The following is a 56,532-nucleotide window of genomic DNA, read 5'->3' as shown; positions in this document are numbered from 1 at the left end:
ACGACTCGCTGCTCGCCTCCGTGTGGCGGGTGGTGACCGCTCGCGGCGTCGTCGCCGAGGTGGACGTACGGCCCGTCATCGGCCCGGCCGACCACCTCGACCGGCGGGCGCTGGCGGCGGCCGCGCAGACGGCGGTGATCGACGTGGCGGCCATGGTCGAACACGCGACCGAAGCGTATGGCGGGTGCCGGCCGGGTCAGCCGAGCCCCGCGATCCGGGCCAGCCTCGTGTAGGAGTCCAGCAGCGCCTCGCGGTCGTACGTGCTCGTCGTGACCAGGAGCTCCTGGGCGCCCGTCTCCTTGATCAGCGATTCCAGTTCGTACGCCACCTGCTCCTCGGTGCCGTACACCTGGCCGGTCAGCCCGGCCTCGTAGAAGCCGCGCTCCTTCGACGTCATGGTCCGCCGCTCGACCTCCTCCGCAGGGGCGAGCGGCGGGAACGTGCCGCGGGTGCGGGAGTGGGCCATGGCCCACGCCTCGGGGAGCAGGATCCGGCGCGCCTCCTCCGGGGTGCCGGCGACGGCGATCGTGCCGGAGACGACGACGTACGGCTCCTCGGCCCACACGGACGGACGGAACCCAGCGCGGTAGCGGTCGATGCCGTGCCGCATCCGCTCGCGGTCGCGGAGGTCGCCGATCACCATCGGCAGGCCGGCCCGTGCGGCGATGTCGGCGCCCTCGCCCATCGCCAGCACGAACGGGGGGACGGCGAGGCCCTCCGGCGGGCGGGCGTGCACGCCGGTCGGGGAGGTGCCCCGGAACCAGGAGAGCAGCTCGTCCAACTGGCCCGCGAAGTCGTCGGCATCGTCCTTGTCCCGGCCCAGCGCCCGGCGTACGCCGTCCGTGAAGCCGACGGAGCGGCCGAGCCCCATGTCGATGCGGCCCGGGAACAGGGACTCCAGGACGCCGAACTGCTCCGCGACGATCAGTGGGCGGTGGTTGGGGAGCATGACCCCTCCGGTGCCCACGCGGATGGTGCGGGTGGCGGCGGCGACGGCCGCGGCCAGGACGGTCGGGGCGGAGCCGGCCACGCCGGGGACGCCGTGGTGCTCCGACACCCAGAAGCGGTGGAATCCGAGCCGCTCCGCGTCTCGGGCCAGCTGGACGGTGTCCCGCAGGGCCTCGGGGGCGGTGTGGTGTTCGCGGGTGCGGGAGCGGTCGAGGACGGAGAAGCGCATATGGGGTTCAACGTTGTGGGGGTGGGGGGATTCCCGTACGTCGCGGGGTGCGGGTGGGTGGGGGCTGGTCGCGCAGTTCCCCGCGCCCCTGAAAAAGCGGGGCTGCGCTCCTGCTTTTTCGGCCCGAAAGGGCCGTAGGCCCTTCAGGGGCGCGGGGAACTGCGCGAGAAGCCCCCACCGGCCCGCGCGAGACCACCCGCCGACGCCCCCCGAAAAAACCGAACCGCGCCCGGAAGGAATCCGGACGCGGCTCGGTCAAGGTGTCGCTCAGGGGTTACTTGCGGCCGATCGTGATCCCCTTCGTCTTCGCGGCCGTCTTGTTCTCGTAGACCACCGCACCCGAGGACTTCTTCCAGATCTTGATCTTGAAGGTGTCCGGGCCGTCCGTGGCCGTGATCCGGAACGCGTAGCCGGTCTTCCCGTTGACCGTGCCGGAGCCCTGGTAGACCGCCTTCGAGCCGGTGACCACCAGCCAGTCGGAGCCGGTGGAGCGGAACTTCAGCTTGGCCTTGGCGAAGTCGAGCGCCGCCTTGCCGGACGGCCGGGTGTCACCCTTGCCGTACTTGGCGGTGAAGGAGAAGCCCGCCGTGCCGGTCAGCTTCGGGCTCGCCGGGAACGCGCCGGCCGGTGAGGTGAAGCTGCCCTTGCCGGTCGCGGAACCGGCGGCCCGGTCGTAGACGATCAGCTCGGGGAGCGTGCTGCTCACCGAGGCGCCGTCGTCGTCGGTGACGGTGATCACCGGGCGGAAGATGCCGGCCTTGCGGTAGGTGTGCTCGGCCTTGCAGCCGCCGGCGGCGACCTTGCCGGCGGTGGGCTTGGTGCCGTCCTTCCAGTCGACCTTGCAGGTGTGGGTGTCGCGGGTGCCCGGGTCGGTGAACTTCGCCGAGACCGAGGTGCCCTTGCCCACCGCCACCGGGGACTTGGGGCCGGCCGCGGAGGTGATCTTCGGGGCCGCGTTGGTGACGGTCACCGTCACCGTGTCGCTGCTGCGGCCGCCGGTCAGGGTGAGCGTGTACGTGCCGTTGTCGGCGCAGGTGACCGTGGTCTTCGCGGACTTGGCGTCGGCGAAGAGGCAGGGCACGTCGTTGCCGATCGTCCACTGGGCGCCGCCCGCGCCGGAGACCGAGCCGTTCAGCGGGATCTTGGCGCCTTCCTTGCCGGAGGCGTCCGCGCCGGCCCGGGCGATGGTGACCGGGTCGATGCTCTCCAGGGTCGGGACGACCTTCTTCAGCAGGCCGTCGGCGTCGAACTCCAGCTTGTCGATGGTGGTTTCGCGGTGCGTGCCGTCACCGCCGGGGATGGCGAAGCGGTGGTAGGCGATGTACCAGTCGTCGGTGTTCGGGACGTGGACCACCGAGTGGTGGCCGGGGCCCTTGATACCGAGCGAGAGGTCCTTCTCCAGGATCACGCCCTGCTTGGTCCAGGGACCGGTGGGCGAGGAGCCGGTGGCGTAGGCGACCCGGTAGTTCTCGTCACGTGTGTCGTTCTCCGACCACATGAAGTAGTAGGTGCCCTTGCGCTTGATGACGAAGGTGCCCTCGTTGTAGCCGCTGGGGGTGATGTTCGTGACCTTGGCGGCGTCGAACGACACCATGTCGTCGTTCAACGGGACCACGTACGCGCGGCCGTTGCCCCAGTAGAGGTACGACGTGCCGTCGTCGTCGGTGAAGACGGCCGGGTCGATCATCTGGCCCGTGTGGTCACCGGCCTTCAGCAGCGGCTTGCCGAGCGCGTCCTTGAACGGGCCGGTGGGCGAGTCGGAGACCGCGACACCGATGTTCGCGTCGGCGCAGAAGTAGAAGTAGTACTTGCCGTTCTTCTCCTCCATCGCCGGCGCCCAGGCCCTGCTGTCCGCCCAGGAGACGTCCGGACCCAGGTCCAGGATGACGCCGTGGTCGGTCCAGTTGACCAGGTCCTTGGAGGAGTACGCCTTGAACTGCGTACCGCTCCAGCCCTCGAAGCCGTCGGTGGTCGGGTAGATGTAGAAGGTGTCACCGAAGCGGACGATGTTCGGGTCGGCGTTGAGACCGGGCAGGACCGGGCTCTTCATGACCACCGCCGAGACGGTCCAGGTGCGCTTCTTCCCGTCCGAGCCCGTGACCTCGTACGTGACCGGCTTGCTGAAGTCGCGCAGGGTGCCGGAGGCGGGGCTGATGGTCGCGCCGTGGGCGAGGGTGAACTCCGGTGCCAGGGCGGTGACATCACTGCCCGGGGTGAGCGGGAGGACGACCTTGCTGTCCTTGTCGGTGATGATCGCGTCGGTCTTGAGCGCCGGGTGGGTCACTGCCGCGATCCCGGTGGTGTTGCCGCCGAGCTCCAGGACCTCGGCCGGCGTCAGGGCCCGGTTGTAGATCCGGAAGTCGTCGACCTCGCCGCCGAAGTACGGGTCCGGGGAGTACAGCGACTTGCCGATGTAGCCGGAGTGGTCCTTGGCGGAGTCGTACAGGTCGGACGGCTTGACGGTGACCCCGCCGACCCGGGCGACCTCGGCGCCGTCCACGTAGAGGACCGCCGTCTCGGTCGCGCCGTTCAGGGTGACGGTGAGGTGCTTCCACTCGCCCGGGGTGAGCTGGGAGCCGCCGAGCATCTGCTTCTCACCGGACCAGGTGGCCTTGGTGATCGCGGAGAACAGCTTGCCGGCGCCGTTGGACGGCGTGGCGAACAGGTACTTGTTGCTGTCCGGGCCGAGCCCGAACAGCCACTGGAAGTTGTCGCCGCCCTTCCACTTCACGTAGGTGGAGACGGTGACGCCGCTCGCGCCCTTCAGGACCCCGTTCGGGATCTTGACGTACGGCGAGCTGGAGCCGCTGTTGCCGCCGGACATCTTGAACGAGCCGCCGTCCACGCCGGTCCCGAAGTCGGGCGTACGGACGTAGGTGCCGTGGTAGCCGTGGCCGCTGGAGTCGCGGGCGATGCTGCCGCCGGTCTCGTCGAAGTCGTAGTGCAGCAGCAGGTCGGCGGGGACGTCCGGGCCCTCGGCGGAGACCGTGACCTCCGCCGTGACCTCGATCGCCGAGTCGCCGGCGATGTCGCCCTTCACCGTGAAGGTGCCGGTCTGCGCGTACTGCGCGGGGTCCACGTCCTCCCAGGTGACCGCGACGGGCCGCTTCACGCCGTCCGCCGACTCGGCGATGACGGTGGCCGGCAGGACCGGGGCGTCACCGACGCCCGTCTTCACCTTGACGTCCTCGACGTCGGTGATGATCTGGTCCGGCTGGTAGGTCTGCAGCAGCCGGTCGTACTCGGCCTGGGTGACCGGGAGCACCGTGCCGTGCCGGGGCTTGGACGGCAGGTCGTAGCCGGTGGACGGGGTCCAGACACCGGAGGCCAGGTCGGTCGTCTCGAAGGGGATGTAGCCGCGTCCGCCGAACTCGTCGAGGAACGCGTACCACTTCTCCTCGGTGTTCGACTTGAACACCAGCGGGCCCTCGGCGGCGTTCATCGCGCCCTTGCCGATGCCCTCGGCGACGGAGGTCCAGGAGAGGTTGCGGAGCGTGTCGCTCTTCTCCTCGAAGATGAACTTGCTGTTGGGGGTGGAGGAGGTGTTGTTCCGCTCGTCCTTGGAGAGGCGGTAGTACTCGCCGTCGTGCTGGATGACCGTGGAGTCGATGACCGAGTAGCCGCGGTCGACCCAGACCTTGGGCTCGCTGAACGTGTAGAAGTCACGGGTCGTCGCGTACATCATGCGGTTGTACGTGTCGCCGGAGTGGGCCTCGTTGTCGTACAGCTTCGACGCCCAGAACACCACGTACTCGCCGAGCTTCTCGTCGTAGTACGCCTCGGGGGCCCAGGTGTTGCCGGCCGAGTCGGGGGAGACCTTCACCAGACGCTGGTTGGTCCAGTTCACCAGGTCGGTGGACTCCCAGACCATGATGGACTTGCTGCCGGTGCGCTGGGAGGCGTCCCAGTCGCCGTTGCCGTAGATCCTCAGGTCCGTGGCGATCTGGTAGAACTTGTCGCCCTCGGGGGAGCGGATGATGAACGGGTCGCGCAGGCCCTTCTCGCCGAGCGTGGAGGTCAGGACGGGCTTGCCGTCGTTCAACTCCCGCCACTTCAGCGGGTCGTTGCCCTTGCTGAGGGCCGCGTAGAGCTGCTCGCCGTCCGAGGTGCCCTCGCCGGTGAAGTAGCTGAACATATAGCCCTTGAGGGCTTCCTTCTTCGGCAGCTCCGGCACCTTCGCGGTGAAGACGCGGGTCTTCTTCGCGTCGCCCTTGGTGACGGTCGCGGTCAGCTCCACGGTGGTGGCGCCGTCGCCGTGCGCGGGACGCTTCACCACACCCTCGGAGGAGACGACGTCCGTGTTCGCGGAGGACCAGGCGACCTTGGTGCCGAAGGTGCCGGTGGCCGGCAGCGTGAGGTTGCCCCGTGCGTCGTCGAGGTTGTGCACGGTCAGTGCCTCGGCGGCCTGGTCGACGGCGGTCGTGTCGTCGAAGGTGGGGAGGACCGTGACCTCGAAGGTCTTGGTGGCGCTCGCGGGGCCCTTCTTCAGGGTCGCCGTCAGCGTGGCGTGGCCGTCGGGCTGACCGGCGGCGGGGCGGGTCACCGCGCCGGAGTCCGAGACCACGGCGGTGTTGTCGCTCTTCCAGGTGATGGTCGAGCCGCCGGCCGTGCCGGTCTTCGGCAGATCCAGGTCGGTGGTCACCGCGCTGGTGTCGCCCAGGGTGAGGGCGGCCTTGTCGGCGGCGACGCCCTCCGCGGCGATGGGGAGCGAGAGCTGCTCGACCTCGGCGCCGGCGAGGGCCCGGTCGTAGACCCGGAAGTCGCGGATCTTGCCCTTGAAGAGCTTGTCGCTGGTGTAGACCGACTTGCCTATGTAGTTGGCGGTCGTCGTGCCGGAGCCGATGGAACCCGGGGTGGTGGTGACCGAGGTGTTGCGGCCGACCTCGACGCCGTCCTCGTACAGCACGCCCGTGGTGCCGGTCTGGGTGTAGGTGAGCTGCTTCCACACCGCACGGGTCAGGTTGTGCGAGTCGGAGGGCCGGGTGTTCTGCTCGGTCGACCAGTTGCCCGACGCGATGGCGGTGCGCAGGGAGTTGCCGGTGGCGAAGAGGTAGCCGTTGCCCGCGCCGTTGGTGGTGTTGCCGAAGCCGTAGATGAAGTACGGCCCGGCCTGCGACTCGTCCATCAGCACGTCCATGGAGACGCTGATCGAGTTCATGCCCTTCATGACGTCGTTCGGCACCTTGATGTAGGTGTCCGAACCGTTGAAGGCGAGGCCCTGCCCGTCTCCGGTCCAGCCGGCGGTGCCGTTCACCGTGCCGTTCCGGCCGTTGCCGGAGGCGTCGGTGACGGTGGTGCCGGAGGTGGCGTCGAGCTTGTACCAGAGGGCCAGGCCGTCGGTGAGGTCGGCGTCGTCCGCGGCGGCCGGAGCGGCGGGCCCGGCGAGCCCCAGAAGCAGTGACGCGGCGGTCAGTCCGGCGAGCGGACCCGCCCAGCGTCTCGCGCGGCCGCGCAGACGTGCGAAGTACGTCATGTGGAGTATCCCTGCTGAGAGCACGACAGAGGAAGGGAGGCGAGAGGTGAGGGGAGGAGTGGTGGAACGGGGTCGAGAAAGGGCGGGAACCCTCGCCCCGGGTCTCCCGCTGTTTCGGCCATGTGACGTCGTGTTGCGAGAGTGTCAATCGGCGTGTGGTGAGGCGTCAAGGGGTTTCGAACAATGTCCGACAGGCCGAACGAGGAGCCCCCGTCCTCAAGAGAGAACGGGGGCTCCGGTACCGGTGCCTACCGGACGGGACGTATCAATTCCCATGTGTCGACCGCGAAGTCCCGCCGCATGCCGTGCCGTTCGTAGAGGGCGAGGGCTCCGGTGCTGTTGTCGGTGTCGACGCCGAGGCCGATGCGGTCGCGGCCCAGGGACGCGTAGTGACCGAAGGCGTGACGCAGCAGCAGACTGCCGAGACCGCGGCCGCGGGCCTCGCGCAGCACACCGATGCTGGAGATCCAGGCCGCGGCCGAACGGTCGTTGCGGGACCGCAGCGCCGCCACGTCACCGAGACCGTCGACGTGCGCGATCCACAGGAGCGACCAGTCGACGTTCTCGGCGTCGATGTCGTCCAGCCACTGCTCGTACGTGCGCGGCTGGTGGTCGAAGTGGTCGGCGAACGCCGTCTGCAGCACGGCGTGGGCCGTCCTGCGGTCCTGCTCGGAGGCACAGGGGCGCAGGGTGACGCCGGGCGGGAGCGCCGGCAGGGGCTCGGCGGGGGACAGGGCGCGGTCCATCACGTGGTAGCGGCGGACCGCGCGCCAGCCCCGCCCGCGCAACGCGTCGAGGTCCATCGTGGGAGCGATGTTGAGATGCATGTGCACGACGGCCCGGTCGACGCCGTTGGCCGCCGCGCGCTCCGCCGCCCGCGCCTCCATCAGCTCGAACAGGTGCAGCGCGCCCGGCAGTCGGTCCGGCAGCGTGTAGTGGTCCATGTCGATGCGTTCGCCGCCGGACTCGTCCCACTGCAGGCCGTACGCCACCAGACGGTCCCCGTCGAACAGCAGCCAGGAGTCACGCTCCAGGTCCGCCTCCGGATGCTTCAGATCGGCCTGTACCTCGACGAGTTCGGTCTCCGCGCGGCCGATCTCCAGCAGGTCGATCTCGTTGAGCAGCGCGCACACCGCCTCCGCGTCGTCGAGCGTCGCGGGGCGTACGGTCAGGCCGGGTGGGAGGGGGGCGGGGTGCGTCGTGGTCATGGGGCCACTGTCGGGGGGTGGGGGCGGGGGCCGCAACGGGATTTCGTGCGTGCCCCGTCAGGGGCGCGGGGAACTGCGCGATCAGCCACATACCACCCGCAGTCGCCGAACGACCCGCACCCCCGAGCCATGAGGCGCCCTCACACCGCACCCCTACGCCGCCACCGGCAACCCCGGGGTGCGGAAGACCCGTTCGCGGGCGTCGACCGCGAACACCTCGCACCCCTCCCTCGCCGCGGCCCACTCCACACCCTCCGCGCCCATCGCGAACGCGGCCGTCGCCGTCGCGTCGGCCTCGGTGAGCGACGGGGCCACCACCGTGAGGCTGAGGAGGCCCGTCGCCGGGCGCCCGGTGCGGCCGTCGAGGATGTGGTCGCCGCGCTCGTAGCGGGCGGACGTGGCGACCGCGCCGTCCGTCACCGACAGGACCGCGCAGAGGCGGTCGGCCCGCTCCGGGTGCCGCACCCCCACCCGCCACGGCCCGCCCGTCGCCGCCACGTCGCCCCCCGCGTTGAGGCACAGCCGCTTCGCGCCCAGCCCCGTCAGCAGCTCCGCCGCCCGCTGCACGGCCCAGCCCTTGACCATGGCGCAGGGGTCGAGCCCACGCCCCGGCAGCCGTACGTCGAACGCGCCGCCCGTGGCCACCCGGTACTCCTCGCAGAGGGCCAGCACCTCGGCGAGATCCCGGCTGATCTCCTCCGGCGGCAGCTCGCCCCGGTCCAGCCGTGACACCTCGCTGTCGGCGCGGAACGGGCTGAACCGCGCGTCGACCTCGCGCAGCCACGCGAACGCCGGCTCCGCGGCCTCGGCGGTGGCCTCCTCGTCCTCGATCAGCAGCGAGATCGGGAACCCCATGATGTGTTCGACGCGGCGCACCGGATCAGACCTTCGCGTCGATCGCGGCCTGGAGGGACTCCCGGTAGCCGTCGCTGGTGATGGTGGCGCCGGAGACGGTGTCGATGTCGGTGCTCTGCGCCGTCAGGGTCTCCTTGATCAGTACCGGGACGGCGGCCTCGGTCTGCGGGTGGTTCGGCTGCTTCAGCATCCGCACGGCCGTGATCTCGTCGCCCTCGAAGGTCACCTGGACCTGGACGTCGCCCTTGGAGGTGCCGACGGTCGAGCCCGCGACGGTCTGGGCGGCACTCTCCGCCGAGCCGGACGACGAGGAGGAGCCCGACGCGGAGCCGGAGTCGGAACCGGACGCCGCCGACTTCCCGTTCTCGTCGATCGCGGCCTGGAGGGACTCCCGGTAGGCGTCGCTGGTGATGGTGGCGCCGGAGACGGTGTCGATGTCGGCGCTCTGTGCCGTCAGGGTCTCCTCGATCAGTACCGGCACCGCCGCCTCGGTCTGCGGGTGGTCCGGCTGCTGGAGGAACGTGACGGCGGTGATCTTCTCGCCCTGGAAGGTCGCCCGGACCTGGACGGGCCCCTTCTCGGTGTCGATCGTCGGGCCCGTGACCACGGTCGCGCCCGACGACGTGTCCGCGGAGGCCGACGGCGCGGGCTCGGCGGTCGTCGTCGTGGACGTCGTGTCGGTCGAGGGGGCGTAACGCCAGACGGGCACCAGCGCGGCGGCGCTCAGGACCAGGGCGGGTATGGCTCGTTTCACAGTGCTGTCCTCGTGTCCCGGTGTCCCTCAGCCGGCCAGGCTGAAGCGTTCGAAGTGGATCTGCGGCTTGGGCACGTCCAGCTCGCGCAGGCTGCCCAGGACCGCGTTCATCATCGGCGGCGGGCCGCACAGGAACACGTCCCGGTCGGCGATGTCCGGCACCATCCGCAGCAGTTCGCGCGGCGCCAGCAGGTCGGGGCTGACGGGGCCGGAGAGCAGGTGCAGCTCGGCGCCCTTGTCGAAGGCGAGCCGCTGGAGTTCGTCGTAGAGGACCGCGTCCCGCTGCGTGGCGACCCGGTAGATGACCACGGCGTGGCCCTCGATCTCCTCCAGCAGGGCCCGGATCGGGGTGACACCGACGCCGCCGGCGATGAGCACGGACTCGGGCCGGGTGCGGTGCATCGCGGTGAAGGCGCCGTACGGGCCCTCGGCGAACACGCGGGTGCCGACCTTGACGTGCCGCAGCGCGGCCGAGCCCTCGCCGGCCGCCTTCGCGGTCAGCCGCAGCTGGGTGCCGTCGGGCGCGGCCGACAGCGAGAACGGGTTGGCCTGCCACCAGCGGTCCCGGGTCAGGAACCGCCACAGGAAGAACTGGCCGGCCCGCGCGGGCATCCGGTCCAGGTCACGCCCTGTCATGTAGATCGAGACGACGTTGTCGGCCTCGGGGACGACCGCGGTGACGCGGAGCTGGTGGCGCCAGTTGCGCCACAGCGGCAGCACCAGCCGGCCCATGAACACGCTGGTCAGGGCCACGCCCCACAGCACGTACCAGTAGGCCGTCGCGGTCTTGGACGAGGCGAACGACGTCCCCGCCGCGACCTGGTGCGTGAAGGCCAGCACCACCGCGACGTACGTGTACAGATGGATGAAGTGCCAGGTCTCGTAGGCCAGCCGACGGCGGGCGAAGCGGGCTGAGACCACGCCGATCACCGCGATGATGCCGAGCGCGACGATCGCGCGCAGCACGCCCTCGACGGTCTCGGCGAGGTCGACGAGCTGGCTGACCGGGTCCAGGTCCGAGGACTGGGCGTAGCCGAAGGTGATGAACACCACGTGCGTGACCAGCAGCCACAGCACCGAGAAGCCGGTCCAGCGGTGCCACGAGGTCAGCCGGTCCATGCCGATGCGCCGGTCGAACCACGGCAGCCGCGCCACCAGCACCAGCTGGAACGCCATCAGCAGCGCGCCGCACAGACCGGCCAGGCGTCCCAGCACGATCAGGGCGTTCGAGGCGAAGCCCGCCTGCACGAAGAAGAAGGCCACCACGGCGACGTTCGCCAGCAGCACCGCGTACAGACCGGTGCGGGCGACCACTTTGGGACGCGCTCCCGAGCGGCTGACCGCCGCGGGGGGTTGTTGGACAGTGGTCACGGGAGAGCTCCTTGATCGAGTGGGGGATACGAGCTTCTCCGGTGACTGCTGTCGTTTTGCTGTCGGACAACTTTCAAGTATTTATCGATCGGGCCCCCGGGCTGTGAGCGGCTATGGCGCACGGCGCTCGGTGGCGCAGTATGAGCACGTGGAAAAAGTGCGACTGCTCGTGGTGGACGACGACCCGCCGATCGCGGACCTGGTGGCGACCGTCGCCCGCTACGAGGGCTGGGACGCCGTCACGGCGCACACAGGTGAGGAGGCGCTGCGGCGGGCGGCCGAGTTCCGCCCCGACATCGTGGTCCTGGACCTGATGCTGCCCGACGTGGACGGCTTCGGCGTGCTCGACCGGCTCCGCCGGACCGGCACGATGGTGCCCGTGGTGTTCCTGACCGCCCGCGACGGCGTCGCCGACCGGGTCGCCGGCCTCACCCGGGGCGGCGACGACTACCTGGTCAAGCCCTTCGCCGTGGAGGAGCTGATGGCCCGCCTGCGCACCGTGCTGCGCCGCAGCGCCGGGCCGGCCTTCCAGCGCTCGGTGCTCCAGGTCGCCGACCTGACGATGGACGAGGACACCCGCGAGGTCCGCCGCGGCGACAAGCTGCTCACCCTCACGCCCACCGAGTACGAGGTCCTGCGCTACCTCATGCGCAAGTCCCCGACCGTCCTCACCAAGGCGCAGATCCTCGACCACGTCTGGGAGTACGGCTTCGGCGGCCGCTCCAACGTCGTCGAGCTGGTCGTCAGCCGGCTGCGCCGCAAGCTCGACGACACCGGCGAACCCCTCATCCACACCGTGCGGGGATTCGGCTACGTGCTGCGGCAGGCCACCGAGTGATCTCCCGCCTCCAGCAGAGCTATCGCGGTATGCGCCTCGGCACCCGGCTGGCCCTCGGCCTCGGAGCCCTGGCGCTCGTCGTGTTCGCCGTCGTCGGCAACGCGCTGACCATGTACATGCGCGACTACCTGTCCGCGCAGCTCAACGAACAGCTCAAGATCGCCCAGATCGCCCAGTCCAAGAGCATCGCGGACTACGGCACCCTCAAGGGCAAGAAGTACTACCGCTGGTACTACGCCGTGTACGACACCTCGGGCGGCACCCCGGTGCTCCAGAAGCCCGAGGACCCGGGCGACCTGCCCGAGGACATCGACGACTTCACCCTCGTGGCCAAGGCGCTGACCACCGAGGGCAAGGAGGTCACCCGCACCGAGCACCTCAAGGGCCACGGCCAGTACCGGCTGCGGGCCTGCGAGGTGGAACCCGGGGTGGTCCTGGTCAGCGCCGCGCCCATGGACGACATCGAGGACACCGTGGGCCGGCTGATCACGGTCCAGGTCGTCACCTTCGCCCTCGCCCTGATGGCGCTCGTCGTCTTCGGCCGGGCCATGCTGCGGCGGGGCCTGAAACCGCTGAGCGACATGGCGCACACCGCCCGCGGCATCACCTCGCACGACCTGACGGACTCGGCGCGGCTGCCCGTGCGCCACGACAACCGCGACGGCGGGTTCGAGGTCGAGGAACTGCGCACCGCCTTCAACACCATGCTGGAGCACATCGACGACGCGCTCGCCGTCCGCACCGAGGCGGAACAGCGCCTGCGCCGCTTCGTCGCCGACGCCTCCCACGAGCTGCGCACCCCGCTGATGTCGGTACGCGGGTACGCCGACCTCTTCCAGTACGCCGCCGCGCACAGCCCCGAGGAGCGCGACAAGCACCTGGCCCGGCTGCGTGCCGAGGCGGCCCGGATGGGTGTCCTCCTGGACGACCTGCTGATGCTGGCCCGCCTCGACGCCGCCGATGTGGAGGCACCGCTGCGGCTGGAGGAGGCCGACCTGGTGGAGCTGGCGCGCCAGGCGGCCGACGGCTTCCGGGCCGGGCACCCCGACCGTCCGCTGACCGTGGCGACCGGCTCCGACCCCGTGCGGCTGCGCCTCGACCCGCTGCGCATCCGGCAGGTCCTCGACAACCTCCTCACCAACGCCGCGGTGCACACACCGCCCGGTACGAAGGTCTCCGTGGAGGTCGTCGTGGTGTCCGGCACGGCGGAGGTGCGGATCACCGACTCGGGGCCCGGTATCCCGGCCGACGACCAGGAGCGCGTCTTCGACCGCTTCTACCGCGTCGACAAGGCCCGCAGCCGCGACCGCGGCGGCAGCGGCCTGGGCCTGGCCGTGGCCCACTCCCTGGTCCGCGCCCACGCCGGCACGATCACCCTGACCAGCGAACCGGGCACGACGACCTTCACGGTCCGACTGCCACTGGGTGGGGTGCAGTTGTAGGGGGCGGCGCGCAGGTCACGACGGGAGTCACCCCCCCAGCCCGCCCGACCACTCCCACCCCACCCCGTCGCCTAATCTGGCCCCCATGGGTACGACGGTGCGGCGGGCCGCGCGAGCCATGGTTCAGTTGGTCGTCGCCGCCGGGATGGCGTTCGGCATGTACCTCTTCATCACGGTGCTGCTGATCACCGCCGTCGCCACCCTCGCCGTGGTGGGCGCCTGGATGCTGCCCGAGACCGTGATCCTGATCCGCCGCATCGCCGGCGCGAAGCGCCGCCACGTGGCCGCCTGGACCGGCCGGGCCGTCCCCGAGGCCTACCAGCCGATCGAGGGCACCCTCCGCGAACGCCTGCGGATCGCCGTCCGCGACCCCGGCACCCGCACCGACGCCCGCTGGATGCTCGCGTACTACGTCTACGGCGCCCTCTTCCTCCTCGCGGTGCCGCTGTGGCCGCTGGGCCTGGCCGTCGACAGCGTGCGGTGCGGCCTGCTGCGCCGCGACGCCCTGGTCCTGCCGCTGATCAGCCGCCTCGCCGACCTGGACGCCCGCTGGTCCGAGGCCCTGCTCAGGCCGTCCCCCAAGGCCCGCCTCGCCGAACGGGTGGAGGAACTGACGGCGACCCGCGCCGACGCGATCGCCGCCCACGGCGCCGAACTCCGCCGTATCGAACGCGACCTGCACGACGGCGCCCAGGCCCGCCTCGTCTCGCTCTCCCTGCGGCTCGGCCTCGCCCGCCGCGCGTACGACCGCGACCCGGAGGCCGCTCGCAGGCTGCTGCTCGACGCCCAGGAACAGGCCGAGGCCGCACTGACCGAACTCCGCCACGTCGTCCGCGGCATCCACCCCCCGATCCTCACCGACCGGGGCCTGGCCGGCGCCGTGCGTGCCCTCGCCGCCGCCGGCGGGATCGACGTGACCGTCGAGGTGAGCGGGCTGGAGGACACCGACGGCCCGCGCCCGCCCGCCGCGGTGGAGGCCGCCGCCTACTTCGTCGTCGCCGAGGCCCTCACCAACGCCGCCAAGCACAGCGGCTGCGACCACGCCGAGGTCCGCCTCACCCGCACGGCCCGGGGCGTGGACATCCGGGTGCGGGACGACGGCCGCGGCGGCGCCGAGGCCTCCGGCGCGGCCGCCGGGCCCGTCACGACGGGCGGATCCGGACTCCTCGGGATGCGGCGGCGGGTCGCCGCGCTCGACGGGACGATGACCGTGACCAGCCCGGCCGGCGGGCCCACCGTGATCACGGTGGAGCTGCCCTGCGTATGGTGAGCGGAAGGAAACCGACGACCGATCGGGGCACCTCGCGCACACGGCGGTCGACGACTGAGGTGGTACGGCCGTGCGTGTGGTGATCGCCGAGGACAACGCCCTGCTCAGAGAGGGTCTCGTCCTGCTGCTGGCCTCGGCCGGACACGAGGTCGTCGCGGTCGCGGGCAGCGGCCCCGAGGTCCTCCCCGCCCTGCTGGAACACCGCCCGGACATCGCCGTCCTGGACGTCCGGATGCCGCCCGGATTCCGCGACGAGGGACTGCGCGCGGCGCTGGAGGCCCGCCGGCGGCTCCCCGGCCTCCCGGTGCTGGTCCTCTCGCAGTACGTGGAGGAGTCGTACGCCGCCGAGCTGCTCGGCGGCGGAGCGGGCGGGGTCGGCTATCTGCTCAAGGACCGGGTCGGCCGGGTCGACGAGTTCCTCGACGCCCTCGACCGGGTCGCGGCCGGCGGTACCGCGCTCGACCCGGAGGTCGTCGCCGAACTGCTCACCCGCCGCAAGGACTCACCGCTCGACTCGCTCACCCCGCGCGAGCGCGAGGTGCTGAAGCTGATGGCCGAGGGCCACGACAACGCCGGCATCGCCCGCACCCTGGTGGTCACCGAACGAGCCGTCAGCAAGCACATCGGCAACGTCTTCGCGAAGCTCGGCCTGCCGACCGGCGACAGCGGACACCGCAGGGTGCTGGCCGTGCTGGCGTATCTGAACAACACATAGGTGGGTGGGCGCCGTCACGACGGCGCCCACCCACCCAGGGTCTCAACTCAGCTGCACTTGCGTCCGGTGTTGATGCACTGGACCGCCTTGTTCATCAGCTTCTGGTCGAAGACGTTGATGAAGTCACCGTGGTCGGTGACCGGCTTGTGCTGCTGCTCGGGGAAGCTGTCCAGCGAGTAGAACGGACGGGTCTTGCCGTTGTCCTTCACGCTGGGCGCGTCCACGTCGTACACCAGCCGCTGCACCAGCTGCGGGATGGCCTTGAAACCGGCCGCGCAGTTGCCGTTCGCGTCGGCGAAGGCCACGTGCGTACGGTGGTTGGCGCTGTCGATGTTCTTGCCGTCCCAGCAGCTCTGGAACTTGAAGGTGCGCACCACGTCGCTGCCCGCGGGGCAGAGCGGGTACTTGTCCTTCAGCTGCACCTTGTTCTCGAAGCCGGTGCAGCTCCAGGAGGCGTTGGCGTTGGCGGGGCCGTTGACGAACGCCTTGGCGTCACCGGTGATGATGCGCAGCAGCCTGGGCATCGCCACCACCTTGCCGCGGGGGCTGCCCACGAAGTTCAGGGTGGCCTGCTTCGCCGTCAGGATCCGGCCCGAGTTGCCCTCGGCGCCGCCGCCCTGCTGGGCGGCGTCGAACTCCTTGGTGCCGTCCTGGAGTCGCAGCACCGGCCAGAAGTACGACGACCTGTCACCCTTGTTCCGGCAGCTGGTCCCGGCCTTGGCGAGGTCCTGGTCGCTGGAGAAGGCGTCGTTGTCCTGGTTGCCGACGTAGTCGTGCATGTGGTGGGCGCCGTTGGTGACACCGGGCGCGACGATGACGTTGTCGCTGTTGTACAGCTTGTTGGCGTTCACCCCGCACTTGGTGACGAAGCTGCCCTTCGAGGCCTGCGCCGACCTGGCGGGCGTGCGCACGTTGGGCCGCACCTTGGTGATGTCCACGAAGTCGGCGGCCACGGGACCGTTGCCGGCCACCCCGGCATTGGTGTTGTTGCCGCCCTGGTTGGCGCCGCCGCTCGGCGCTGGAGCGGGCTGGTTGCCGGTGGCGCGCAGCGTGCAGGCCGCCAGCGCGTCGAGGCCCTGCGGCTTGGCGGCCACCCGGCCGATGGCGGTGGCGATCCGGTCGATCGTCGCCTTCCGCTTGTCCTTCAGCGGGCCCACGATCGCGTTCTGCGCGAAATTGGGGTCCTGCTGGATCGCCCTCTGCGAGGTGGAGAGGCGCTGGTACGCCTCGGAGATCTGCTTGTCGAGCAGGGCCAGTTCCCTGTCGACCTGAGCCTTCGCCTGGGCCGGTACCGACGTCAGCTTCTGGCCCACGTCGGGGCACTCGATGGTGGACGTTCCGGCCGCGAGCACCTGGTTCTGGGCGGGTGCCTTGGAGCCGGTCTCGCCTGCCGAGGCGTAGATGTTGACCGCCACCAGGCCGCCGGCACCGATGGCCACTGCGGCTGCCGCACCCACCGCTCGGCGGGCGGTGTTCGATCTCTTTCGCGTGTTGCGTCTCATCAGGCCTCTCAAGGACACTCCGGCGCCGGCGGGTCATCCGGCACGGGTCTTGCGCGTCCTCGGTTACGTAAGGGGTACACCGAATGCTCAGAGAATCCTCAGATTCGTAGCATCCTCCAGGTGCGAACCGCCCATGTGGCCCCAATCCGGGCCGGGTTGACCGCCCGTCGGCGCGGAAGCGGCGACGGGGGCCCACCGGCCGGCGACAACCGGCGGCGGGCCCCCGTCACTTGGGACCGTCGCGCCCTCCTACGCGTCGAACGTCACGACCACCTTCTCCGCGGCACCCGGCGTCAGCGCCAGCTCGAAGGCCCGCTCGACGTCGTCGGCGGGCACCCGGTGACTGATGAGCCGGGCGAAACGCTCGTGGTGCTCGACGATCTCGGGGGTGACCTCGAAGATCTCGGTGGGGTAGCCCTGGGAGGCGATCAGGGTCAGCTCGCTGCGGAGCATGCCGCCGAGGTCGATCTCCGACCCCTTCTTCTGCACGGCGACCATGACCAGCTTCGCGCCCCACTTGGCCGAGCCCACCACGGTGTTGAACACGGCGGGCACGCCGGCCGCGTCGATGAAGATGTCGGTGCCGGGCCGGGGCTGCCCCAGCGCGTTGGCGGCCTGGCCGTGCAACTCGGTGAGTCGCGCGGCGACATCCTCCTTGCCCGAGTCGACGACGGCGTCCGCGCCCACGGCCAGTGCCTTCTCCAGCCGGGAGGGGATGACGTCGACCACCACCACGTGCCTCACCCCGCGCAGCTTCAGCCAGATCGCCGCGCCGAGGCCGATGGGTCCGGCCCCGAAGACCACGACCTTGTCGTCGGGCCCGGCCTCCGAACGGTTGACGCAGTGCCGGGCCACGGCCATGGGCTCGTTGAGGGCGGCCACGTCGAAGGGCACGTGGTCCGGGAACACCGCCACCCCCTTGCCGACCTCGGCGTTCTCGATCAGCAGGTACTCGCTCATCCCGCCGTACGCGCCGCCGCAGCCGATGATGCCGGTCGGCGCGTCCTGCGGGTTGATCACCACCCGGTCGCCGACCGCGAGGCCGGTGACCTCGGCGCCGACCTCGACGATCTCTCCGGCCGGTTCGTGGCCGAGCGCCACCGGGATCAGCTCGCCGCCCAGGTGGGCTCGGGACGGTACGCCTCCCATGTGGAGGAAGGTGGTGTCGGTGCCGCAGATGCCGCAGGCGCGGACGCGTACGAGCACGTCCGCGGGGCCGGGCACGGGGCGCTCGACGTCGACGACCTCGACCTTGCCGACACCGGCGGTCCGTACGGACTTCATCGTCGCCATGTCAGGACTCACTTTCTACGAGCTTGCTACGAGAACGGAGGCGGGTGCGCCGACGTCAGACGGCGGCCCAGGCGTCGTCGACCGGCAGCACCACGCCGTTGACGAAGGCGGCCGCGTCGGAGGCGAGGAAGACGATCGCGTCGGCCTGCTCCTCGGCCGTGCCGAGCCGGCCGATGGTGGCGCCGATCAGCCCGCCGATGACGGCCGGACCGTGCGCCTGCTGGTCGGCGTCGACCTGGATGTTGGTCATCGTGGGGCCGGGGGCTATCGCGTTGGCCCGGATGCCCTGCTTGCGGTACATCACCGACAGGCTCTTCACGAGGCCGACCACGCCGTGCTTCGACGCGGTGTAGGCGGCGCCGGCCGCGCTGCCGCGCAGTCCCGCCTCGGAGGCGGTGAAGACGATCGAGCCGCGCTCCGCCTTCAGCATGTGCGGCAGGACCGCCCGGGTGAGCAGGAACGGCGCGGTCAGGTTGACCCGGATGACCCGCTCCCACTCACTGTCGTCGACATCGGCGAGGGCGGACATCCGGTCCATGATCCCGGCGTTGTTCACCAGGACGTCCAGCCCGCCGAAGGTCTCCACGGCGCGCGTGACGACCTCGTCCACGACCGCCTGGTCACTGAGGTCGCCCACGACCGCGACGGCGGTGCCGCCGGCCGCCGTGATCGCCTCCGCTGTCTCCTCGGCGGCCTTCCCGGAGATGTCGGCCACCAGCACCTTCGCTCCCGCCGCGGCGAACTTCAGGGCCGCGGCCCGGCCGATGCCGGACCCGGATCCCGTGACGACGACACCGCGGCCGTCGAGGCCGTTGCTGCTCATATGAGGTCCTTTTCCGTGGCTACTGTCGGCTTCTGCTTGCTTGAGTGAGGCAAGCACAAGAGACTTACTTGAGTCAAGCAACGAGAGGGGTAGGGTGTCGTCCATGACGACCGACGCCCGACCCGCCCCGTGAGGAAAGAGACGGACGCGAATGGCCTTAACCACGCACGGCGGTGCCAGTGAGAAACCGTCGCTCCCCAGGGGCGCGGGCCAGCACGTCCTCGTCGTCGCCGACGACCAGGACGTCTCCGAACTCCTCTCCACCACGCTGGAGTTGGCGGGATACCGGATCCACACGGCCGAGTCGGGCGCGGCAGCCGTGGCCCGGCTCACCGAGCAACGCTTCGACCTGGTCGTACTGGACCTCGCGCTGCCGGACCTGGAGGGCCTCGGCCGGGAGCGCCGCCCCCTGGCCCACCGCCCACCCGTCCTGTTCCTGACCCGGTACGACTCCCTCGGCAGACTCCTCCCCGAGGTCGGCCTCGGCGAACAGGACTACGTCACCAAACCCTTCCGCATCGCCGAGGTCCTGGCCCGCGCCCAGGTCCTGCTCCGTGGCCGAAAACCCGTCCGCCGGGACAGCGAACCGTCCTACCGCGACCTGGTCCTGGACGACCCCGCCTGCCAGGCCCGGCGCGCGGGCCGGGCGTTGCACCTCACCCCGGCGGAGTACCGCCTCCTGCGCTACCTCCTCGTCAACGCGCACAAGGTGCTGTCGAAGGAGCAGATCGGCCGCTACGTCTGGGGCGACTTCCACGGCGACAACGCCATCGAACAACTGGTCTCCCGGCTCCGCCGCAAGGTCGACCGCGAGGCCCCGCCGCTCATCCACACCCGCCGCGGCTTCGGCTACTGGCTCGGCGCCTCCACCGGGGACCGCTGAACGCGCCACCCCGCACACGGCCCCGCCGCACACGCAGGGAAGCAAATCACCCCGGCCGCGCGGTGGCGGCTGACACCCGCCGTACCCGCGACACGGCGGCACCGGACCCCTCCGGTGCCGCCCTGTCGCGTGCCCGAAGGGGCCCCGCCCCGGACGGGCCCAGGATGCGCTCGCGGGCACCAACTGGCCACCGAAGAAGGCCCATTGGTTGGCCAAAAACCCACCCCGACCCACCCCGTCGGCGCGCCTCCCGCCGCCACTCCCACCCCCGATGTGATCCAGGTCACGTCAGCTTTCTGTCAGGCAACTGACCGGGAGCCGTCAGACCGCTCTGTTTGCATGTGCTCATCGAGGCCTCGACGCATCCCCCGGCGCTCCCCCCCCACAGGAGCCCCCACGACCGAGGAGAGACCATGGCCGACACCCTCACCGACGCCGTCTCCGAGACCGGCGGCCCGATCCCCGACTACCCCATGCCGAGGGCGTCGGGCTGCCCGCTCGCCCCGCCCCCGGCCGCCGGCGAACTCCGCGGCGACCGGCCCATCACCAAGGTGCGGATCTGGAACGGCACCACCCCCTGGCTGATCACCCGCCACGCCGACCAGCGCACCCTGCTCACCGACCCGCGCGTCAGCAACGACGACCACGAGCCCGACTTCCCCCACGTCAACGCCCACCGCGCCGCCATCGCCCCGCACACCCCGAAACTGATCACCAACACCGACGCCCCCGAGCACACCCGGCTGCGCCGCTCGGTCAACGCACCGTTCCTGGTCAAGCGGATCGAGGCCATGCGCCCGGCGGTGCAGAAGATCGTCGACGACCTGATCGACGCCATGCTGGCCGGCCCCGACCCGGCCGACCTGCTCACCGCGCTGGCCCTGCCGGTGCCCTCGCTCGTCATCGCCGACCTGCTCGGCGTGCCGTACAAGGACCACGAGTTCTTCCAGGAGAACAGCAACCGGGCCCTCGACAGCGCCCTGACGGCCGAGGAGGCGTCCGCCGCCGCCCGCAACCTGGGCGGATACCTGGACGCCCTGTTCCGGGAGAAGCTCGTCGAGCCGGGCGACGACGTGCTGTCGGAGATGGCCGGCCGGGTCAAGAGCGGCGAGATGGCCCACGAGGAGGCCGTCAGCATGGGCGTCGCCATGCTGATCGCCGGGCACGAGACCACCGCCACGATGATCAGCCTCGGCACGCTCGCCCTGTTCGAGCACCCCGACCAGCTCGCCGTGCTGCGCGACACCGAGGACCCGAAGGTCGTCGCGGGCGCCGTCGACGAGCTGCTTCGCTACCTCTCCATCGTGCACTCGGGCCTGCGCCGGGTCGCCAAGGACGACATCGAGATCGGCGGCCAGATCATCCGCAAGGGCGACGGCCTCCTCTTCGACCTCCAGACGGCCAACTGGGACCCCAGCGCCTTCCCGGAGGCCGAGCGCCTGGACCTGAGCCGCCCCGCACGCCAGCACAACGCGTTCGGCTACGGCCCCCACCAGTGCCTCGGGCAGAACCTCGCCCGCCTCGAACTCCAGGTCGTCTACGGCACGCTCTACCGCCGCGTCCCCACCCTCCGCCCGGCCGCCCCCCTCGACCAGTTGGCCTTCAACCACACCGGCACCACCTACGGCGTGAAGTGCCTGCCGGTCACCTGGTGACACCCCCCCCACGAGTACGCGAACCAAGGAGCACCCCATGCGTGTGGAACTCGACGAACCCAAGTGCGTGGCCTCCGGCCAGTGTGTGATGGCCTCCCCCGAGGTGTTCGACCAGCGTGACGAGGACGGCGTCGCGATCCTGCTGGAGGAGCACCCCGCCGACGACCTCATGGACGGGGTGCAGGAGGCCGTCGCGATCTGCCCCGCCGCCGCGATCCGACTGGTGGACCGGTGAGGCGGATCCTGGTCGTGGGTGCCTCGGCCGCCGGACTGGCGGCGGTCGAGACACTGCGCCGCGAGGGCTACGACGGCACGCTCACCCTCGTCGGCGACGAACCCCACGCCCCGTACGACCGGCCCCCGCTGTCCAAGCAGCTCCTCTCGGCGGAGTGGGACACCGACCGGCTCGCCCTGCGCGCCCCGGACCACCTGGCCGGCCTCGACCTGGACCTGCGGCTCGGGACCGCCGCGACCGGCCTCGACCTGCGGGAGCGCCGGGTACGGCTCGCCGACGGCGACACCGTGCAGTACGACGGACTCGTCCTCGCCACCGGCGTACGCCCGCGTCGGCTGCCCGGCGAGGGGGCGCACGTGCTGCGCACCCTGGACGACGCGCTGACGCTGCGGGACCGGCTGACGCCGGGGACACGGCTGGTGGTGGTCGGCGCCGGGTTCCTCGGCGCGGAGGCCGCCGCCGTCGCCTGGCGGCTCGGCGCCGAGGTCACCCTGCTGGAACCGGCTCCGGTGCCGCTGGCGCACGCGGTCGGCGAGCGGGTCGGCGCGGTGCTGTCCCGGGCCCATCTCGACCACGGGGTGGACCTGCGCACCGGCGTCACCGTCACGGAGGTGGGCGGGCACGGGGTGCGGCTCGCGGACGGCGAGGTGGTCGAGGCCGACGAGGTGCTGGTCGCCGTCGGCTCGCGACCCAACACCGAATGGCTGGCGGACAGCGGCCTGGGCCTCGGCGACGGCGTGCTGTGCGACGAGTACTGCGAGGCCGCGAAGAACGTGTACGCGGCCGGTGACGTGGCTCGCTGGTACAACCCGCTGTTCGGTGTCCCGATGCGCGTCGAGCACCGTACGAACGCCGCCGAGCAGGGCATGGCGGCCGCCCGCAACCTGCTCGCCGCCGATCGGGAGGCCCGCCGGGCCTTCGCCCCGGTGCCGTACTTCTGGTCCGACCAGTACGACATGAAGGTGCAGGCCTACGGCTGGCTGCGCGGCCACGACGAGGTGTCGGTCGTCGACGGCGACCTGGCCGAGCGCCGATTCCTCGCCGTCTACCGCACCGACGACCGGGTCACCGGCGCGCTCGCGGTCGGCATGCCGCCCAAGGCGATCCGGCGGTGGCGCCAGGCCATCGCCGCCGGCGCCGGATGGCGCGAGACGTTCCCGCCGGAGGGCCCGGCGGCATCGAAGGAGGTCGACCATGACACAACAGCGGTCCGGCCCGTCGCGTGACGTGGTCGTCGTCACCGGCGCCGGCGGCATGGGTGTGGCGATCGCCCGCCGGATCGGCAGCGGACGCACGGTCTTGCTCGCCGACTCCTCGCGCGGTCAACTCGACCGTGTGGTGGCTGCGTTGAGCGACGAGGGATACATGGCGCGAGGCGTCGTGACCGATGTGTCCGACCGCGGGTCCGTGGACGCGCTCGCGGCGCAGGCCGCCGGCGCGGGCCGGGTGGCCGCCGTCGTGCACACCGCCGGAGTCTCCGCCGCGCAGGGCTCCGCCGAGACGATCCTGAAGGTCGATCTGCTGGGCACCGTCCACGTCATCGACGCGTTCGAGGGCGTGGCGGGGCCTGGCACGGCCATGGTGTGCGTCTCCAGCATGGCCGGCCATGTCGCCGCCCTCGGCCGCGAGGACGAGGCCGCCCTCGCCACGGCCCCGGTCGCGGAACTCCTCGACATCGGTGCCGTGAAGGCCGTAGGGGACAGCGCGCCCCGGGCGTACATCGTGTCCAAACGGGCCAACCAGCTGCGCGTCGAGGCCGCCGCGCTCGCCTGGAGCCGGCGCGGCGCCCGGATCAACAGCGTCAGCCCCGGGATCGTCGCCACCGCCATGGCGAAGGCCGAGGCCGACGGCCCGAGCGGCGCGCGCATGCTGACCATGCTGGAGGCGAGCGGCGCGGGCCGCACCGGCACTCCGGCGGAGATCGCCGATGCCGTGGCATTCCTCCTCGGCCCCGAAGCGCGTTACATCACCGGCACGGACCTGCTCGTCGACGGCGGCCAGGCCGCCTGGCTGCGGCACCACCGACCGGCCTGACGCCCCGGGTGCCGGGGCTTCACCGCACGACTCCACGACCACAGAGGTCCAAGGACCGAAGAGAGGACACCGATGCCCACCCCCCACACTCCGTCCGGCCCGCCGTCCCTCGACCCCGAGGAGCTGGGCTTCGACCCGGACGCCCTCCGCGCCCGGTACCGCGCCGAGCGTGAACGCCGGATCCGCCCGGACGGCGGCCGGCAGTACCAGCGGATCGCCGGCGAGTTCGAGCACTACGACGACGACCCGTACGCCGACGGGGAGTCCGCCCGGGAACCGCTCACCGACCGTGTCGAGGCGATCGTCGTGGGCGGCGGCTTCGGCGGGCTGCTCGCCGGGGCCCGGCTGCGCCAGGCGGGCGTCGAGTCGATCCGGGTGATCGAGAAGGGGAGCGACTTCGGCGGCACCTGGTACTGGAACCGCTACCCCGGCATCCACTGCGACATCGAGTCGTACATCTATCTGCCGCTGCTCGAAGAGCTGGGCTACGTCCCGAAGTGGAAGTACGCGCCCGGCGAGGAGATCCGGCAGCACAGCCGGGCGATCGGCCGTCACTTCGACCTCTACCGGGACGCCGCCTTTTGCACGGTCGCCACCGAACTGCGGTGGGACGACACCGAGTTGGAGTGGATCGTCAGCACCGACCGGGGCGACCGCATGCGCGCCCGGTACGTGGTCGTCTCCAGCGGCACGCTCAGCCAGCCCAAACTCCCGGGCATCCCCGGCATCGAGACCTTCAAGGGCCACACCTTCCACACCAGCCGCTGGGACTACGACTACACCGGCGGCGACGCGAGCGGCGGCCTGACCGGCCTCGCCGACAAGCGCGTGGCCGTGATCGGCACCGGCGCCACCGCCATCCAGGTCGTCCCCCATCTGGGAGCCGACGCGGCCCATGTGTACGTCTTCCAGCGCACCCCCTCGACGGTCGACGTGCGCGGCAACGGGCCCACCGACCCGGCGTGGGCCGAGACCCTCGCCCCCGGCTGGCAGGCCGAGCGCATGGACAACTTCCTGCGCACCGTCACCGGGATCCGGGCCGGGGAGGACCTGGTGGACGACGCCTGGACCAGCAGCGCCCGGCTCCAGGAGAAACTGATCCCGACCGACGCGTACGCGGACGTCCCGGCGGACGAGCGTGAACGGGCCTACGAGATCGCCGACTTCCAGAAGATGAACGAGCTGCGCGACCGCGTGGCGACCCTCGTCGAGGACCCGGAGACCGCCGAGAAGCTGAAGCCCTGGTACCGCTACATGTGCAAGCGGCCCACCTTCAGCGACCACTACCTCCAGACCTTCAACCGGCCCAACGTCACCCTCGTCGACACGGCCGACACCCACGGCGTCGAACGGATCACCGAGAAGGCCGTGGTGGTCGGCGGGGTCGAGTACGAGGTGGACTGCGTCATCTTCGCCACCGGCTTCGAGGTCGGCGTCTCGGGGCTGCTCTCCGGCCGCCTCCCGGCGTACGGCCGGGACGGCGTCGGTCTGCTGGAGACCTGGATGACGGCCGGCCCGAAGACCCTCCACGGCTTCTACAGCCACGGCTTCCCCAACCTCTTCCAGCTCGGCCCCCTGCAGAACGCCAGCGCCGTCAACTACGTCCACATCCTCGACCAGCAGTCGATCCACGTGGGCGAGGTCGTCGCCGAGGCCCGCAGGCGCCGCGCCCGGTACGTCGAGCCGAGTGCCGAGGCCCAGGACGCCTGGGTCGCCACCGTCCGTGAGAAGGCCGCCGACCTGTACCGGTTCCAGGCGGAGTGCACCCCCGGCTACTACAACAACGAGGGCCGGCCGAGGGAGCGCAGCGAGTCGTACGGCGACGGACCGGTCGCCTTCCACGAACTGCTGAGGCGATGGCGTGCGGACGGCGGCATCGACGACGTCCTCGTGGGCGCCGAGTGAGGTCCGAGGAGACGGTGGTGGACGACATGAACACGCGCCCCAGTCGGTACGACGCATCCGGCGATCTCCGTACCACCAGCGCCCGTTGGGAGACGCGGCGGCTCAACCCGCCCAACCCGCTGTGGGGTTCCAACGGGGTCGCGTTCGGCCCCGACGGGCGGCTGTACGTGGCGCAGTTCCTCGCGGGACAGATCAGCGCCGTCGACACCGCGACCGGGGACGTGGAGGTCGTCGTCCCGATGGACGGTCCCGTGCAGTCGCCGGACGACCTCGCCTTCGGCGCCGACGGTTCGATGTACATAGCCGACCTGGTGCCGGGACGGGTGTGGCGGCGGAGCCCGGCGGGGGAGTACCACCTCGTCTCCGACGACGTCACCAACCCCAACGGCATCACCTGTGTCGGCGACCGGCTCTTCGTCAACGAGATGAGGCCCAACGGCCGGCTGATGGAGCTGTTCCCGGGCGGCGACGACCCGGTCGTCCTCACGGAGGGGCTCGCCCTCGGCAACGCGATGCAGCTCGGCCCGGACGGACACCTCTACTACCCGCACATGATCACCGGTCAGGTCTGGCGGATCCCACCGGACGGCGGGACGCCCGAGGTGGTCGCCGAGGACGTGCACGAGCCGGTCGCGGTCCGCTTCGACCGGGGCGGAGTCCTGCACGTCCTCTCCCGGGGCGTCGAGGGCATCGTCACCCGTGTCGACCTGCACGGCGGAGGTAGCCGCACGCTCGTCACCAGCGGGCTGAAGGGCCTGGACAACGCGGCGTTCGACGACGAGAACCGCATGTTCGTCTCCAGCTACGCGAGCGGCGGCGTCACGGAGCTGCACCCCGACGGCCGCACCCGCGAGATCGTGCGGCGCGGTCTCGACGGCCCCTACGGTGTGACCGTCGACCTCGGCGGCACGGTCTACGCGGCCGACCACTACCGGCTGGCGAGCCCGACGCCCGAGGAGGTGACGACGCCGCTGCTGCTGCCCTTCGCCCACGGCGTCACCGCCGACGGTGAACTGCTGCACTACACCTCGCAGTTCGGCACGGTGCAGACCTACGACCCGAAGAGCGGGGCGCTCAGGGAGCGGGCGCGCGGGCTGGACCGGCCCATCGGCATCGTGGTCGCACCGGACGGTTCCCTCGTGGTCGCCGAGACCGGCGCCGGCCGTGTGGTGGCCCTCGCGGAGGGCGGCACCGACTCCGGCGCGGCCACCGTGACCGCGCTCGCCGAGGGCCTCGACCGGCCCACGGACGTGGCCCACGACGCGGAGGGCCGCCTCTACGTCAGCGAGGAGCGCCTCGGAACCGTGCTCCGGATCGAGGCGGACGGCACCACGGCCGTGGTCGCGGACGGGCTGGCCGCACCCCAGGGGCTGGCGGTCCTCGGCGACGACCTCTTCGTGGTGGAGACGGGGTCCCGCACGCTGAGCGCGGTCCGTCTCACCACCGGGGAGCGGCGGACCGACGCGGAGGACCTGCCGGTGGGCCCGCCGCCGGGTGTCGTCCCGCGCACCGAACCGGCGCTGTTCGCGGACGTCATGCCCGGGATGGCCCGGCGTTTCGCGGGTCTCGCGGCCGCCCCGGACGGCACCCTCCTGCTGTCCGCCAACGGTGAGGGCACCGTGCTGCGGCTGACGCCGAGGACGGGGGAGGGGACGGCGGCTCAGCCGGTGCGGTAGAGCGCGGTGAGCAGTTCGATGGCGGCCGGGGTGGCGGGATGCGGGTCGTCCCGCCACCAGGCCAGCCGGACGGCGATGGGCTCGGCGTCGCGTACCGGCCGGTAGACGACGCCGGGCCGCCGGTACTGGTTGGCGGTGGACTCCGCGGTCACCCCGACGGCCCGGCCCGTCGCGATCGTGGTCAGCCATTCGTCGACGTCGTGCGTCCGCTCGGTCGCGGGACGGGAACCGGGCGGCCACAGGTCGGTGGTGGTCGTGCCGGTGCGGCGGTCGACCAGCAGGGTGTATCCGCTCAGATCGGCCAGCCGTACCGAGCGGCGGCGGGCCAGCGGATCGTCGCTCGCCATCGCGCACAGCCGCCGCTCCAGCCCCACGATCGCCGAGTCGAACCGGCGGTCGTCGACGGCCCGCCGGACCACCGCGAGGTCGCACGAGCCCTCCGCCAGCCCGGCGGTGGGGGAGTTGGCCCGGACGAACTGCAGATCCGTCGCCGGGTGTGCGGCGCCCCAGCGGCGCTGGAACGTCAGCGTGTGCCGGCCCAGCGCCGACCAGGCGTACCCGATCCGCAGCCGCGCCTGCCCCGAGGTCGCCTCCCGCACCAGGTCGTCGACCTCGCCCAGCACCCGCCGGGCGTGCGCGACCACCCGCAGGCCGGTCGGCGTGGGCGTCACCTCGCGCGAGGTCCGCCGCAACAGCCGTACCCCCAGGGCCCGTTCGAGCGAGGCCAGGGTGCGGGAGACCGCCGCCTGGGAGACGTCGAGCGCGAGGGCCGCGTCGGTGAAGGTGCCCTCGTCGACGATCGCCACGAGACAGCGCAGCTGCCGCAGCTCCACCTTCCCGGCCGGTTCCGTGTCGCCATGCGCGTCCATGACTCCAGCGTATGGATGACTGAGGCGTATGGATCGCGACGCGGATGCATTTTGCGCAAGACGGGTGCGGGCGCACGATCGGCCCATGGACACCGCCGCCCTCTCCGCCGCCGGCTCCGCGCCCGCCCCCTCCGGTCCGCTCCCCGCGTCCGCCGCCCCGGCCCCGGCTCCCGGCCCTGCTTCCGGGCCGGGTGGCTCGCGGCTGGCCGGTGTCCTCACCATGGTCGGGTGCGGTGTCTCCAACCAGGTCGGGGCCGCGCTCGGGTCGCTGGCCTTCCCGGTGCTGGGGCCCGCCGGGGTCGTCGCGATCCGGCAGTACGTCGCCGCGGTCGTCCTCGTGGCCGTCGCCCGGCCCCGGCTGAGGTCGTTCACCGCCCGCCAGTGGTGGCCGGTGGTGCTGCTGGCGCTGGTGTTCGGGACGATGAACCTGTCGCTGTACACGGCCATCGACCGCATCGGCCTGGGCCTCGCGGTGACCCTGGAGTTCCTCGGCCCGCTCGCCGTAGCCCTGGCCGGCTCGCGCCGCCGGGTGGACGCGTGCTGCGCGCTGATCGCCGGCCTCGGCGTGGTCACCCTGATGCGGCCCCGGCCCTCCGCCGACCACCTCGGCATGGGCCTCGGGCTCCTGGCCGCCGTCTGCTGGGCGTCGTACATCCTCCTCAACCGCACGGTGGGCCGTCGTATCCCGGGCGCGCAGGGCTCCGCGGCCGCCGCGGGGCTCTCCGCCCTGGCCTTCCTGCCGGTCGGTGCCGTCGTGGTCGTACGGAATCCGCCGACGGCCGGGGCCGTCGGCTACGCGATCGCCGCCGGGGTCCTCGCCTCGGCCGTGCCGTACCTCGCGGACGTGTTCACCCTGCGCCGGGTGCCCGCCCAGGTCTTCGGGCTCTTCATGAGCGTCAACCCCGTCCTGGCCGCGCTCGCGGGCTGGATCATGCTCGGGCAGGAGCTGGGCGGGATCGAGTGGGCCGCGATCGGCGCGGTCGTCGCGGCGAACGCGCTCAGCATGCTCGTGCCGAGCCGCTGAGCGCACGGACGGCTCCGGTGCCGTCCTCGGCCCCCGGCCCGGCGCCTACGGCGTCCCCTCGGCCGCCCCGCCGTGCAGGGCCTGCCGCACGCGCGCGGCGATCAGCGGGTACACCTCGCGGGCCCGGGCGTCGTCGCCGGTGTCGTAACCGTGGTCGGCGCCGCGCACGTCGTGGTGGCCGACCAGGGACCCGGCGGTGCGCAGCCGGTCGGCGTAGGCGACGCCCTCGGACTTGAGCAGGTCGAACTCGGCGGTGACGACGAAGGCCGGCGCGATGCCCCGGAGATCGGCCGTGTCCGAGGGGTGCGCCGGTGAGGCCAGCCGGTCCGCGCGCCGCTTCGGGTCGGGGATGTACGCGCTGTCGAAGACGTCCGCCATCCACGGGCGCAGCATCGGCTCCGCGATCGAGGCCCGCTTGTCGCGGGCGGAGGTGGCGAGGTCGAGCGGCGGGTAGTGCAGGACCTGGAGCGCGATCGGGGGGCCACCCTCCTCCAGCGCCTGGCGGGCCACCGCCGCCGCGAGCCCGCCGCCCGCGCTCTGGCCGCCCACCGAGAGCCGGCCGCCGTCCCACCCGTGCCCGGCCCCGTGGCCGGCGACCCAGCGCACGATCTCGTACGCCTGCCGGGGCGGCGCCGGGAACGGGTGCTGCGGGGCGACCACATAGTCCACGTTGAGCACGGCCGCACCCGCCTCCACGGCTATGCACCGGCACAGCGCGTCGTCCAGCTCGATCTGGGGCAGGACATAGCCGCCGCCGTGGAAGTTGACGTGGACCGGCGGGGGAGGGGTGCCCTCGGCGGTGGGCAGGTACAGCACCGCGCGGGCCGGCCCGTAGGTGGTGGGGATGCTCAACTCACGGGTGGCGCAAGCGTATTCGGGCAGGCGGGCCCGCAGGCCGGCGGCGGAACCCCGCCCGCCGGCCCGGCGGCTCGCCGTCGACGAGATACGCTGCATCGCCTTGGCCGCGAGAGCGGCCACCGCCGGGCGGGCGAGAAGGGACATGGGGCTCCGTTCGGTCGCGGGGGCTACCCGGGCGATGAACTTACTTGAGTCAGGCAACAAGATGGTAAAGTAGTCCCCATGTCCCCATCACCGCTACCCTCCGACCCCGCCTCGGCGGAAGTGATCGAGATCGAGCGAGCCCTCACCCGCATCACCTACCTCAGCACCCGGGCCCGCGCCCACGAACGCCTGATGAGCCTGGCCGGAGTGCCGCTGGACCGTGCCGCCGTGGCCCTGCTGCGGCAGATCGCCGACTCCGAGCCGCTGCGGCCGGGGGAGTTGGCCAACCGGCTCGGCGTCGAGGCCTCCCATGTCACCCGCCAGGTCCAGCAGCTCCAGCGGACGGGCTACGTCACCCGCGTACCCGACCCGGACGACCGCCGCGCCCAGCGCATCGAGCTGACGCCGGCCGGCAAGGAGGCGATCGGGCGGATCCGCGAGGCCGGGGTGCGCGGGATGCAGATGGCGCTCGCCGAGTGGTCCCCGGAGGAGCTGCGGCAGCTCGCGGGGCTGTTCCACCGGATGGTCGACGACTTCCTCACGCATGCGAACGAAGTGGGGGAGCAGGAGGCGGCGGGGGGCGTGCGGGGGGATTGAGGGCCGGCTCGGGTGCGTTGTCGGGTGCGGGTCCGGTGGGGGTCCGGTGGGGGCTGGTCGCGCAGTTCCCCGCGCCCCTGAAAAGCACGGGGCTGCGCCCCGTGCTTTTCGGCCCGAAGGCCGGAGGCCTTTCAGGGGCGCGGGGAACTGCGCGAGAAGCCCCCATCCACCCGCACCCGACAACGCTCCGCCCCCTCAGTAGCCCAACTGCCTCCGTACATACGGCGTCATCAGGGTCTTCGCCTTCGCCAGTGTCGACGTACGACTCCCCAGCACGGCCGTCTCCCCACCCGGCATCGGCACCAGCGTGATCCCGTCGGCCGAGCCGAGAGGGATGATCAGCGGGGTCCGCCGGATCGGCCGGTACACGCGCGGTTCCTTGCGGTGCCGGCCCGAATTGGCCAGGTACGTGCGGATGTTGTGGGCGGCGATGTCCGCCTGGGCGAACGCGACGGGGGAGACCTTCAGCTCGCTCACGTCGTTGACGTCGCCGACCGCGAACACGTCGAGCCGCCCGTCGACCCGCAGCATCCGGTCGACCTTGACCTGTCCGCCCTCGTTCAGCCACGCCCCGTGCCCGGCCAGCCGCAGCCAGAGCGTGTTCGGCGTGGTGCCGTTGGCCCAGAAGGACAGGTCCGCCTCGATGATGCCGCCCCGGCCGTCCCGGTAGGTGCCGAAGTCGGGTCCCTGGGAGACGAACGAGTCGAGTCGCACGTCCACGTCGTGCGACTCCAGCCAGGCCAGGGCCCGCCGCCCGGCCCACTTGCTGCCGGTGGAGCTGAGCAGTTCCGAGCCCGCGTGCGCGAGGGTGACCCGCGCGTCCGGGCGGGCCAGCCGGATCTCGGCGGCGAGTTCCACGCCGCCGGGTCCGCCGCCGACGATCAGGACGTGCTCGGCCGCGGCCACGCTCTCCTGGTGCGCGGCGAAGGTCTTGCCCGCCTCCTCGGAGGTGGTGCCGAGGAAGCGCGCCGGCTCGGGATAGTCCGCGCCGGTCGCGATCACCACCACGTCGTACGGCAGTCGTTCGCCCGTGGCGAGGTGCACCTGCCGTTCGCGGGTGTCGATGTCGACCGCCTTGCCGACGACCACACGGCCGTGGCGCAGCAGTCGGTCGTAGGGGATGAAGGGGGTGGTCGTCCATGGCTCGCGCACGCCCGCGCGCAGCGCGGCGATGCGGTGGAAGAAGACCTCCTTGCGGTCCACGAGGGTGACCCGTGCTGTCTCGTCCAGCTGCTTGGCGAGGCGGATGCCGCCGTATCCGCCGCCGATCACGATCACTTCGCCGTCAGGCACGCCGATTCTCCTGTGCTGGGTGGGGGGAGAGATGACGACCCTAACGTTTGAAACCTCAAGCTACCGGCGGGGTTCGTGGTTGTTGTGTGAAGCGACAAGGGACGACACGAGTCAGCGGCTGCCTAGGCTGGTGCCGTGACCGACAACGACCGGCCCCTCGCCGTTTTCGACCTGGACAACACCCTCGCCGACACCGCGCACCGGCAGCGGTTCCTGGAGCGCAGCCCGCGCGACTGGGACGCGTTCTTCGCCGCCGCGCCGCAGGACCCGCCGCTGGCCGAGGGCGTGGCGCTCGCGCGGGAGAGCGCCGAGGAGTGCGAGGTCGTGTATCTGACCGGGCGCCCCGAGCGCTGCCGCCGCGACACCGTCGACTGGCTCGCCGCGCAGGGCCTGCCGGAGGGGCGGATCTGGATGCGCCGGAACAACGACCGCAGGCCCGCCCGCCGCACCAAGCTGGAGATCCTCCGCGACCTGGCCCGGACCCGCGAGATCCGCGTCCTCGTGGACGACGACGAACTCGTCTGCGAGGACGCGGAACGGGCGGGCTTCACGGTCGTGCGGGCGCGCTGGGCCGCCGCCTCCGCCGCGCTGAAGGTGGCACAGGAGCGGGAGGGGCGGACCTGAGCGCCGCCGGGACCGCGCGGTCAGCCGGTCTCGTCGTCCAGCCGGAAACCGACCTTGAGGCCGACCTGATAGTGCGCGATCTGGCCGTCCTCGATGTGCCCCCGGACCTGCGTCACCTCGAACCAGTCGAGGTTGCGCAGGGTCTGGGCGGCGCGGGTGACGCCGTTGCGGATGGCGTGGTCGACGCTCTCGGCCGAACTGCCGACGATCTCGGTGACCCGGTACACGTGGTCGGTCATGCGGGTTCTCCTTGTCGCGTGCTCCACCGGTGGCCGATGGGCCACACATCACTCCACGGTGCCTCAGGCTCCGCCGGTTCGCGAGGGGGCGGGGTGGGGGGTGCCTGTTTCGTCGCCGGGTGCGGGTCCGGTGGGGGCTGGTCGCGTAGTTCCCCGCGCCCCTGAAAAAGCAGGGGCTGCGCCCCGTGCTTTTTCGGCCCGAAAGGGCCGTAGGCCCTTAGGGGCGCGGGGAACTGCGCGAGAAGCCCCACTCACCCGCACCCGACGACGCACCCCACGACACGGCCCCCTACCCCACCCCGCTCAACGACAGCGCGAACCGCCCCTGCTCGTCCGTCCACCAGTGAGTCAACTCCAGCCCCACAGAACCCAGTTCGGCCCGCACCCCCTCCCTCCTGAACTTCGCGGACACCTCGGTCCGAAGTTCCTCCCCGGCCTCGAAATCGACCGCGAGGTCGAGCGCCGGGATCTTCACGGTCTGCGCCGTACGGGACCGCAGCCGCATCTCGATCCACTCGCACTCCGCGTTCCAGAGGGCGACATGGTCGAACGCGTCGGTATCGAAGTCCGCCCCCAGCTCCCGGTCGACCACGGCGAGCACGTTCTTGTTGAACTCGGCCGTCACCCCGGCCGCGTCGTCGTACGCCGCGACCAGCACGCCCTCGTCCTTGACCAGGTCCGTGCCCAGCAGCAGCGCGTCCCCCGGCGCCAGCAGGGCCCGTACGGCGGTCAGGAACGCGGCGCGCTCCGCCGGCACCAGATTGCCGATCGTGCCGCCCAGGAACGCCACCAGCCGCGGCCCCGGCGTCTCGGGCAGTTCCAGCCCGGCGGTGAAGTCGGCGATCAGCGCGTGCACGTTCAGCCCCGGCCGCTCGGCGACCAGCGCCTCGCCCGCCTGCCGCAGCGCGCTCTCGCTCACGTCCACCGGCACATAGGTGTGCAGGCCCGGCATCGCGTCCAGCAGGTGCCGGGTCTTGTCGGAGGAGCCGGACCCCAGCTCGACCAGGGTGCGCGCACCGCTCGCCGCGGCGATCTCGCCGGCCCGGCCGACGAGGATCTCCCGCTCGGCACGGGTCGGGTAGTACTCGGGCAACTCGGTGATCTTCTCGAAGAGTTCACTGCCGCGCGCGTCGTAGAACCACTTCGGCGGCAGCGTCTTCGGGGTGCGGGTCAGGCCCTCCAGGACATCGGCGCGCAGGGCAGCGTCGGTGGCGTCCTCGGGCAGGGTGCGGGTGAGAAGGAACGGGCTCACGCGGAAGGCTCCTTCGACGGTGCGGAGGCGGACTCGTCGTGCGGGCGGATGGGCTCCTCCAACTCCTTGAGCGGGGTGAGCAGGACGTCCGTACGGCTCGCCGCCAGCAGCGTGCGGTCCGGGACCTCCACCCAGTGCGGATCGTCGTCGTACGGCTCGGAGGCCACGACCGTGCTGCGGCCGGGTTCGGCGAGGTACCACAGCGTGTCGCCCCAGGCCGTCGCGGCGATCGCCTCCCCGTTGGTCAGCAGCAGATTGAGCCGTGAGCCGGGCGCCGCCCGCGCCACGTCGAGGACGGTGTCGGCGAGCGCCTGGCCCTCCGCGTCGCCCGCGCGCAGCCGGTTCAGGACCAGCGCCCACACCAGCGCGGAGTCGTTGCGGGCCTCCATCGACAGCAGCTCAGCGGCGGGCAGACCGTCCGCGAGGTGCGCGAGCGACCGGGGCCAGCCGGTGACCGCCCCGTTGTGGCTGAACAGCCAGGGCCCGGCGGCGTACGGCGCCGCGGCGGCCTCGTTGTCCGCCCCCGGCACCGTGGCGTCCCGTACGGCGGCCAGCAGTGCCCCGGAGCGGACCACCCGGGCCAGGTCGGTGAAGGACAGGTCCCCCCAGATGGGCCCGGACCTGCGGTAGCGCCCCGGCACCGGGTCGCCCTCGGCGTACCAACCGACTCCGAAACCGTCGGCGTTGACCGTCCCGTGCCGCTGCCGCCGGGGCGCCCACGACTGCCGGAACAGGCTGTGCGGCGGATCCACCAGGACCCGGCCCAGCGCCGACTCCGGCCCGAGATAAGCGAGATGACGACACATCAGCGGACCTCCGGGGAGGCATCCCGGGCGGTGCGGAAGCCGCTGAAGATCTGCCGCCGGATCGGATAGTCCCAGTTGCGGAACGTCCCCCGGCACGCCACCGGGTCCACGGCGAACGCGCCACCGCGCAGCACCTTGTGCTCGGGGCCGAAGAACACCTCCGAGTACTCCTTGTAAGGGAACGCCTTGAACCCCGGGTAGGGCAGGAAGTCGCTGGACGTCCACTCCCACACGTCGCCGATCAACTGCCGTACGCCCAGCGGTGATTCACCCGCCGGATAGCTGCCGGCCGGTGCCGGGCGCAGATGCCGCTGCCCCAGGTTGGCGTGCTCGGGCTCCGGATCGGCGTCGCCCCACGGGTAGCGGGCGGAGCGGCCGGTGACCGGGTCGTGCCGGGCGGCCTTCTCCCACTCGGCCTCCGTGGGCAGCCGCCGGCCCGCCCAGCGGGCGTACGCGTCGGCCTCGTACCAGCACACGTGCAGCACCGGTTCGTCGGCCGGTACCACCTCGGTGACCCCGAAGCGCCGTCGCAGCCACTGGCGGCCGTCGCGCCGCCAGAACAGCGGCGCGTGGATGCCGTGCGCACGGATGTGGTCCCAGCCCTCGGTCGTCCACCAGCGCTCGTCGTCGTAGCCGCCGTCCTCGATGAACGCCTGGTACGCGCCGTTCGTCACCGGAGTGGTGTCGATGTGGAACGCCGGGACGATCCGCCGGTGCGCCGGCCGCTCGTTGTCCAGCGCCCAGGGCTCGGTCGAGGTGCCCATCACGAACTCCCCGCCGGGCACGAGGACTTCGGACGGCCCCGTGTACAGCGGGACCGGCTCGGGGTCCGGCGCCGACAGCACGGCGGGCCCCTTGCGGAGCTGATGGGTGATCAACATCGTCTCGTCGTGCTGCTGCTCGTGCTGGGCGATCATGCCGAAGGCGAAGCCCGCGTCGGTGAGCCGGGTGCCGTGGAAGTCGGTGCTCTCCAGCACGTCCAGTGCCCGGCCGCGCACCTCCGCCAGATACCGGCGGGCCTCCTCGGGCGGCAGCAGCGGCAGCGAGGGCCGCTCGGCGCGCGGATGCTCGAAGGCGTCGTACAGCCCGTCGATCTCGGGCCGCATCGCCTCCCGCCCGGCGACGTTCCGCAGCAGCCACAGCTCCTCCTGGTTGCCGATGTGGGCGAGGTCCCACACCAGGGGCGACATCAGCGGCGAGTGCTGCGCGGTGAGATCGGGTTCGTCGACGGCGGTGGTCAGGAGCGCGGTGCGGGCCCGGGCCGTGGTCAGCGCCGCCAGCGCGCGCTCCCGGAGTATGTCGGGGTCGGCGTCGGCCGTCGGGGCCGGCGTCTCGGGTGCGGTCATGCGGGGATGTCCTTCCCGTGGAACAGGTCGAGCAGATCGTCGGCGGGGCAGCGGCCCCGGGCCACATAGCGGTCGGTGTACGCCACGACCGCGTCCAGCACCTCGGGGCTCGCCCCGAGCCGGGGCAGTGCCTCGGCCGCCGCGGCGAAGCAGACGACCGCCGCCTCCCGCAGTTCGGGATCGGTCAGCCCGTCCCGGGTCGCCGCCTCCCACAGCGGATTGCGCGGTGCCGGTCGCGAACCGGCCCGCTCCGCGAGGGGCTTGACGGTCCGGTACGCGGTCTCGGCGGCCTGGGGGTCCTCGAACAGCGCCGCCGTCACGGCGAGCGGCACGATCCACCCGTCCTCGCCCGGCTGCGCGTCGATCATGCGGAACTCCAGATGGCCGCGCGGGCGCACCGGCGGGAACAGCGTCGTCATGTGGTAGTCGAGGTCGGCACGGCTCGGCGGGGTGTCGGACCGCGTCCACTCCCGGAACGTCATCGCTCCGGGCACACCCCAGGGGCCCTCGTCGGCCCGTACGCACATCACGGGCGCGTCCAGCACCAGCCGGGCCCACGCCGCGCGCGGGTCGCCGTCGAGCGAGGGCGCGTCCGTCCGGCCGGGGTCCATGGCGGCCCACAGCGCCTGCCGGGTCGAACGCCAGCCGGTGACCTCGCCGCGCGCCAGCGGGGAGTGCGCGAACGCCGCCACCAGCACGGCGCCGAGCTGGTGCGACAGCCACCAGCGCCGCCGGTGCCCGAGGGGGCCGGGCTCCTCGTATCCGGCGTCGAGACACACCTGCACCGAGGCGGAGGAGCACATCATGGCGCGCCCCTCGGGCCCGAAGCGGTCGAGATAGATCTCCATCGCGTCGTAGCGGGGCTCGTGGAGGTAGCGGGTCGGGGGGTTCCAGGGTTCGTGGCCGTGGCCGCTGATGCCGAGACCCGCCTCGCGCAGCGTCGCGCGTACGGCGGTGAGGTCGGCCGAGACGGACCCGACGCACTCCATCAGGGAGCCGGCCGGTGCCGAGCTGAGCTCCAGCTGGCCGCCGGGTTCGACGGTCAGAGCCGAGTTCAGGGTCAGGGTCCGCAGTGCGGCGTAGGCCGCTTCGAGTCGTGCGGGTGTTGCCGGGAGCCGCGAGTCACGCAGCTCGTGGACGTGCCATTCCAGCTCGACACCGAGGGTGCGGGGCGGACCGGTCTTGAAGCAGATGCCCCGTACCAGGGCCTCCACCTCCGCCTCGGTGACCCGGGAGCGGTGCTCCGTACAGCCACTCGTCGAATCTGACATGTCGGGATCCTCCTGAGATGCCATCTCGTCAACCAAGCCGTCGGTCCCCGCCCGGTGGGGCCGGACCGGCGGCGCGCTCGTCCCACCCAAAACCCTCGCGCCGCTTCCGCACAAGGGGGCACATCGTGGCAATGCGGATCGGGGATCTTCGGTTCCGGAACTCCTGGCACCTCTTCCCGTACCCGTGGCGGGTCATTCACGCGAGGAAACTCCGTTGCGGTCACTCACCAGGATCGCCCAGGATGCGTCCATGAGCACGACGGGGGAGTACACGCGGGCAGCGCTCGCGCGAGACGGGGCGGGGACGCGATGAGCGCCCGCCTGCGGGGAATCGCACACGAGACCGAGCAGATCGTGGCGGCGGGCGGCTATCGGGCCCCGGCAGGCCACGAGGTCTCCCTCGCGGCCGCAATCGAGGCCGCACGGGCCGGCACCCGCCTGTACGGGCCGGCATCCGTGCCGTTCCCACCGGCCGGCGACCCGGTCCCGTCCACCGTCGAGGTCACCGGCGAGAGCAGCCTGGAAGCCGCCCGCCGTCTGACCGCCGCCGACCCCACCCCCGTGGCCGTCCTCAACTTCTCCTCCGCCCGCAACCCGGGCGGCGGCTACCTCAACGGCGCCCAGGCCCAGGAGGAAGCCCTCTGCCGGGCCTCCGCCCTCTACACCTGCGTCCGCGAGGCCCGCGCCTTCTACGACCACCACCGCACCCACCGCGATCCGTTCTACACGGACCGTGTCATCCACTCACCGGCCGTCCCCGTCTTCCGGGACGACCGTGGCACCCTCCTGGACAGCCCGTACACGGCCGGCTTCCTGACCTCGGCCGCCCCGAACGCGTCGGTCGTCCGCCGCACGGCACCGGAGCGCGCGCCGGAACTCCCGCGCGCCCTCGCCGTACGCGCGGAACGCGTCCTGGAGACGGCCGCGGCCCACGGCTACCGGCGGCTGGTCCTCGGCGCCTGGGGCTGCGGCGTCTTCGGCAACGACCCGGCGCAGGTGGCGACGGCCTTCCGTACCCTGCTCACGGACGGCGGCCGGTTCGCGGGCCACTTCGCGCACGTGGTGTTCGGGGTCCTGGACCGCACGAAGGGCGCGGCGGTCCGGAGCGCCTTCGAACGAGAGTTCGCAGCAAACGCGCCGCTCTAGGGGCGCGGGGAACCGCGCGACCAGCCCGCACCGACCCGCAGCCGACGCACGGCCCTAGGGTCCTAACGCCACCCGTACCGTTCCCGCAGCCGGTGCACCACGGAGTTGAACCGCATCCGGTCCAACGCGCAGGCCTCCCGCCGCATCCCTGCCTCGTGCAGCCGCAGGACTCGATCCACATCCACCCACGAGTCCCGCCCCGACCGGTCCCACGGCCCGCTGCCGATCGGCACCCACTCCCGGTCGCCGTCGTGCCGCTTGCTGGACAACTGCACGGCGAGGAAGGTCCCTCGAGCCTCCCGGGCCACGACGAGCACGGGCCGATCCTTCCCCCGCCCGTCGTTCTCCTCGTACGGCACCCACGTCCAGACGATCTCCCCGGGATCCGGGTCCCCGTCGTACGCGGGCGAGTACTCGGTCCGCACCCGCCCCACCTCACGCGGCTCGGCCTCGGTGGTCGCGGTGGGCCCGTAGCGCCCCGGCACATCCTGCTCGGCAAAGGAAGTCACAGGCCACACGCTAACCCGCGCCCCGTCAGGGGCGCGGGTTAGCGTCGATGTGCGGCTCCGCCGCGTGGGCGCGATCAACCACGAACCACCCGCAGTCGACCACCAACAGTCGAAGCTACGGCGCTACGACTCTTTCTCGACCTGTACCTTCTCCACGGCGACCTTCTCGACGGGCACCCCATTGACCCCCGCCGAGCCGCCGCCGGGCACCCCGTTCTGGTTCATGGACGACAACAACTGCCGCGCCAGCCCCAGCCCGGTCCCGCCCATCGTGAGCGCCTTGGCGAACATGTCCGCCATCCCGTCGGCCCCGTTGAGCAGCACCATGTTGTCGACGTTCCCGAACGCGGACGCCCCCGCCTGCACGATCTCCGGCCACCGCTCGGCCAGTTGCTGCGCGATCACCGCCTCCTGGTTCTCCGCCAGCGCGGCGCTGCGCGCCTTGATGCCCTCGGCCTCGGCGAGCCCCTTCGCCCGCGTGGCCTCGGCGGCCGCGAGCCCCTTGGCCTGGCGGGCGGCGGCCTCGGCCTCACCGGTGACCTGCGTCGCGGTCGCCTCGGCGGCGGCCGCCAGCTCGGTCTCCTTGGCCTTGGCCTGCGCGGCGGAGATACGGGCGTCGCGCTCGGCCTCGGCGAGTGTTCGTTTCTCGTAGGCCTTGGCGTCGGCCGGCTTGCGGACGTCGGCCTGGAGCTGCTGCTCGCGCCGGGCCGCCGCCAGCTCCGCGACCCGCGTCTCCTGGACGACGACCTCCTGGAGGGCGGCGGCCTCCGCGAGGGGGCCCGCCTGCTTGGCCTTCGCCGAGGCGTTGTCCCGCTCGGCCTGGTAGCCGGCCTGAAGGATCTCGCTGTCCCGGGTGGCCTCCGCCATGCGCGCCGCCGCCTGCTGCTCGGCCTCGGTGGCGAGCCGGTTGGCCTCGGCCTGGGCGATACGGGCGTCCCGCTGGACGGCCGCCGCGTGCGGCATGGCCAGGTTCTTGATGTAGCCGGTCGGGTCCTCGATCTCGTGGATCTGCAACGAGTCGACGATCAGACCCAGTTTCTCCATCTCCGTACCGCACGCGGCCCGCGTCTGACCGGTCAGCTTCTCGCGGTCGCGGATCATGTCCTCGACCGTCAACCCGCCCACGATGGACCGGAGATGACCGGCGAACACGTTGTGCACCCGCTCCGAGACCCGCTTCTGCTGGCCGAGGAAGCGGCGGGCGGCGTTGGCGATGGACACGAAGTCGTCGCCCACCTTGAAGATCACCACGCCCCGGATCTTCAACGGAATGCCCTGGAACGTCACGCACTCCACGGCCAGCTCGGTCTGGTTCAGATCGAGCGACAGCTTGCGCACGGCCTGCATCCCGGGCAGGACGAGCGTGCCGCGCCCGGTGACGATACGGAAGTTCATGCCTTCCGTCAGGCCCTCCATCTTGTGCTTGGAGCCCGAGATGATCAGAGCCTCGTTCGGTTCGGCGACACGCCACATCAGCTTGAACAGAGCGATCAGAACCACAGCGACCGCTGCGGTCGCCCCCGCGATGATGCCGATGAACATCGGCACACCCCCCTAGGCCAGGTGCCCTTTCGGCACCGAACGTCGGGAGTGTCCCGCGTGGCACAGCGGTGGTACAGGTGCCGGGAGCCCGTTGTTGCAGTCCTGATGCCAACCGGTTCCCGAAAGCCGACAGAGCGCGGCCCTGGCACCTCACGGACCGTCAACTGTCGTACGCCGCAGACACGTACACGGTGCGCGGGGGCAGATACTCCATCACCATCACCAGGGTCCCCGGCTCGATCCGGTCCCTCGCGGAGGCGGGGTAGGCGAGAAAGTGCTCGGCGCCGCCCCGCACCCGGACGATCACCTCCCCGACGAGCCCGGGACCGACCGCACCGGTCACCCGTCCCATCAGCCCGACCATCGACGCTTCGTCCATGGTCACAGCGTACGGGTCCTACCCCGCGCGCCGAACCCGCTCACACGGCGGGCGAGTTCGCGGGCGCGTGCTCCGGCGGCCACCGCTCGTGCCAGCGCTGGTCCGCCTCCAACTGCGCGGCCAGCGACAGCAGAAGAGGCTCGCTGTTCGCGGGGCCGAGCAACTGCGCGCCCACCGGCAGCCCGCCGTCCACGAACCCCGCCGGGACGTTCACCCCGGGCCAGCCCAGCACGTTCCACGGCCAGGCGTACGGGCAGGCCGCGATCATCGCGCGGTCGGTGCCGAGTCCGCCGAGGTTCAGCATGGACCCGACGCGGGGCGGGGGAGCGGCGGTCGTCGGCGCCAGCAGCACGTCGTACGACGAGAAGAGCGCGCCGATCCGCCGGTGCAGCGTGACCTCCGCGCGGCGGGCCAGCCGCAGCGGAGCCCCGCCGAGCAGCCGGCCGAGGCGGGCGGCGTCGAGGGTGCGCCGGTCGAGGAGGCCCTGCTCGGTGAGGGCGCCGACCCGTTCGGCGATGCCGGCGGTGGCGCGCGGGATGAACGTCAGCCCGATCTGCCCGTACCGGGGCTCCGCCTCCTCCACCACGTGCCCGAGCGCGGCGAGCCGCTCCGCCAGCGCCCGCACCCGCTTCTCCACGCGGGCGTCGAGCCGTGCGGGCAGCGCGGTGAACGGCGGCTTCAGGGAGAGGGCGACGCGCAGCCGCCCCGGGTCCCTCCCGACGGCCGCGGAAGCGTCGACGGCGGGCGGCCGGTGCAGATCACCCTCGTGGTTGCCGCTCGCCGCGTCGAGCAGGAGGGCGGCGTCGGCGACCGTACGGGCGAGGGTGCCGTTGACGGTGATGCCCTGGAACGACTCCGCGTGCGGCCAGGTCGAGATGCGGCCGCGCTGGGGCTTGATGCCGACGAGATGGGTCCAGGAGGCCGGGATGCGGACCGAGCCGGCGCCGTCCGAGCCCAGCGCGGCCGGTACGAGCCCGGCGGCCACGGCCGCCGCCGAGCCACCGGAGGAACCGCCCGGGGTGTGGTCCGGGTGCCAGGGGTTCCGGGTGGCGCCGAAGGCCGGTCCCTCGGTGAACGGCCACTGCCCCAGTTCGCAGGTGTTGGTCTTCCCGACGACGATCGCCCCGGCCGCGCGCAGCCGTCGAACGGCCTCGCCGTCCTCGGGCAGCGAGGGGAACTCGCCCCGGCAGCCGAACGCGGTCGGTTCACCCGCCACGTCCATGTCGTCCTTCACGGCCACGGGGACCCCGAGCAACGGCCGCCGCCCGCCCTCCGCCAGCTCCTTGTCCGCCGCCTCCGCCTCCACGAGCGCGGCCTCGGCCCGCACCCGCCGGAACGCGTTCACGGTCCCCTGGGTCGCCTCGATCCGCGCGAGCGCCGCCGTCACCAGCGCCCGTGACGTCACCTCCCCGGCGGCCAGCGCCCGAGCACACTCCACGAGACCCGGCGCACGGTCCACACCCATACGGAACACCTCCGGAAGCAGGATTTTCTACCGAACGGTAACGTCCGCGCGGCCGCAGGGGTACGGGGAGGACGAGTTGGCTGACGGGGACGGCGATTCGCGGTGGAGGAGGGACCACGGCAGGGCTGCCGCCTCCCTCCGCCACACCGTCGAGGATCGCTCAGCCGCGGGCCAAGTGGCGCATGGTGAGGGCCAGATGGAGGCGGAGCCGGCCCTGAGGGGTGCGGACCGGCCAGCCGAGGAGGGCCTCGGCGTGGATCAGGCGGTCCTGGAGCGTGGAGTGGTGGACGTTGACGGCGGCGGCCGCGGACCGCAGGCTCGCCGTCGAGGCGACCGCGTGCAGCGTCGCCAGCATCCAGGGCGAGTCCGCCGCCGCTCGCTCCACGTCCCGTACGTCGGGCGGGGGTTCGGCCCCGGGACGGATCAGTTCGGCGAGGAGGGCGATCCCGCCGAGCGCGTCGGCGTGCGCCACCCGCTCACCGGGGTCCCGCGCGGTGCCCTCGGCCGTGAAGCGCAACGCGGTCCGCGCGCCGTCCCAGGACCCGGGCAGCCCGAGCACGGGCACCGCGGGCCCGACTCCGACCCGGCCCTCGGGAAGCCCGGCCGGCGGCTCGTTCCCGCGTACGCGCAGGATGCGGGGGCGGCCTCCGAGCTGGGCGACGGCGCGGGTCAGGGTCGTGGGATCGTCGGGGTCGAGGCCGAGGCGGCGGGCGGCGTGGAGGCGGGCCCCCTCGGCGGCGGTGGCGTCGAGGACGGTCTCGACGAGCGCCGGGTCGTCGGTGGGGGAGACGGGCGCACGGCCCCGGGTCCGGTCCAGCACCAGCCGGAGGACCCCGGCGGCACGCTCCAGGATGACCGCGTCCACGACGCTCGGCTCGGCGCCCCCGGCCCGCTCCAGCCAGAGCGCGGGCGCACCGCCCGGGGCGAGCGCGGCGGACGGCCAGTCCGGGTCCGGCGGCAGATCGCTGTCCTGGCGCCGCCCGTCGGGCTCCACCCGGACCCGCACCTGCCGCTCCGCGTCGACCAGCCGCGCGGGACACCCGGCGAGGACGGCGGCCCCGCGCACCAGCGCCTCCAGCCCGGCCCGCCCCTCGGCCAGTGTGTCGAAGTAGGCGATGACCCGCACGGCGGCCCCGGCATCGGGATCCACCGCGGTCAGCCGCCCGGCCAGCTCTTTCATACGCCCATAGTGCGCCATGGCTCCGCCGGTGGAGCCGTGTGTTCGGGTGCGGGTGGGTGGGGGCTTCTCGCGCAGTTCCCCGCGCCCCTGAAAAAGCGGGGCTGCGCCCCTGCTTTTTCGGCCCGAAATGGCCGTAGGCCTTTCAGGGGCGCGGGGAACTGCGCGACCAGCCCCCACCGGACGGACGTGTGCGGGTCGAAGGGGCGCAGCCCCTTGAGGACGGGACGGGTAGGGGCGGCGGGGGCGAGGAAACCTACTCCCCGATCAGCCGCCGCAACCACCGCACATGCGCCCCCCGACAGTCCCGAGACACCGCCGCCTGCGGAGCCAACCCGTCGAACCCATGAAATCCCCCCGCCCACACATGCAGCTCCGCCACCCCACCCGCCTGCCACAACCGAGACGCGTAAGCGACGACCTCGTCCCGGAACGTCTCCGCCGACCCCACGTCGAGAAACGCCGGAGGCAACCCCGTCAGATCCTCCGCCCGCGCCGGCGCCGCGTACGCGGACACGTCCGGCCCACCCCGCCGCGCCCCCAGCAGCGCCGTCCACCCCGTCTCGTTGGCCGTCCGGTCCCACACCCCCAGCCCCGCCATCTGGTGCGTGGACGGCGAGTCGTTGCGGTCGTCGAGCATCGGGCACATCAGCACCTGCCCGATCGGCCGGGGCCCCTTCCGGTCCCGCGTGAGCAGCGCGAGCGCGGCGGTCAGCCCGCCTCCCGCACTCGCCCCGGCGATCACGATCCGCCCGGCGTCGCCCCCGAACTCGTCCGCGTGCTCGGCCGTCCACAGCAGCCCCGCGTAGACGTCCTCCACGGGCGCCGGATGCGGATGCTCGGGAGCCAGCCGGTACTCCACCGACACCACGACCGCGCCCAGCTCGCGTGCCCAGGTCAGTGGCTCGTCCACCCCGACCCGGTTGTTGCCGACGACCATGCCGCCGCCATGGATGTGGTAGATCACCGGCAACGGACCCCGTGTCGTGGGGGCAGCGGGGCGGCAGATGAGCAGTGAGATCTCCGGCGCGCCCTCGGGCCCCGGCACCAGCCGGTCCTCGACCTCGAAGAACCCGTCCATGGTGAGGTCCAGCCGCGCCAGCAGCTCGATGCCCGGCCCCTGGCGCATCAGGGGGATGTCGTCCATGCTCAGCTCGCGCGGCACCATGTCCTTCAACGCCTCCAGCGCCGCGGCGAGTTCCGGGTCGAAGGGCGGCGGGATCATGGTCATGGGCTTCTCCTCGTGCGGGTACCGCGTCCACGGTGCTCACCGCGTCGCGCGACGGTTCGTACCGTGATGATGGGCGTCGCCGCGGGGCGCGCGGACGCCGTCGTACGGCGGAGGATGCCCGCCGATCGGCGGGTGGGCGGGGCGGGCCCGGAGCGGTGTCGCCCTCACATTCGACACACAGTTCACGCCATAGCTTTCGGGTGTCATCGCCACCGGACACCCACACGGGTGACCGGACACCCGACGGGGGAGCGGCGCCCCTAGTGCGTCGCCACGGGTCGCTCGTACGCCGTTGGCCAGGCACGGGGCCTCCCGTCGGGCGCGTTGGTCGACGGGTCGGACAGCCGTACGGGGTGACGTCGGTGCCGCCCCGGTGGGGATGGCGCGAAATGACTGCCCGGTTGAACAGATTTCGAACACATTCGCCAAACTGCCCTGCCACAAAGATCGGTGGCCCGACCCCGAGCTCCCGCACGGCCGGTACTCCCCCGGCCGGAACGACCTTCACCGCTTCTGCAAGGATGCCGTCCTCATGGTGCAGATACCGAAAGAGCCCGCCCCGCCCTCGCCCCTGCAGCGATCCGTGCCCACGAGCGCGGACGTGGCACGACTCGCGGGTGTCTCACGCGCGACGGTCAGCTACGTCCTGAACAACACCAGCGCGGTCCGTATCAGCGAACCCACCCGCCGCCGGGTCCACGAGGCGGCCAAGGAACTCGGCTACGTACCCCACGCGGCGGCCCGCAGCCTGCGCGCCGGCCACAGCCGCCTGGTCCTGATGCCCACCCCGAACGTGCCCGTCGGCCCGCTCTACAGCCAGTTCATCAACGAGATCCAGTGGGCCCTGAGCCGCCTCGACTACACCGTCGTGCAGCACGGCGGCATCGGCCTGCGCGGCGACGACGCCGCCCGCGCCTGGGCCGAACTGCGCCCGGTCGCCGTGATCGTGCCCGGTGTCGGCATCGGTCCGCAGGGCGTGGCCGTCCTCAAGCGCTCCGGGGCCAAGGCCGTGGTCACCCTCACCCCCGAACCCGTCGAGGGCGCCCACGCGCTGATCCTGGACCACGCGGGCGTCGGCCACAGCGCGGGACGGCACCTGGTCGAGCGCGGTCGCCGCCGGATCGGGGTCGTCGTGCCCGAGGAGCCCGGCTTCGGGGTCTTCTCCCAGCCCCGCCTGGCCGGCGTACGACGCGCGGTGCTGGGCACGGAGGCGACGGTCACCGAACTGCCCCTCGCCTACGACGAGGCCGCCGCCGCCCGGCTGGCCCGTGACTGGCGATCCCTCGGTCTGGACGCGGTGTTCGCGTACAACGACGAGTACGCGATGCTGCTGATGCGGGCCCTTCAGGACGAGGGCATCGGCATCCCCGACGAGACGGCCGTGGTCGGGGCCGACGACCTGATGACCGGACGGCTGCTGCGGCCGCGCCTCAGCACCGTGCACCTGGAGCTGCCGTCCGGACGCGACCTCGCGGAACTGGTCGACCGCGTGGTGCGCGACCCCGCCACGATCCCCACGACGCACGACGTCCTGGCCGCGAGGATCGTCCACCGCGAGTCGAGCTGAACGCGCCGAGTCGAGCTGAACGCGCCGAGCCGAGCTGAACGCGCCGAGCCGACCGAACGCGCCGAGCAGGACGTGCCGTGCGGGAAGTGCCGAGCCGGACGTCGAGCCCAACGGGCGCCGGAGCGGGGCGCGTTCGGGCCGCCGCCCCCGCCGGCCCCCACCCCTGCACCCGGCACCTCTCACGCCGGCACCCGGCCGGCGCGGCTCACTGGCCGTTCTGCTCGACCTGCGCCTGCTGCTCGGCGACGGCCTTGCGGACCTCGTCCATGTCCAGCCGGCGGGCCTGGCCGATGACGTCGGTCAGCGCGGCCTCCGGCAGCGCGCCCGGCTGCGCGAACACGGCGACCTGGTCACGCACGATCATCAACGTCGGGATGGACTGGATACCGAAGGCCTCGGCCAGCTCCGGCTGGGCCTCGGTGTCGACCTTGCCGAACACCAGATCGGGATTGTCGCCGGCCGCCTTCTCGTAGACCGGGGCGAACTGCCGGCACGGCCCACACCAGGACGCCCAGAAGTCGATCAGGACGAACTCGTTGTCGGTGACCGTCTGGTCGAAGTTCTCCTTGGTGAGCTCCACGGTGCTGCTCATGGCGTACATCCCTCTTCCTGGTGCGTCTAGGTGCTCTGGCGAGCCGCTCTCGACAACGCCACCCGACGGTGGCGTATTCCGCGCGCGTACCCGTGTGGCCACGGCGCACACCACCAACCAGACTGGCCCCATGACGGATACGGAAAACACCGGAACCAACGAGAACGCGGCTGAAGCGACGGCGATCGAGTACGACGTCGTGGTGCTCGGTGCCGGACCCGTGGGGGAGAACGTCGCCGACCGCACCCGCGCCGCCGGACTGTCCACCGCGATCGTGGAGAGCGAACTGGTCGGCGGCGAATGCTCGTACTGGGCGTGCATGCCCAGCAAGGCTCTGCTGCGCCCCGCGATCGCCCGCGCCGACGCCCGCCGCGTACCCGGTCTGCGCGGGCTGGTCGACGGCCCGCTGGACGCCGCCGAGGTGCTCGCCCACCGTGACTACGAGACCGCCCACTGGAAGGACGACGGCCAGGTCGGCTGGCTGGAGAGTGTCGGAGCGACCCTGTACCGGGGGCACGGGCGCCTGGCCGGGCCCCGCCGCGTGGTCGTGGACGCACCCGACGGCGGACGGCAGGTGCTCACTGCCCGGCGCGCGGTGGTCGTCTCCACCGGCAGCCGCGCCCTCCTGCCCGACCTGCCGGGACTCGCCCAGGTCCGGCCCTGGACCAGCCGGGAGGCCACCAGCGCCCAGGAGGTCCCCGGCCGGCTGATCGTCGTCGGCGGTGGTGTCGTCGCCGTCGAGATGGCCACCGCCTGGCGGTCCCTCGGCTCCGAGGTCACCGTCCTCGTCCGCGGCAAGGGCCTGCTGCCCCGGATGGAGCCCTTCGCCGGCGAACTGGTCGCCGAGGCGCTCACCGAGACGGGCGTGGACGTCCGCACGGGTACGTCGGTGACGGCGGTCTCCCGTGAGAACGGGACCGTGGTGTCCCTCACCGACACCGGCGACCGCCTGGAGGCCGACGAGATCCTCTTCGCCACCGGACGCGCCCCGCGCACCGACGACATCGGGCTGGACACCGTCGGCCTGGAACCCGGCTCCTGGCTGCCCGTCGACGACAGCCTCCGGGTGACCGGCAGTGACTGGATGTACGCCGTCGGCGACGTCAACCACCGGGCGCTCCTCACCCACCAGGGCAAGTACCAGGCCCGGATCGCCGGGGCCGCCATCGCCGCCCGCGCGGCCGGTGTGCCGCTGCTGGAGAGCGACCCGTGGGGCGCCCACGCGGCCACCGCCGACCACGCCGCCGTTCCCCAGGTCGTCTTCACCGACCCCGAGGCCGCCGCCGTCGGACTCTCCCTCGCCGAGGCCGAACAGGCCGGCCACCGCGTCCGCGCGGTCGACGTCGAGTTCTCCTCCGTCGCGGGCGCGGGCCTGTACGCCGACGGCTACCGGGGCCGCGCCCGCATGGTCGTCGACCTGGACCGCGAGATCCTGCGCGGCGTCACCTTCGTCGGCCCGGCCGTCGGGGAACTCATCCACTCCGCCACCATCGCCGTCGCCGGAGAGGTCCCGATCAACCGCCTGTGGCACGCGGTGCCGTCGTACCCGACGATCAGCGAGGTGTGGCTGAGGCTGCTGGAGGCGTACCGGGGCTGAACCGCGCAGAGGGGGGGGCTGAACGGGGGCGGCTGGTCTACGCGGCCTACGTGGCTAGTCGGGCAGGAGGAAGCCCAGCTCGCGGGCGGCCCTCGCCGGGGTCGGGTCGTTCCAGCGGTCGGCCATCGCCTGGTTCGAGGAGAGGGAGCGCGGTTCGGCGTGGTCGAGGTAGAGCGTGCCGTTGAGGTGGTCCGTCTCGTGCTGGACGATCCGGGCGGGCCATCCCGAGAACTCCTCGTCCACGGCCCGCCCGTGTTCGTCGAGCGCCCGCAGCCGCACCTTGGCGGGCCGGGCCACCACGGCCTGCCAGCCCGGCACGCTCAGACAGCCCTCGTAGAACGCGTCACGGAACGACCCGATCGCCTCGTACGCCGGATTGACCAGGACGCGGAACGGCTGCGGCACCCGGCCCCGGGCCAGCCGTACCTCCTCCGGCACCGGCGCGGGGTCCTCGATCACCGCGATGCGCAGCGGGACGCCGACCTGCGGCGCGGCGAGGCCGACGCCGGGTGCCGCGTGCATGGTGGCGCGCAGGGCGGCGACGAAGCGGGTCAGGAGGCCCGCGTCGAGCTGGCCGTCGAAGGGCTCGGCGGTGCGGCGCAGCACCGGGTCGCCCGCGGCGACGATCGGCAGCGGCCCCTCGTGGGCGAGGAGTTCCTCGACCCGGTCGCTCAGGGGGCGGGACTCGGTGCGGTCACGTTCGGAAGCCATCGGGCCAGGATGCCAACCGGGCCCGCGCGACGCGAGGCGGCTCTCGCGGAGGCCGCCCGCGCGGGAGACACGGCACCGGCGGCAGGCCTGTGACTCACGTCACACGAAGTGCCGGGAACTCGGAGGGCGCACGCCCCGACTACTGAACCGCCACGACGTCCCCGCATCCCGGAGCATCCGCCGATGACCATCGCCCCCTCGACCGAGACGGACGAGCCCCAGAAACCCCTCGCCCAGCCGGAAGGCTCGACGAGAGGCTGGGCCTCGCTCCGGCCGCTCGTCCTGCGGCTGCACTTCTACGCGGGCGTCCTCGTCGCCCCGTTCCTGCTGGTCGCCGCGGTGACCGGCGGGCTGTACGCCGCCTCGTTCACGGTCGAGAGGATCGTCTACGCGGACCAGACGACCGTAGCGAAGATCGGCGACACGAAGCTGCCGATCTCCGAGCAGGTCGCCGCCGCCCGCGAGGCGCACCCCGAGGGCACCCTCTCCGCCGTACGCCCGTCGCCCGAGGACGACGCGACGACCCGGGTGATGCTGACGGGCGTCGAGGGCATCGACGAGACCAACACCCTCGCCGTGTTCGTCGACCCCTACACCGCCGAGGTGCGCGGGGCGCTGGAGCAGTACGGTTCCACGGGCGCGCTGCCGGTGCGGACCTGGGTCGACAAGTTCCACGCCAACCTCCAGCTCGGCGAGACCGGCCGTCTCTACAGCGAACTCGCCGCGAGCTGGCTGTGGGTCATCTCGGGCGGCGGCCTGGTGCTCTGGTTCGCCCGCCGCCGCGCCCAGCGCAAGGTGCGCGGCACCTCCGGCCGCCGTCGCACGCTGGGCCTGCACGGCACGGTCGGTGTGTGGGCGGCGCTCGGTTTCTTCTTCCTCTCGGCGACCGGGCTGACCTGGTCCACGTACGCCGGCGCCAACATCGAGGTCCTGCGGACCGAACTCCACCAGGCGACCCCGGCCATCTCGTCCGCGGCGGGCGACCACGGCGCCCACACGGGCGGCTCGACGGACGGGACGACGGCCCCGGAGGGCGACCTGGACAAGATCCTGGCCGCCGCGCGGACCGAGGGCCTCGGCGACCCGGTGGAGATCGTCCCGCCCGCCGACGCGTCCTCCACGTATGTCGTCAAGCAGGTGCAGCGCAGCTGGCCCACCAAGCAGGACGCGGTGGCCGTGGACCCGGCGACCGCCGAGGTCACCGACACCCTCCGGTTCGCCGACTTCCCGATCCTCGCCAAGCTGTCCCGCTGGGGCATCGACGCCCACACCGGCGTCCTGTTCGGCCTGGCCAACCAGCTCCTCCTGATGGCCCTCGCGGCCTCTCTCGTCGTGCTGATCGTCTGGGGCTACCGCATGTGGTGGCAGCGCGGCCGCGCCTCGTCCTTCGGACGCCCGGTCCCACGCGGGGCCTGGCAGCACGTACCGCCCCAGATCCTGGTCCCCGCCCTCGCGGTCATCGCCGTCCTCGGCTACTTCGTGCCCCTGCTCGGCATCCCCCTCGCCGTATTCATCGCGGTGGACGTCGCCCTGAGCGAGATCGCCCACCGACGCGGCAAGCGGTCGTACGACGGGCGGGTGGGAGCGAAGTAGGACGCGGGTGGGGGCGGCGGGGCTGTAGGCGGGCGGTGGCGCTGAGGCTTCGGATGGGCCGTGGGCGGCGTGGGCCGGGGAGGCGTGGGCCGGGGGCGGCGGGGCTGCGTGCGGGCCGGTGGCGCCGGGGGTGCACGCGGCCGGTGGGCGCCGGGGCCGGACCACTCCGGCGCGGCCTTGACGGGCGGGCCGAGGGCGCGCCTCGGACGCTCGGCAACCAGCCGCGCGCCACGCGACCGATCGAGCCCGCGACTCGCGCGCCTTGCAAACCTGGGCCCCTAGCAACCTGCGCCCCTAGCAACCTGCGCCCCTACGACTTGAGCCCCGCGACTCAAGCCTCCTGCGTATACGCCTCCTGCGCTCGAAACGCCCCGCGCCCGCGCCCGCATGCGCCGCGCCCCTGCGACCGAAGTGACCCGCACCCGCGCCCACTTGGGCCCGCGCCCCCTGTGCCCGAACCGCCTCGCACCCACCCCCGGCGCTGCGGGGCGTGCCCCCTACCTCATCGCGGCCAGCTCCGCGTCGGCCCGCTCGGTGATGAGTGTCAGCGCGCGGCCGGCGGCAGCCAGCTCCTCGGCCGGGATACCGGCGTAGATCCGGGCGGAGATCGGTGCGACCTCGGCGGTGGATCCGCTGTGGGCGTGCCGCCCGGCGTCCGTGATCCTGAGCCGGGACGGCCGCGCCGGGTCCGTCTCCACCAGCTTCGCGGCGACCAACTCCTCGACCACGGACCGTATCTCGGCCTTCTCGGCCTTGAGCGAGTCGACGACCGTGTCCACGACCCGCTCCCGGTCGACGGGTTCGTCGGCGACCGCGACGACCCGGAGGGCCACCGACTGCTGGAACGTCAGACCGTGCTCGGCCAGCACCTTCTCCAGCACCGCGCGGGCGGCGTAATGGGCGAGGCCGATGACCCGGGAATTCAGAAGCGGTGCGGTGGTGGTCATGGTTGCTCCTTCTCGCGTTCCTGTTGGGCGGACGGGACGAGCGGTACGTCGAGCAGCGCGGTCAGCTCGCGGGCGAACTCCCGGGTGCGGGCGCCGTCGAGACCCCCGAACGGCTCCAGCAGCTGCTCCATCAGCCCCTGGACGATCTCGATGGCACGCCGGGTGACCTCGCTCCCCTTCTCGGTGAGCGTCAGCTGCACGGCACGGGGGTCGCGGGGGTCCCGGGCGCGTTCGACGAGTCCGGCGGTCTCCAGGGCGCGGGCGAGCTTGGAGACGTACAGGGCCTCCAGGCCCGTGTGGTCGGCGAGCTGCCGCTGACTGGGCCGCAGCCCGTCCCGGCGCATGCCGTGCAACGACGCCACCAGCGCGTACTGCGCGTGGGTCAGCCCCAGCGGAGCGACCGCGCGGTCGACCGCGACCCGCCACTTCATGGACAGCCGCCAGACGAGAAAACCGGGCGTCGCGCCCTCGATGACCGAACTCATGGCAGATACCGTACATGGCTACTATAGCCATGGCTAGCATATTGCTCCGGGCGGAGGGCGGAGGGCGGAGGGCGGAGGGCGGAGGGCGGAGAGGGGAGAGGGGAGAGGGAGAGGGCGGTGCATGCGATGCGCGGCCGAGTGCCGCTCCTGGTGGGCCGGAGGACGGCTGACGGGGGCGGCCGGACGGGGCTAGGTTGTGGTGCATGAGCAATCTTGATCGCCAGCCGGTGCCCGCGGTGTGCGGCGGCCGGGGTTTCGTGGTGGCCGAGCCGGTCCGTGAACTCCTCAGCCCCCGCCGGGTGAAGCTCGGCGAGTCGACCGAGGTGCGGCGCCTGCTGCCCAACCTGGGCCGCCGGATGGTGGGCGCGTGGGCTTTCGTCGACCACTACGGCCCCGACGACATCGCCGACGAGCCCGGCATGCAGGTGCCGCCGCATCCGCACATGGGTCTGCAGACGGTCAGCTGGCTGCACCAGGGTGAGGTGCTGCACCGCGACTCCACGGGCAGCCTCCAGACCATCCGCCCGCGCGAGCTGGGCCTGATGACCTCGGGCCGGGCCATCAGCCACTCCGAGGAGAGCCCGAGGTCGCACGCCCGCTTCCTGCACGGCGCCCAGCTGTGGGTGGCGCTGCCGGACAGCCGCCGGCACACCGACCCGCGCTTCGAGCACCACGCCGAGCTGCCCGTCGTCACGGCGGCCGGCCTGAGCGCCACCCTCATCCTCGGCAGCCTGGACGGCGCGACCTCGCCGGGCACGACGTTCACGCCGATCGTCGGCGCGGACCTCACCCTCACACCGGGCGCCGACCTGCGCCTCCCGGTCGAACCCGACTTCGAGTACGCCGTCCTGTCCATGTCCGGCGAGGCCCATGTCGACGGCGTCCCGGTCCTCCCCGGCTCCATGCTCTACCTCGGCTGCGGCCGCACCGACCTCCCCCTCCGCGCCGACACGCCCGCCTCCCTGATGCTCCTCGGTGGCGAGCCCTTCGAGGAGGAGCTGATCATGTTCTGGAACTGGATCGGGCGGTCGCAGGAAGAGATCGTGCAGGCGCGTAGGGACTGGATGGAAGGGTCGAGGTTCGGGGAGGTGAAGGGGTACGACGGGGACCCGCTGCCCGCGCCCGAGCTGCCGGCGACGCCTTTGAAGCCGCGAGGAAGGGCCCGTTGACCTGCGGAAACAGCTGATCATTCGGTGCTGGGTGGGTGACGTGCTGTCGGTGCTGTTTCCCGCTCGGCGGCCGCTCGCGGGGGAGCAGGTGCGTGTGCCGCAGCTACGGTTTTCCGGCGCTGGGCGGTTTCAGGGTCTGGCTGTCTGTGGGCGGCTGTGGCAGGACTCTTGCTAACTCTTTGCTAACTCTGCTGACGCATCATCAGGTGCTGTCGGTGGTGAGCTTGTTCCGCTTTGACGGACACCATCGGTGTGGTGGTCAGGCTGCGAGTGCGGTCTCCTATTCGGCGGGACTGCGGTAGCCGAGGCTGCTGTGCAGACGGTGCAAGTTGTACCAGCCCTCGATGAAATCGAAGATCGCGGTGCGGGCGGCGGCCCGGCTGGGCCAGGAGCTGGTGCCGAGCAGCTCCCGTTTGATGGTGGCGAAGAACGACTCGGCGAGTGCGTTGTCCCAGCACTGTCCGGTGCGGCCGACCGACAGACGCACCACCAACTGGTCTGCCAGCGTGGCGAGTTGGTGACTGGTGTACTGGCAGCCGCGGTCCGAGTGAAAGATCACCGGACCGGTGGGGCGGCGCTGTCGGCAGGCGGCCGTGAGGGCATCGGCGACCAGATCGGTCCGCAGGTGGTCGGCCGTCGCCCAGCCGACCACGCGGCGGGAGGCGATGTCGATGACGGTGGCCAGGTAGAGCCAGCCCTCGTCCGTGGCGATGTAGGTGATGTCGCCGCACCAGCGGGCATCCAGGCCGGCAGGATCCTGCCACCAGAGAGCGGCACATCAAGGACCAACCACCAAGGGCGGTTGCGGCCCGTGCCACCCGCCGATCGCCAACAGCCTGACATTGACGCGAAGAAAGCCGTGGCCCGCTTGAGGATGTCGACGTCCTCGCGCAGCCGGCGGTTCTCCCGCCGCAGTGCGGCCAGTTCCTCGCGTTCACTGCTGGTCAGACCGTCGCGTTCGCCCGCATCGACCTCGGCCTGGCTGACCCACAGCCGCACCGCGGTCTCGGTCAGGTCGAAGTCCTTGGCGATCTGGCCGACCGAGCGGTCACCGCGTCGGCACAGCTCGACGATCTCGGCCTTGAACTCCGGCGTGAACGAACGGCGAGGCCGAGGCTTCTTCTTCCCCATGCTCTCCATGATGGACATCCTCCCGGGGCAGAACCCCTGATCTCGAATGTCCGTCAAAGCGGATCAAGCCCACTCGCCGACGGGTGCGTAGGGGCTGGTCACCACAGCGACGCCCGGCGCGTCGGCGATGCCCTTGAGCGTGCCGGTCATCGCCTTCTCGGCGGCGGGCTCGGTGACCTCGCCGCCGTCATGCTGCCAGACCACCCGGCCGCTCTTGCCCGCGGCGCTGTCGGAGGCCTGCTGCAGCAGGGCCGTGGCCTTGGCCGAGTCGGTGTCCTGTGAGGTCGGGCTGTTGCCGAAGGCGCTGCCCGCGGCGCCGACCCCGGCTCCCAGGGCGAGCAACAGGCCCACCCAGACCAGGACGACTGCGAGCCGGTGCCTATGACACCAGCGGGCGAGAGGGGACATCGACGTGCCTTTCCAGAAAATGCCATGCGACGGAGCCGGTGATCACGGCCCACCCTCACGCTCGCAGTTCTCCGGACTCTCGTCATTGGCCGTTCGCAGACACTTGCGCCTACTGCGATCGCAGCAGACGCGGTGGCGACGAATGGGGGTGCCCCCTGTGGGCGGAGGGGAAGCCGCTGGTCCAGACGTGGTGAGCAGGCTTGAGGCGTGAGCCGAGGCGGTGAGATCGTCGACACCGGAGTCGCCGGGCAGGCGACCGCTACGCCCCGACACCCCTACACCCAAGGCCGTTGTTGGTCGCCGTGCCCGTCCCCGACCCGGTCGCACAGCGCGAGCACCGGGAGGAGCGGCGCGGGCTCCTGGCGCGTGAGCGGGCGGAACAGGGCGCTGCTCAACGCGTCGACCACTGCAGCGATCCGGGACAGTTCGGCTCATGAGCAGGGACATCGGTGATGACTCACGCATCCTGCGGACATCTCCGCGAGGTGGCCCGGCGCGGATATCCGTAGCCACGACGGCGCCTGCCTTGCCCGCCCGCCATGTCGCTGCCCCGCAGCCCCACACCTCGCCCCCTCGAACCGGGCTACCGGCACGTGCTCGTGGCGCCCAGACCGGCGGTGGGCTGACCTCGGCCTTCACCAGACTGGCCATCCCGCACGGCGAGGTTTCGGTCGATCGGCGTGTACAGGGCGAGACGCTCACCGTTCGGACCACTCTTCCTGACGGCGTCAGCGGACTGTTCTCGCAACCCGGGGAAGGGGACGTGTCGACGAGGTCGTCCTCGGCCACCGAGCCCTGGGAACGCGGTTCGCGATGTCCGTCATCAGGCTGATCCCGGTCTTCGTCGTCCTCTCGGTCGGCCAGCGCTACCTCGTCAAGGGAATCGCTACCACGGGAATGAAGTAGCCGCACGGCGGGCGATCACGGAACCGAACAACTGGGCGTCTCGTTGGAGTGGCCAATCATGCCGACCGGGTCCCGTACCGAACCGGCATGGTGTCAGTTTCACCATGCCGGTTCGGTACGGGGCGAGCCTCCGGTTCGGACGGCCGTACTCCCTGAGCCGATGGCTCCCGCGAGACGGCCTGCCTCACATCGAGTTCAACGGCCCTGCCCGGCTTCCGTCGGGACGGGGTCCGCGCTCTCCCGCAACTCGCCGAGTATGCGCGCCTGCTCGGCCTGGTAGCGCTCAATGGCCGCGAGTTTGACGCCTTCGTATCCACGGACCGCATCGGGCAGTTCCGCGAGCCGGCGAACCTCGGCCAGGTTCTCCTCATTCAGGAGCGCGAGCGCGGTCTTGATCGACTCCCGGTACTCGGCGACAAGATCACGCTCGATGCGTCGCATGTGCTGGAGTCCGAACACATCGAGGCGGGTTCCTCGAACGCGACGCAGCCCATGCAGTAGTTTGAGGACCGGGCGGAACCAGCTTCCTAGAGCGACCTTCCTTT

Annotated in this window: 50 protein-coding genes and 1 pseudogene (2 of these 51 only partly in view); 20 read left to right on the top strand and 31 right to left on the bottom strand. The window is 72.1% G+C overall.

The window, feature by feature from the left end; genetic code table 11:
• Nucleotides 1-233, top strand: the 3' end of a protein-coding gene (locus HW837_RS05795) for a lysophospholipid acyltransferase family protein (protein WP_045561569.1). The gene continues 628 nt to the left of window position 1, outside the view; the window shows 233 of its 861 coding nt (coding positions 629-861); the start codon falls outside the window, past its left edge; it ends in the stop codon at nucleotides 231-233.
• Here the strand turns inward: HW837_RS05795 and HW837_RS05790 are convergent.
• The 6 genes from HW837_RS05790 to HW837_RS05765 form a co-directional block, all read right to left on the bottom strand.
• Nucleotides 197-1,177, bottom strand: coding sequence for an LLM class flavin-dependent oxidoreductase (locus HW837_RS05790; RefSeq protein WP_093788597.1), 981 nt, complete (start codon nucleotides 1,175-1,177; stop codon nucleotides 197-199). The two genes, HW837_RS05795 and HW837_RS05790, sit on opposite strands and share 37 nt — an antisense overlap.
• A 274-nt stretch (nucleotides 1,178-1,451) precedes the next feature.
• Nucleotides 1,452-6,650, bottom strand: coding sequence for a family 43 glycosylhydrolase (locus HW837_RS05785; protein WP_093788595.1), 5,199 nt, complete (start codon nucleotides 6,648-6,650; stop codon nucleotides 1,452-1,454).
• A gap of 248 nt (nucleotides 6,651-6,898) precedes the next feature.
• The gene (locus HW837_RS05780; protein ID WP_093788593.1) at nucleotides 6,899-7,858 is read right to left on the bottom strand and encodes a GNAT family N-acetyltransferase; all 960 of its coding nucleotides are present in this window, start codon (nucleotides 7,856-7,858) and stop codon (nucleotides 6,899-6,901) included.
• A 153-nt stretch (nucleotides 7,859-8,011) separates the two neighbouring features.
• Nucleotides 8,012-8,734 carry an FAD:protein FMN transferase gene (locus HW837_RS05775; protein ID WP_045561565.1) on the bottom strand — a complete coding sequence of 241 codons (723 nt, stop codon included), beginning with the start codon at nucleotides 8,732-8,734 and terminating at the stop codon, nucleotides 8,012-8,014.
• A 4-nt stretch (nucleotides 8,735-8,738) separates the two neighbouring features.
• Nucleotides 8,739-9,467, bottom strand: coding sequence for an FMN-binding protein (locus HW837_RS05770; RefSeq protein ID WP_045561564.1), 729 nt, complete (start codon nucleotides 9,465-9,467; stop codon nucleotides 8,739-8,741).
• Nucleotides 9,468-9,494: 27 nt separating this feature from the next.
• Nucleotides 9,495-10,838, bottom strand: coding sequence for a ferredoxin reductase family protein (locus HW837_RS05765; RefSeq protein WP_193381418.1), 1,344 nt, complete (start codon nucleotides 10,836-10,838; stop codon nucleotides 9,495-9,497).
• 148 nt (nucleotides 10,839-10,986) lie between these two features.
• Here HW837_RS05765 and HW837_RS05760 point away from each other — a divergent pair, with 148 nt between their 5' ends.
• The 4 genes from HW837_RS05760 to HW837_RS05745 all read left to right on the top strand — a co-directional run bounded on the left by HW837_RS05760 (nucleotide 10,987) and on the right by HW837_RS05745 (nucleotide 15,103).
• Complete coding sequence (locus HW837_RS05760) at nucleotides 10,987-11,676, top strand: response regulator transcription factor (protein WP_078853809.1); 690 nt, start codon at nucleotides 10,987-10,989, stop codon at nucleotides 11,674-11,676.
• On the top strand, nucleotides 11,673-13,118 hold the full coding sequence (locus HW837_RS05755) for a sensor histidine kinase (RefSeq protein WP_045561562.1): 1,446 nt from the start codon (nucleotides 11,673-11,675) through the stop codon (nucleotides 13,116-13,118). The genes HW837_RS05760 and HW837_RS05755 overlap by 4 nt, the downstream gene beginning before the upstream one ends.
• A gap of 85 nt (nucleotides 13,119-13,203) precedes the next feature.
• Nucleotides 13,204-14,388, top strand: a complete 1,185-nt coding sequence (locus tag HW837_RS05750) for a sensor histidine kinase (RefSeq protein ID WP_193381419.1) — start codon at nucleotides 13,204-13,206, stop codon at nucleotides 14,386-14,388.
• 70 nt (nucleotides 14,389-14,458) lie between these two features.
• The gene (locus HW837_RS05745; protein WP_193381420.1) at nucleotides 14,459-15,103 is read left to right on the top strand and encodes a response regulator; all 645 of its coding nucleotides are present in this window, start codon (nucleotides 14,459-14,461) and stop codon (nucleotides 15,101-15,103) included.
• Between the two features lie 47 nt (nucleotides 15,104-15,150).
• On the opposite strand, the gene HW837_RS05740 is transcribed toward HW837_RS05745, so the two are convergent.
• The 3 genes from HW837_RS05740 to HW837_RS05730 form a co-directional block, all read right to left on the bottom strand.
• Nucleotides 15,151-16,605: a DUF1996 domain-containing protein gene (locus HW837_RS05740; RefSeq protein WP_045561559.1), complete on the bottom strand. Its 1,455-nt coding sequence runs from the start codon at nucleotides 16,603-16,605 to the stop codon at nucleotides 15,151-15,153.
• A gap of 249 nt (nucleotides 16,606-16,854) precedes the next feature.
• Nucleotides 16,855-17,898, bottom strand: a complete 1,044-nt coding sequence (locus HW837_RS05735) for a zinc-dependent alcohol dehydrogenase (protein WP_093788585.1) — start codon at nucleotides 17,896-17,898, stop codon at nucleotides 16,855-16,857.
• A 55-nt stretch (nucleotides 17,899-17,953) separates the two neighbouring features.
• Complete coding sequence (locus HW837_RS05730) at nucleotides 17,954-18,721, bottom strand: SDR family NAD(P)-dependent oxidoreductase (RefSeq protein ID WP_193381421.1); 768 nt, start codon at nucleotides 18,719-18,721, stop codon at nucleotides 17,954-17,956.
• 151 nt (nucleotides 18,722-18,872) lie between these two features.
• Here HW837_RS05730 and HW837_RS05725 point away from each other — a divergent pair, with 151 nt between their 5' ends.
• From HW837_RS05725 to HW837_RS05695, 7 genes are all read left to right on the top strand, one after another.
• Nucleotides 18,873-19,604, top strand: a complete 732-nt coding sequence (locus HW837_RS05725) for a response regulator transcription factor (RefSeq protein WP_045561556.1) — start codon at nucleotides 18,873-18,875, stop codon at nucleotides 19,602-19,604.
• A 413-nt stretch (nucleotides 19,605-20,017) separates the two neighbouring features.
• A complete protein-coding gene (locus HW837_RS05720; protein ID WP_093788581.1) occupies nucleotides 20,018-21,259 on the top strand; it encodes a cytochrome P450 in 1,242 nt (413 codons plus the stop codon).
• Nucleotides 21,260-21,296: 37 nt separating this feature from the next.
• A complete protein-coding gene (locus HW837_RS05715) occupies nucleotides 21,297-21,494 on the top strand; it encodes a ferredoxin (RefSeq protein ID WP_045561554.1) in 198 nt (65 codons plus the stop codon).
• Complete coding sequence (locus tag HW837_RS05710; RefSeq protein ID WP_193381422.1) at nucleotides 21,491-22,720, top strand: NAD(P)/FAD-dependent oxidoreductase; 1,230 nt, start codon at nucleotides 21,491-21,493, stop codon at nucleotides 22,718-22,720. The genes HW837_RS05715 and HW837_RS05710 overlap by 4 nt, the downstream gene beginning before the upstream one ends.
• A complete protein-coding gene (locus HW837_RS05705; protein WP_045561553.1) occupies nucleotides 22,689-23,528 on the top strand; it encodes an SDR family oxidoreductase in 840 nt (279 codons plus the stop codon). The genes HW837_RS05710 and HW837_RS05705 overlap by 32 nt, the downstream gene beginning before the upstream one ends.
• A gap of 72 nt (nucleotides 23,529-23,600) precedes the next feature.
• Nucleotides 23,601-25,433, top strand: coding sequence for a flavin-containing monooxygenase (locus HW837_RS05700; RefSeq protein WP_193381423.1), 1,833 nt, complete (start codon nucleotides 23,601-23,603; stop codon nucleotides 25,431-25,433).
• A 26-nt stretch (nucleotides 25,434-25,459) separates the two neighbouring features.
• Nucleotides 25,460-27,109 (top strand): NHL repeat protein, encoded by a 1,650-nt coding sequence (locus tag HW837_RS05695; RefSeq protein ID WP_045561663.1) that lies wholly within the window; start codon nucleotides 25,460-25,462, stop codon nucleotides 27,107-27,109.
• Here HW837_RS05695 and HW837_RS05690 read toward each other — a convergent pair.
• Nucleotides 27,094-27,978, bottom strand: coding sequence for a LysR family transcriptional regulator (locus HW837_RS05690; protein ID WP_045561551.1), 885 nt, complete (start codon nucleotides 27,976-27,978; stop codon nucleotides 27,094-27,096). The two genes, HW837_RS05695 and HW837_RS05690, sit on opposite strands and share 16 nt — an antisense overlap.
• Nucleotides 27,979-28,063: 85 nt before the next feature.
• Between HW837_RS05690 and HW837_RS05685 the strand changes: the two genes are divergently transcribed.
• The gene (locus tag HW837_RS05685) at nucleotides 28,064-29,002 is read left to right on the top strand and encodes an EamA family transporter (protein ID WP_078853808.1); all 939 of its coding nucleotides are present in this window, start codon (nucleotides 28,064-28,066) and stop codon (nucleotides 29,000-29,002) included.
• Between the two features lie 45 nt (nucleotides 29,003-29,047).
• Here the strand turns inward: HW837_RS05685 and HW837_RS05680 are convergent, their stop codons facing one another.
• Nucleotides 29,048-30,004 carry an alpha/beta hydrolase gene (locus HW837_RS05680; protein ID WP_093788575.1) on the bottom strand — a complete coding sequence of 319 codons (957 nt, stop codon included), beginning with the start codon at nucleotides 30,002-30,004 and terminating at the stop codon, nucleotides 29,048-29,050.
• Nucleotides 30,005-30,082: 78 nt separating this feature from the next.
• On the opposite strand from HW837_RS05680, the gene HW837_RS05675 reads away from it, so the two are divergent.
• A complete protein-coding gene (locus HW837_RS05675) occupies nucleotides 30,083-30,601 on the top strand; it encodes a MarR family winged helix-turn-helix transcriptional regulator (protein ID WP_177261691.1) in 519 nt (172 codons plus the stop codon).
• Nucleotides 30,602-30,796: 195 nt separating this feature from the next.
• On the opposite strand, the gene HW837_RS05670 is transcribed toward HW837_RS05675, so the two are convergent.
• The gene (locus tag HW837_RS05670; protein ID WP_045561548.1) at nucleotides 30,797-31,894 is read right to left on the bottom strand and encodes an NAD(P)/FAD-dependent oxidoreductase; all 1,098 of its coding nucleotides are present in this window, start codon (nucleotides 31,892-31,894) and stop codon (nucleotides 30,797-30,799) included.
• Nucleotides 31,895-32,029: 135 nt separating this feature from the next.
• On the opposite strand from HW837_RS05670, the gene HW837_RS05665 reads away from it, so the two are divergent.
• The gene (locus tag HW837_RS05665) at nucleotides 32,030-32,518 is read left to right on the top strand and encodes a phosphatase domain-containing protein (RefSeq protein ID WP_033528421.1); all 489 of its coding nucleotides are present in this window, start codon (nucleotides 32,030-32,032) and stop codon (nucleotides 32,516-32,518) included.
• Nucleotides 32,519-32,538: 20 nt separating this feature from the next.
• On the opposite strand, the gene HW837_RS05660 is transcribed toward HW837_RS05665, so the two are convergent.
• The 5 genes from HW837_RS05660 to egtA form a co-directional block, all read right to left on the bottom strand.
• Nucleotides 32,539-32,757, bottom strand: coding sequence for a dodecin (locus tag HW837_RS05660; protein WP_045561547.1), 219 nt, complete (start codon nucleotides 32,755-32,757; stop codon nucleotides 32,539-32,541).
• Between the two features lie 289 nt (nucleotides 32,758-33,046).
• Nucleotides 33,047-34,009, bottom strand: coding sequence for an L-histidine N(alpha)-methyltransferase (gene egtD, locus HW837_RS05655; protein ID WP_045561546.1), 963 nt, complete (start codon nucleotides 34,007-34,009; stop codon nucleotides 33,047-33,049).
• Nucleotides 34,006-34,815, bottom strand: a complete 810-nt coding sequence (egtC, locus tag HW837_RS05650; protein ID WP_045561545.1) for an ergothioneine biosynthesis protein EgtC — start codon at nucleotides 34,813-34,815, stop codon at nucleotides 34,006-34,008. Before egtC ends, egtD begins: the two co-directional genes overlap by 4 nt.
• Complete coding sequence (gene egtB, locus HW837_RS05645; protein WP_093788573.1) at nucleotides 34,815-36,161, bottom strand: ergothioneine biosynthesis protein EgtB; 1,347 nt, start codon at nucleotides 36,159-36,161, stop codon at nucleotides 34,815-34,817. Before egtB ends, egtC begins: the two co-directional genes overlap by 1 nt.
• Entirely contained in the window at nucleotides 36,158-37,432 is a 1,275-nt protein-coding gene (gene egtA / locus HW837_RS05640) for an ergothioneine biosynthesis glutamate--cysteine ligase EgtA (protein WP_093788571.1), read from the bottom strand. Before egtA ends, egtB begins: the two co-directional genes overlap by 4 nt.
• 309 nt (nucleotides 37,433-37,741) lie before the next feature.
• Here egtA and HW837_RS05635 point away from each other — a divergent pair, with 309 nt between their 5' ends.
• A complete protein-coding gene (locus HW837_RS05635) occupies nucleotides 37,742-38,578 on the top strand; it encodes a TIGR02452 family protein (RefSeq protein WP_045561542.1) in 837 nt (278 codons plus the stop codon).
• Between the two features lie 62 nt (nucleotides 38,579-38,640).
• Here HW837_RS05635 and HW837_RS05630 read toward each other — a convergent pair whose 3' ends face one another.
• The 6 genes from HW837_RS05630 to HW837_RS05605 form a co-directional block, all read right to left on the bottom strand.
• A complete protein-coding gene (locus HW837_RS05630; RefSeq protein ID WP_193381424.1) occupies nucleotides 38,641-39,087 on the bottom strand; it encodes a type II toxin-antitoxin system PemK/MazF family toxin in 447 nt (148 codons plus the stop codon).
• Nucleotides 39,088-39,210: 123 nt separating this feature from the next.
• Nucleotides 39,211-40,629, bottom strand: coding sequence for a flotillin family protein (locus tag HW837_RS05625; protein WP_045561540.1), 1,419 nt, complete (start codon nucleotides 40,627-40,629; stop codon nucleotides 39,211-39,213).
• 160 nt (nucleotides 40,630-40,789) lie between these two features.
• Nucleotides 40,790-41,014, bottom strand: coding sequence for a hypothetical protein (locus HW837_RS05620; RefSeq protein ID WP_045561539.1), 225 nt, complete (start codon nucleotides 41,012-41,014; stop codon nucleotides 40,790-40,792).
• A gap of 34 nt (nucleotides 41,015-41,048) precedes the next feature.
• Nucleotides 41,049-42,473, bottom strand: coding sequence for an amidase (locus tag HW837_RS05615; protein WP_093788567.1), 1,425 nt, complete (start codon nucleotides 42,471-42,473; stop codon nucleotides 41,049-41,051).
• A 160-nt stretch (nucleotides 42,474-42,633) separates the two neighbouring features.
• On the bottom strand, nucleotides 42,634-43,653 hold the full coding sequence (locus tag HW837_RS05610) for a helix-turn-helix domain-containing protein (protein WP_045561537.1): 1,020 nt from the start codon (nucleotides 43,651-43,653) through the stop codon (nucleotides 42,634-42,636).
• A 253-nt stretch (nucleotides 43,654-43,906) separates the two neighbouring features.
• Nucleotides 43,907-44,881 (bottom strand): alpha/beta hydrolase, encoded by a 975-nt coding sequence (locus tag HW837_RS05605; protein ID WP_045561536.1) that lies wholly within the window; start codon nucleotides 44,879-44,881, stop codon nucleotides 43,907-43,909.
• A 532-nt stretch (nucleotides 44,882-45,413) separates the two neighbouring features.
• On the opposite strand from HW837_RS05605, the gene HW837_RS05600 reads away from it, so the two are divergent.
• Nucleotides 45,414-46,448 (top strand): LacI family DNA-binding transcriptional regulator, encoded by a 1,035-nt coding sequence (locus HW837_RS05600; RefSeq protein WP_045561535.1) that lies wholly within the window; start codon nucleotides 45,414-45,416, stop codon nucleotides 46,446-46,448.
• A gap of 205 nt (nucleotides 46,449-46,653) precedes the next feature.
• Here the strand turns inward: HW837_RS05600 and trxA are convergent, their stop codons facing one another.
• Nucleotides 46,654-47,040 (bottom strand): thioredoxin, encoded by a 387-nt coding sequence (gene trxA, locus HW837_RS05595; RefSeq protein WP_045561661.1) that lies wholly within the window; start codon nucleotides 47,038-47,040, stop codon nucleotides 46,654-46,656.
• Between the two features lie 130 nt (nucleotides 47,041-47,170).
• Here trxA and HW837_RS05590 point away from each other — a divergent pair, with 130 nt between their 5' ends.
• Entirely contained in the window at nucleotides 47,171-48,637 is a 1,467-nt protein-coding gene (locus HW837_RS05590; RefSeq protein WP_193382326.1) for a dihydrolipoyl dehydrogenase family protein, read from the top strand.
• Between the two features lie 54 nt (nucleotides 48,638-48,691).
• Here the strand turns inward: HW837_RS05590 and HW837_RS05585 are convergent, their stop codons facing one another.
• Entirely contained in the window at nucleotides 48,692-49,348 is a 657-nt protein-coding gene (locus HW837_RS05585; RefSeq protein WP_045561533.1) for a peptide deformylase, read from the bottom strand.
• A 183-nt stretch (nucleotides 49,349-49,531) separates the two neighbouring features.
• On the opposite strand from HW837_RS05585, the gene HW837_RS05580 reads away from it, so the two are divergent.
• Nucleotides 49,532-50,941 (top strand): PepSY-associated TM helix domain-containing protein, encoded by a 1,410-nt coding sequence (locus HW837_RS05580; RefSeq protein ID WP_093788564.1) that lies wholly within the window; start codon nucleotides 49,532-49,534, stop codon nucleotides 50,939-50,941.
• Nucleotides 50,942-51,438: 497 nt separating this feature from the next.
• Here HW837_RS05580 and HW837_RS05575 read toward each other — a convergent pair whose 3' ends face one another.
• Nucleotides 51,439-51,888, bottom strand: coding sequence for a winged helix DNA-binding protein (locus HW837_RS05575; protein WP_193381425.1), 450 nt, complete (start codon nucleotides 51,886-51,888; stop codon nucleotides 51,439-51,441).
• The gene (locus HW837_RS05570; RefSeq protein ID WP_045561530.1) at nucleotides 51,885-52,373 is read right to left on the bottom strand and encodes a MarR family winged helix-turn-helix transcriptional regulator; all 489 of its coding nucleotides are present in this window, start codon (nucleotides 52,371-52,373) and stop codon (nucleotides 51,885-51,887) included. The genes HW837_RS05575 and HW837_RS05570 overlap by 4 nt, the downstream gene beginning before the upstream one ends.
• Before the next feature lie 203 nt (nucleotides 52,374-52,576).
• Here HW837_RS05570 and HW837_RS05565 point away from each other — a divergent pair, with 203 nt between their 5' ends.
• Nucleotides 52,577-53,542, top strand: a complete 966-nt coding sequence (locus tag HW837_RS05565) for a pirin family protein (protein ID WP_193381426.1) — start codon at nucleotides 52,577-52,579, stop codon at nucleotides 53,540-53,542.
• Nucleotides 53,543-53,822: 280 nt separating this feature from the next.
• Here the strand turns inward: HW837_RS05565 and HW837_RS05560 are convergent, their stop codons facing one another.
• The 4 genes and pseudogenes from HW837_RS05560 to HW837_RS05545 all read right to left on the bottom strand — a co-directional run.
• Complete coding sequence (locus HW837_RS05560; RefSeq protein ID WP_237270061.1) at nucleotides 53,823-54,227, bottom strand: IS3 family transposase; 405 nt, start codon at nucleotides 54,225-54,227, stop codon at nucleotides 53,823-53,825.
• A gap of 212 nt (nucleotides 54,228-54,439) precedes the next feature.
• Nucleotides 54,440-54,673: pseudogene (locus HW837_RS48450) on the bottom strand (transposase); the annotation flags it as partial.
• A gap of 63 nt (nucleotides 54,674-54,736) precedes the next feature.
• Nucleotides 54,737-55,081 carry a hypothetical protein gene (locus HW837_RS05550; RefSeq protein ID WP_237270021.1) on the bottom strand — a complete coding sequence of 115 codons (345 nt, stop codon included), beginning with the start codon at nucleotides 55,079-55,081 and terminating at the stop codon, nucleotides 54,737-54,739.
• A gap of 1,101 nt (nucleotides 55,082-56,182) precedes the next feature.
• Nucleotides 56,183-56,532: the final stretch of an indolepyruvate ferredoxin oxidoreductase family protein gene (locus HW837_RS05545; RefSeq protein WP_193381429.1), read on the bottom strand. Its footprint extends 3,181 nt past the window's final position; 350 of the gene's 3,531 nt are visible here — the last part of the coding sequence; its start codon lies beyond the right edge, outside the window; the stop codon is at nucleotides 56,183-56,185.

The organism is Streptomyces caniscabiei (assembly GCF_014930365.1).
GTDB lineage: Bacteria > Actinomycetota > Actinomycetes > Streptomycetales > Streptomycetaceae > Streptomyces > Streptomyces caniscabiei.
Note: the sequence above shows the minus strand (reverse complement) of the source record. Positions and strands in the feature narration are given on the sequence as shown.

What these genes read in the sequence shown, in the direction of transcription:
- HW837_RS05790 (WP_093788597.1), bottom strand. Translation starts at nt 1,177, where the DNA reads ATGCGCTTCTCCGTCCTCGACCGCTCCCGCACCCGCGAACACCACACC.
- HW837_RS05785 (WP_093788595.1), bottom strand. Translation starts at nt 6,650, where the DNA reads ATGACGTACTTCGCACGTCTGCGCGGCCGCGCGAGACGCTGGGCGGGT.
- HW837_RS05780 (WP_093788593.1), bottom strand. Translation starts at nt 7,858, where the DNA reads ATGACCACGACGCACCCCGCCCCCCTCCCACCCGGCCTGACCGTACGC.
- HW837_RS05750 (WP_193381419.1), top strand. Translation starts at nt 13,204, where the DNA reads ATGGGTACGACGGTGCGGCGGGCCGCGCGAGCCATGGTTCAGTTGGTC.
- HW837_RS05740 (WP_045561559.1), bottom strand. Translation starts at nt 16,605, where the DNA reads ATGAGACGCAACACGCGAAAGAGATCGAACACCGCCCGCCGAGCGGTG.
- HW837_RS05735 (WP_093788585.1), bottom strand. Translation starts at nt 17,898, where the DNA reads ATGGCGACGATGAAGTCCGTACGGACCGCCGGTGTCGGCAAGGTCGAG.
- HW837_RS05730 (WP_193381421.1), bottom strand. Translation starts at nt 18,721, where the DNA reads ATGAGCAGCAACGGCCTCGACGGCCGCGGTGTCGTCGTCACGGGATCC.
- HW837_RS05725 (WP_045561556.1), top strand. Translation starts at nt 18,873, where the DNA reads ATGGCCTTAACCACGCACGGCGGTGCCAGTGAGAAACCGTCGCTCCCC.
- HW837_RS05720 (WP_093788581.1), top strand. Translation starts at nt 20,018, where the DNA reads ATGGCCGACACCCTCACCGACGCCGTCTCCGAGACCGGCGGCCCGATC.
- HW837_RS05715 (WP_045561554.1), top strand. Translation starts at nt 21,297, where the DNA reads ATGCGTGTGGAACTCGACGAACCCAAGTGCGTGGCCTCCGGCCAGTGT.
- HW837_RS05705 (WP_045561553.1), top strand. Translation starts at nt 22,689, where the DNA reads ATGACACAACAGCGGTCCGGCCCGTCGCGTGACGTGGTCGTCGTCACC.
- HW837_RS05700 (WP_193381423.1), top strand. Translation starts at nt 23,601, where the DNA reads ATGCCCACCCCCCACACTCCGTCCGGCCCGCCGTCCCTCGACCCCGAG.
- HW837_RS05695 (WP_045561663.1), top strand. Translation starts at nt 25,460, where the DNA reads ATGAACACGCGCCCCAGTCGGTACGACGCATCCGGCGATCTCCGTACC.
- HW837_RS05690 (WP_045561551.1), bottom strand. Translation starts at nt 27,978, where the DNA reads ATGGACGCGCATGGCGACACGGAACCGGCCGGGAAGGTGGAGCTGCGG.
- HW837_RS05685 (WP_078853808.1), top strand. Translation starts at nt 28,064, where the DNA reads ATGGACACCGCCGCCCTCTCCGCCGCCGGCTCCGCGCCCGCCCCCTCC.
- HW837_RS05680 (WP_093788575.1), bottom strand. Translation starts at nt 30,004, where the DNA reads ATGTCCCTTCTCGCCCGCCCGGCGGTGGCCGCTCTCGCGGCCAAGGCG.
- HW837_RS05675 (WP_177261691.1), top strand. Translation starts at nt 30,083, where the DNA reads ATGTCCCCATCACCGCTACCCTCCGACCCCGCCTCGGCGGAAGTGATC.
- HW837_RS05660 (WP_045561547.1), bottom strand. Translation starts at nt 32,757, where the DNA reads ATGACCGACCACGTGTACCGGGTCACCGAGATCGTCGGCAGTTCGGCC.
- egtC (WP_045561545.1), bottom strand. Translation starts at nt 34,815, where the DNA reads ATGTGTCGTCATCTCGCTTATCTCGGGCCGGAGTCGGCGCTGGGCCGG.
- egtB (WP_093788573.1), bottom strand. Translation starts at nt 36,161, where the DNA reads ATGACCGCACCCGAGACGCCGGCCCCGACGGCCGACGCCGACCCCGAC.
- egtA (WP_093788571.1), bottom strand. Translation starts at nt 37,432, where the DNA reads ATGTCAGATTCGACGAGTGGCTGTACGGAGCACCGCTCCCGGGTCACC.
- HW837_RS05635 (WP_045561542.1), top strand. Translation starts at nt 37,742, where the DNA reads ATGAGCGCCCGCCTGCGGGGAATCGCACACGAGACCGAGCAGATCGTG.
- HW837_RS05625 (WP_045561540.1), bottom strand. Translation starts at nt 40,629, where the DNA reads ATGTTCATCGGCATCATCGCGGGGGCGACCGCAGCGGTCGCTGTGGTT.
- HW837_RS05615 (WP_093788567.1), bottom strand. Translation starts at nt 42,473, where the DNA reads ATGGGTGTGGACCGTGCGCCGGGTCTCGTGGAGTGTGCTCGGGCGCTG.
- HW837_RS05610 (WP_045561537.1), bottom strand. Translation starts at nt 43,653, where the DNA reads ATGAAAGAGCTGGCCGGGCGGCTGACCGCGGTGGATCCCGATGCCGGG.
- HW837_RS05605 (WP_045561536.1), bottom strand. Translation starts at nt 44,881, where the DNA reads ATGACCATGATCCCGCCGCCCTTCGACCCGGAACTCGCCGCGGCGCTG.
- HW837_RS05600 (WP_045561535.1), top strand. Translation starts at nt 45,414, where the DNA reads ATGGTGCAGATACCGAAAGAGCCCGCCCCGCCCTCGCCCCTGCAGCGA.
- trxA (WP_045561661.1), bottom strand. Translation starts at nt 47,040, where the DNA reads ATGAGCAGCACCGTGGAGCTCACCAAGGAGAACTTCGACCAGACGGTC.
- HW837_RS05590 (WP_193382326.1), top strand. Translation starts at nt 47,171, where the DNA reads ATGACGGATACGGAAAACACCGGAACCAACGAGAACGCGGCTGAAGCG.
- HW837_RS05585 (WP_045561533.1), bottom strand. Translation starts at nt 49,348, where the DNA reads ATGGCTTCCGAACGTGACCGCACCGAGTCCCGCCCCCTGAGCGACCGG.
- HW837_RS05580 (WP_093788564.1), top strand. Translation starts at nt 49,532, where the DNA reads ATGACCATCGCCCCCTCGACCGAGACGGACGAGCCCCAGAAACCCCTC.
- HW837_RS05575 (WP_193381425.1), bottom strand. Translation starts at nt 51,888, where the DNA reads ATGACCACCACCGCACCGCTTCTGAATTCCCGGGTCATCGGCCTCGCC.
- HW837_RS05570 (WP_045561530.1), bottom strand. Translation starts at nt 52,373, where the DNA reads ATGAGTTCGGTCATCGAGGGCGCGACGCCCGGTTTTCTCGTCTGGCGG.
- HW837_RS05565 (WP_193381426.1), top strand. Translation starts at nt 52,577, where the DNA reads ATGAGCAATCTTGATCGCCAGCCGGTGCCCGCGGTGTGCGGCGGCCGG.
- HW837_RS05550 (WP_237270021.1), bottom strand. Translation starts at nt 55,081, where the DNA reads ATGTCCCCTCTCGCCCGCTGGTGTCATAGGCACCGGCTCGCAGTCGTC.